At 30.4% G+C, this 57,671-nt stretch carries 46 protein-coding genes (2 of these 46 cut by a window edge); 13 read left to right on the plus strand and 33 right to left on the minus strand.

What is annotated here, in order from left to right; translation table 11 throughout:
- The 3 genes in view from G507_RS0105985 to G507_RS16495 are tightly spaced (at most 25 nt apart) and all read right to left on the minus strand, a layout consistent with a single transcriptional unit that may run on beyond the window.
- Positions 1-552, minus strand: the 5' portion of a protein-coding gene (locus G507_RS0105985) for a hypothetical protein (RefSeq protein ID WP_026716642.1). 315 nt of this gene lie to the left of the window's left edge; 552 of the gene's 867 nt are visible here — the first part of the coding sequence; the start codon lies at positions 550-552; its stop codon lies off the left edge, out of view.
- A 25-nt stretch (positions 553-577) separates the two neighbouring features.
- Complete coding sequence (locus tag G507_RS0105990) at positions 578-1,429, minus strand: ChaN family lipoprotein (RefSeq protein ID WP_026716643.1); 852 nt, start codon at positions 1,427-1,429, stop codon at positions 578-580.
- 1 nt (position 1,430) lies between these two features.
- On the minus strand, positions 1,431-4,208 hold the full coding sequence (locus G507_RS16495; RefSeq protein WP_051191503.1) for a VPS10 domain-containing protein: 2,778 nt from the start codon (positions 4,206-4,208) through the stop codon (positions 1,431-1,433).
- A 118-nt stretch (positions 4,209-4,326) separates the two neighbouring features.
- On the opposite strand from G507_RS16495, the gene G507_RS0106000 reads away from it, so the two are divergent.
- Positions 4,327-5,619, plus strand: a complete 1,293-nt coding sequence (locus G507_RS0106000; protein WP_026716644.1) for an aminopeptidase P family protein — start codon at positions 4,327-4,329, stop codon at positions 5,617-5,619.
- A 68-nt stretch (positions 5,620-5,687) separates the two neighbouring features.
- On the opposite strand, the gene G507_RS0106005 is transcribed toward G507_RS0106000, so the two are convergent.
- Positions 5,688-6,917: an AbiH family protein gene (locus G507_RS0106005; RefSeq protein ID WP_026716645.1), complete on the minus strand. Its 1,230-nt coding sequence runs from the start codon at positions 6,915-6,917 to the stop codon at positions 5,688-5,690.
- A 178-nt stretch (positions 6,918-7,095) separates the two neighbouring features.
- On the opposite strand from G507_RS0106005, the gene G507_RS0106010 reads away from it, so the two are divergent.
- On the plus strand, positions 7,096-7,878 hold the full coding sequence (locus G507_RS0106010) for an alpha/beta fold hydrolase (RefSeq protein WP_026716646.1): 783 nt from the start codon (positions 7,096-7,098) through the stop codon (positions 7,876-7,878).
- Positions 7,879-7,920: 42 nt separating this feature from the next.
- Here the strand turns inward: G507_RS0106010 and G507_RS0106015 are convergent, their stop codons facing one another.
- The 6 genes from G507_RS0106015 to G507_RS0106040 form a co-directional block, all read right to left on the minus strand.
- Entirely contained in the window at positions 7,921-8,307 is a 387-nt protein-coding gene (locus G507_RS0106015; protein WP_035665726.1) for a hypothetical protein, read from the minus strand.
- A 156-nt stretch (positions 8,308-8,463) separates the two neighbouring features.
- On the minus strand, positions 8,464-9,306 hold the full coding sequence (locus G507_RS0106020; protein ID WP_026716648.1) for a mechanosensitive ion channel family protein: 843 nt from the start codon (positions 9,304-9,306) through the stop codon (positions 8,464-8,466).
- A gap of 9 nt (positions 9,307-9,315) precedes the next feature.
- Positions 9,316-12,099 carry a PD-(D/E)XK nuclease family protein gene (locus tag G507_RS0106025; protein WP_026716649.1) on the minus strand — a complete coding sequence of 928 codons (2,784 nt, stop codon included), beginning with the start codon at positions 12,097-12,099 and terminating at the stop codon, positions 9,316-9,318.
- A gap of 67 nt (positions 12,100-12,166) precedes the next feature.
- Positions 12,167-13,570, minus strand: a complete 1,404-nt coding sequence (locus G507_RS0106030) for an OmpA family protein (protein WP_026716650.1) — start codon at positions 13,568-13,570, stop codon at positions 12,167-12,169.
- A 120-nt stretch (positions 13,571-13,690) separates the two neighbouring features.
- Entirely contained in the window at positions 13,691-14,884 is a 1,194-nt protein-coding gene (kbl, locus tag G507_RS0106035) for a glycine C-acetyltransferase (protein WP_026716651.1), read from the minus strand.
- 11 nt (positions 14,885-14,895) lie between these two features.
- On the minus strand, positions 14,896-18,051 hold the full coding sequence (locus G507_RS0106040) for a UvrD-helicase domain-containing protein (RefSeq protein WP_026716652.1): 3,156 nt from the start codon (positions 18,049-18,051) through the stop codon (positions 14,896-14,898).
- Positions 18,052-18,155: 104 nt separating this feature from the next.
- On the opposite strand from G507_RS0106040, the gene G507_RS0106045 reads away from it, so the two are divergent.
- Positions 18,156-18,761 (plus strand): superoxide dismutase, encoded by a 606-nt coding sequence (locus G507_RS0106045; RefSeq protein WP_026716653.1) that lies wholly within the window; start codon positions 18,156-18,158, stop codon positions 18,759-18,761.
- Positions 18,762-18,990: 229 nt separating this feature from the next.
- On the opposite strand, the gene G507_RS0106050 is transcribed toward G507_RS0106045, so the two are convergent.
- The 4 genes from G507_RS0106050 to purN form a co-directional block, all read right to left on the minus strand.
- A complete protein-coding gene (locus tag G507_RS0106050) occupies positions 18,991-20,886 on the minus strand; it encodes an amidophosphoribosyltransferase (RefSeq protein WP_026716654.1) in 1,896 nt (631 codons plus the stop codon).
- A 65-nt stretch (positions 20,887-20,951) separates the two neighbouring features.
- Positions 20,952-21,878: a PfkB family carbohydrate kinase gene (locus G507_RS0106055; RefSeq protein WP_026716655.1), complete on the minus strand. Its 927-nt coding sequence runs from the start codon at positions 21,876-21,878 to the stop codon at positions 20,952-20,954.
- Between the two features lie 78 nt (positions 21,879-21,956).
- Positions 21,957-22,436 (minus strand): ribonuclease HI, encoded by a 480-nt coding sequence (gene rnhA, locus G507_RS0106060; protein WP_026716656.1) that lies wholly within the window; start codon positions 22,434-22,436, stop codon positions 21,957-21,959.
- 9 nt (positions 22,437-22,445) lie between these two features.
- Complete coding sequence (purN, locus tag G507_RS0106065; RefSeq protein ID WP_026716657.1) at positions 22,446-23,015, minus strand: phosphoribosylglycinamide formyltransferase; 570 nt, start codon at positions 23,013-23,015, stop codon at positions 22,446-22,448.
- A 174-nt stretch (positions 23,016-23,189) separates the two neighbouring features.
- Here purN and G507_RS0106070 point away from each other — a divergent pair, with 174 nt between their 5' ends.
- The 6 genes from G507_RS0106070 (at position 23,190) to G507_RS0106095 (ending at position 28,440) form a co-directional block, all read left to right on the plus strand.
- A complete protein-coding gene (locus G507_RS0106070) occupies positions 23,190-23,426 on the plus strand; it encodes an acyl carrier protein (protein ID WP_026716658.1) in 237 nt (78 codons plus the stop codon).
- A gap of 206 nt (positions 23,427-23,632) precedes the next feature.
- Entirely contained in the window at positions 23,633-24,886 is a 1,254-nt protein-coding gene (gene fabF, locus G507_RS0106075) for a beta-ketoacyl-ACP synthase II (protein WP_026716659.1), read from the plus strand.
- 8 nt (positions 24,887-24,894) lie between these two features.
- Entirely contained in the window at positions 24,895-25,635 is a 741-nt protein-coding gene (gene rnc / locus G507_RS0106080) for a ribonuclease III (protein ID WP_026716660.1), read from the plus strand.
- Positions 25,636-25,748: 113 nt separating this feature from the next.
- Entirely contained in the window at positions 25,749-26,216 is a 468-nt protein-coding gene (locus G507_RS0106085) for an IPExxxVDY family protein (RefSeq protein ID WP_026716661.1), read from the plus strand.
- 1 nt (position 26,217) lies between these two features.
- Positions 26,218-27,648 carry a pyruvate kinase gene (pyk, locus tag G507_RS0106090; RefSeq protein WP_026716662.1) on the plus strand — a complete coding sequence of 477 codons (1,431 nt, stop codon included), beginning with the start codon at positions 26,218-26,220 and terminating at the stop codon, positions 27,646-27,648.
- A 33-nt stretch (positions 27,649-27,681) separates the two neighbouring features.
- A complete protein-coding gene (locus G507_RS0106095; protein WP_026716663.1) occupies positions 27,682-28,440 on the plus strand; it encodes a Bax inhibitor-1/YccA family protein in 759 nt (252 codons plus the stop codon).
- Positions 28,441-28,499: 59 nt separating this feature from the next.
- Here G507_RS0106095 and G507_RS0106100 read toward each other — a convergent pair whose 3' ends face one another.
- From G507_RS0106100 to G507_RS0106110, 3 genes are all read right to left on the minus strand, one after another.
- Complete coding sequence (locus tag G507_RS0106100; RefSeq protein ID WP_026716664.1) at positions 28,500-29,015, minus strand: PAS domain-containing protein; 516 nt, start codon at positions 29,013-29,015, stop codon at positions 28,500-28,502.
- A gap of 81 nt (positions 29,016-29,096) precedes the next feature.
- Positions 29,097-30,194 carry a DNA polymerase IV gene (dinB, locus tag G507_RS0106105; RefSeq protein ID WP_026716665.1) on the minus strand — a complete coding sequence of 366 codons (1,098 nt, stop codon included), beginning with the start codon at positions 30,192-30,194 and terminating at the stop codon, positions 29,097-29,099.
- Between the two features lie 23 nt (positions 30,195-30,217).
- Entirely contained in the window at positions 30,218-32,248 is a 2,031-nt protein-coding gene (locus tag G507_RS0106110) for a recombinase (RefSeq protein ID WP_035665729.1), read from the minus strand.
- A gap of 72 nt (positions 32,249-32,320) precedes the next feature.
- On the opposite strand from G507_RS0106110, the gene G507_RS0106115 reads away from it, so the two are divergent.
- Complete coding sequence (locus G507_RS0106115) at positions 32,321-32,788, plus strand: CYTH domain-containing protein (RefSeq protein ID WP_026716667.1); 468 nt, start codon at positions 32,321-32,323, stop codon at positions 32,786-32,788.
- 80 nt (positions 32,789-32,868) lie between these two features.
- Here the strand turns inward: G507_RS0106115 and G507_RS0106120 are convergent, their stop codons facing one another.
- The 15 genes from G507_RS0106120 to uvrC form a co-directional block, all read right to left on the minus strand.
- Positions 32,869-34,260 carry a TolC family protein gene (locus tag G507_RS0106120; RefSeq protein ID WP_026716668.1) on the minus strand — a complete coding sequence of 464 codons (1,392 nt, stop codon included), beginning with the start codon at positions 34,258-34,260 and terminating at the stop codon, positions 32,869-32,871.
- A 9-nt stretch (positions 34,261-34,269) separates the two neighbouring features.
- Positions 34,270-37,416: an efflux RND transporter permease subunit gene (locus tag G507_RS0106125; RefSeq protein WP_026716669.1), complete on the minus strand. Its 3,147-nt coding sequence runs from the start codon at positions 37,414-37,416 to the stop codon at positions 34,270-34,272.
- 17 nt (positions 37,417-37,433) lie between these two features.
- Positions 37,434-38,543, minus strand: coding sequence for an efflux RND transporter periplasmic adaptor subunit (locus tag G507_RS0106130; protein WP_026716670.1), 1,110 nt, complete (start codon positions 38,541-38,543; stop codon positions 37,434-37,436).
- Positions 38,544-38,552: 9 nt separating this feature from the next.
- Positions 38,553-39,041 carry a GbsR/MarR family transcriptional regulator gene (locus tag G507_RS0106135; protein WP_035665731.1) on the minus strand — a complete coding sequence of 163 codons (489 nt, stop codon included), beginning with the start codon at positions 39,039-39,041 and terminating at the stop codon, positions 38,553-38,555.
- Positions 39,042-39,148: 107 nt separating this feature from the next.
- Entirely contained in the window at positions 39,149-39,613 is a 465-nt protein-coding gene (locus G507_RS0106140) for a septal ring lytic transglycosylase RlpA family protein (protein WP_026716672.1), read from the minus strand.
- 75 nt (positions 39,614-39,688) lie between these two features.
- Positions 39,689-40,123, minus strand: coding sequence for a hypothetical protein (locus G507_RS0106145; protein WP_026716673.1), 435 nt, complete (start codon positions 40,121-40,123; stop codon positions 39,689-39,691).
- 105 nt (positions 40,124-40,228) lie between these two features.
- The gene (locus G507_RS0106150) at positions 40,229-42,913 is read right to left on the minus strand and encodes a TonB-dependent receptor (protein ID WP_026716674.1); all 2,685 of its coding nucleotides are present in this window, start codon (positions 42,911-42,913) and stop codon (positions 40,229-40,231) included.
- A gap of 86 nt (positions 42,914-42,999) precedes the next feature.
- A complete protein-coding gene (gene pgi / locus G507_RS0106155) occupies positions 43,000-44,643 on the minus strand; it encodes a glucose-6-phosphate isomerase (protein WP_026716675.1) in 1,644 nt (547 codons plus the stop codon).
- Between the two features lie 2 nt (positions 44,644-44,645).
- Positions 44,646-45,884: a M23 family metallopeptidase gene (locus G507_RS0106160; protein ID WP_026716676.1), complete on the minus strand. Its 1,239-nt coding sequence runs from the start codon at positions 45,882-45,884 to the stop codon at positions 44,646-44,648.
- An 18-nt stretch (positions 45,885-45,902) separates the two neighbouring features.
- Positions 45,903-46,817 carry a tryptophan 2,3-dioxygenase family protein gene (locus G507_RS0106165; protein WP_026716677.1) on the minus strand — a complete coding sequence of 305 codons (915 nt, stop codon included), beginning with the start codon at positions 46,815-46,817 and terminating at the stop codon, positions 45,903-45,905.
- A gap of 5 nt (positions 46,818-46,822) precedes the next feature.
- Complete coding sequence (locus G507_RS0106170) at positions 46,823-47,593, minus strand: DUF3108 domain-containing protein (RefSeq protein ID WP_026716678.1); 771 nt, start codon at positions 47,591-47,593, stop codon at positions 46,823-46,825.
- Between the two features lie 290 nt (positions 47,594-47,883).
- Complete coding sequence (gene hppD, locus G507_RS0106175; protein WP_026716679.1) at positions 47,884-49,044, minus strand: 4-hydroxyphenylpyruvate dioxygenase; 1,161 nt, start codon at positions 49,042-49,044, stop codon at positions 47,884-47,886.
- A gap of 119 nt (positions 49,045-49,163) precedes the next feature.
- Positions 49,164-50,324 (minus strand): homogentisate 1,2-dioxygenase, encoded by a 1,161-nt coding sequence (locus G507_RS0106180; protein WP_026716680.1) that lies wholly within the window; start codon positions 50,322-50,324, stop codon positions 49,164-49,166.
- A gap of 175 nt (positions 50,325-50,499) precedes the next feature.
- Positions 50,500-52,758 (minus strand): patatin-like phospholipase family protein, encoded by a 2,259-nt coding sequence (locus G507_RS0106185; protein ID WP_245575600.1) that lies wholly within the window; start codon positions 52,756-52,758, stop codon positions 50,500-50,502.
- A 4-nt stretch (positions 52,759-52,762) separates the two neighbouring features.
- Positions 52,763-54,562: an excinuclease ABC subunit UvrC gene (gene uvrC / locus G507_RS0106190; RefSeq protein ID WP_026716682.1), complete on the minus strand. Its 1,800-nt coding sequence runs from the start codon at positions 54,560-54,562 to the stop codon at positions 52,763-52,765.
- A gap of 102 nt (positions 54,563-54,664) precedes the next feature.
- Here uvrC and G507_RS0106195 point away from each other — a divergent pair, with 102 nt between their 5' ends.
- Genes G507_RS0106195 through G507_RS0106205 form a run of 3 tightly spaced genes read left to right on the plus strand, consistent with a single transcriptional unit; the run spans position 54,665 to position 57,491 of the window.
- Positions 54,665-55,639, plus strand: a complete 975-nt coding sequence (locus G507_RS0106195) for a succinylglutamate desuccinylase/aspartoacylase family protein (RefSeq protein WP_026716683.1) — start codon at positions 54,665-54,667, stop codon at positions 55,637-55,639.
- Between the two features lie 57 nt (positions 55,640-55,696).
- A complete protein-coding gene (locus tag G507_RS0106200; RefSeq protein WP_026716684.1) occupies positions 55,697-56,953 on the plus strand; it encodes a pyridoxal-dependent decarboxylase in 1,257 nt (418 codons plus the stop codon).
- Positions 56,928-57,491 carry a 5-formyltetrahydrofolate cyclo-ligase gene (locus G507_RS0106205; RefSeq protein ID WP_026716685.1) on the plus strand — a complete coding sequence of 188 codons (564 nt, stop codon included), beginning with the start codon at positions 56,928-56,930 and terminating at the stop codon, positions 57,489-57,491. The genes G507_RS0106200 and G507_RS0106205 overlap by 26 nt, the downstream gene beginning before the upstream one ends.
- Here G507_RS0106205 and G507_RS0106210 read toward each other — a convergent pair.
- A protein-coding gene (locus G507_RS0106210; protein ID WP_026716686.1) for a lipoprotein signal peptidase crosses the window boundary here: on the minus strand, positions 57,488-57,671 show its end. Its footprint extends 422 nt past the window's final position; 184 of the gene's 606 nt are visible here — the last part of the coding sequence; its start codon lies off the right edge, out of view; its stop codon occupies positions 57,488-57,490. The two genes, G507_RS0106205 and G507_RS0106210, sit on opposite strands and share 4 nt — an antisense overlap.

Genomic DNA, 57,671 nt, shown 5'->3' on the forward strand with positions numbered 1-57,671 from the left:
ACCTTGAGCGCGATTTCCGTTTATTGGAAATAAATTTGTACCAATACTATGGTTACTTATGTAAGTATTAAATCCAACAAAGCTTGCAAAAGTTCCACTATAGTCATTACCCGCATTTCGGATAGAAACATCAAAATTTTGGTAAGACAAAGATACTCTTACCCATTCGTAAGTACCTTGTGTAACTTGGCTTAAGGGAATTGATAAAAACACTTCATCTTCTCCAACAATTTTAGATTGGTTAAAATCAATAGCAGAAGAACCACCAGTCATTGTTTCTGGTGCATGATACAATACAGTTCCCTGACCTAATTGAGTAAAAGCATTTGGCGCTAACTCAAAATAATGAGCAGAAATAGAATTGAAAATTGGTGTTTGAGCAGCATTACCAACTGGAATTATTGCAGGTTCACCAATATTATTTAATCGAACTTGATTCGCATCAAATTTGAATTTTATAATTAGATTAGGCTCAGTAGAAATATCGTCCTTTTGGCATGAGAAAAAACTCAACGCTATTAAAAAACCGAAAAGAAATAGTTTTACTCTCATAATACAAATATAGATTAATACGGATCTAATAAGTTTTTGTTACATCTTCATCTATAACGATAATAAAGTCGGCTTTATTGTAATATTCTTTTTCTAATTTTGAAATATCTTTTTGTTCGACCGTTGCAATGGTTATAATTTTAGTTTCTGCATTGTATTTCTTTAAGTACCAATTGATTCCTTCAAAATTATCTGAATGATAAGTTCCATTATAATGAATGAAAACGCTGTTTTCTTTTCTGTTTTTATTGATAAAATAAGCCATTGTTGCATCTTTAATAGCTTGGGCTTTTGGCATTTTATCTCCAGCGTGACCACCTTGCATTCCCATCATAGCTTGATAACCTGGCAAATTGACATCAAATTCAATTGGTAAAGGTGCAATCCAAGATTTTTCTTCAGTAGAAAGTGAGTCTAAAGCGACTAAGTCTTTTTTAAAAACCAAACTAGCATATCTTCTTGGAACATTTGTTGCTATAAAGTCGAATTTTTTCTCTTTGGCAAAGTCTACTAAAGGTTTATAATCGGTTTTATAGTTATTCCATAATCGAGCTAAAGTGTCTAAACCTTTTTGCGTGATTTCATTCTTTAAATATTGATTTATTTGCTTTTGATTATCAGCTTCCAGCATTTCTGCACCTAAAACTAAATCCGTTTTTTCAGCTAAATCTTTTGTAAGTTCAAGTTGCAACCAATGCGCGACTGAATTATTATGATATTCACCAAAAAGCACCACATCATTTTTTAAAGAAGATGCAACCAACTTTTTATAAGTCGTTTTTTTACCATTTTTATCAAACAATTGATACGATTTCTTGTCTTGAGCCATTCCAAAAAAGGAAACGATTGCAATATGTAGTACTATTAATTTCTTCATATTATTTTGATTCAAAAATTTCTAAAGTTGTAGATTTGTTTTCAACCGAAATTGAATAATTCCCAACAGGCAAATATAACTTTTCGTTTTTAGCCGGTTTAATTTCGGTTTTTTTATCTTTTCTAGTGATTTTTTGAGCTGTTTTTGCATCCACTGACAAAATATATTCAATTTTATTTAATCCTTTTTTGAGTTGAATTTTTTCAGAATGAACAGTTACATTATCTTTATTTACAACATTTAAAACACTTTCTTTTTCTTGATTTGAATAAATCCAAATTTCAGCTTTAGGTTCAAAAGCTTCTGACCAAGAACTCCAAGAATTTCCCCAACGTCTTGATTTTTGAATTTTATCTACTGCAAACAAATGAAGGTTTTTAGCCTGAACTTCATCTGTCAAAGCTTGCACTTTTTCTAAATTGACCTTATAAATTGAACGTCCATGAGTTCCAACTATTAAATCTTTAGCTTTAGCCTGAATTTTTAAATCGTGAACGGCAACATTTGGCATTTCAGACGAAAAGTCTTGCCATGAAGTTCCTTTATCCATTGAAATAAATAAAGCATTATCTGTTCCAACATACAAAACATTCTCTTTTTCAGAATCTTCCATTATTACGTTTACTGCATTGGTTAAACCTTTTGAAATGTTTGTCCAAGTTGTTCCATAATCATCTGAAACATAAACATAACTTGTAAAATCGTCATTTCTGTAACCGTTTAATGTTGCATATACACGTTCTTTTTTATGTTGAGAAGCTATAATTCTTGAAACCCATAAATCATCAGAGATTTCCGATTTCTCGGAAATAGACAAAGGAGTCCATGAATTTCCACCATCTTTTGAAATATGCATTAAGCCATCATCTGAACCAACATACAACAATCCAAATTGAAAAGGACTTTCTGAAATGGTTGTAATAGTCCCGTAAGCTACGTTTCCTTCTTTAAAACCTTTGGTTAGATCGTCTGAAATTTTTTCCCAATCTTTCCCTTGTTTCATAGAACGATGCAAGAAATTAGAGCCAAAATAAACAATATCTTGATTATGAGAAGACAATAAAACAGGTGTTTGCCAATTGAATCTTAGTGGCTTTTCGTCTTTTGCTGATTTTGGTGTAATTGGTTCTGATTTATCTGTTTTTCTGTCAATTCTATAATAATTTCCAAATTGAAAGCCAGTATAAACTATGTTTGAATTTCGGTTATCCACCTGAATTTGCATACCATCGCCACCCATAATACCTTGGTATGGATATTTACCTTCTTGTTGCCAAGACCTATCGTGCACATAATTATTTGGGCCAAACCAAACTCCATTATCTTGTAAGCCGCCATAGACATTGTAGTTTTCTTCATTATCTACTTGCACTGCATAAAATTGCCCAACTGCTTGATTGTTACATTTTATCCAATGTGCTCCATTATCGTATGAAATATTTACGCCTCCATCATTCCCATTAATAATATGATTTGGATTTTTTGGATTAACCCAAGTCACGTGATGATCTGCGTGAACGTTTTCTTTACTAATCACTTCAAATGTTTTTCCACCATCTTTTGAGAATAATAATGGAACAGCTCCAATATAAATTCGGTTTTCATCATTTGCATCTACACTAATATTTGCAAAATAATATCCGTAAGTATAATAAAAGTCATCAATAAACTTTTGATTCATTTTTGTCCAAGACGTTCCACCATTAATAGATTTATAGACTTCACAACCTATGACTTCAGTTTCAAAAAGAGCTTTGTTGGCATCTTGCAAAACCTTAAAAGCTTCTTTAGGTTCTAATTTTGAATCTGCAACAAAATTTTTGATGTTTTCTGCTCTATATTTTTCTCTTAAACCCGCAGATTTTAAAGCATTATTCAATTCTTTGTTTGAAATATTTGCAAAATCTTCACCTGGAGAACTCATCATAATTGGCAAACTACCTTTGCTTTTTTCTGAGGAAGGCTTATTATTTTGATTGTCTAAAACAGCATAAATGATATTCTCACTAAAAAGAGCTAGACCAATTCTTCCAACACCTTCATTATTTGGAAAACCGCTTAATTCAGTTGAAACTAAAGTCCAAGAATTTCCTGCATCTGTACTTTTATATATTCCAGAACTTGGACCATTTCCTTTAAAATCCCAAGCTTTTCTGTCTTTTTGCCAAGCAGCAGCATATTGTATATTGAAATTTGCTGGACTAACAACTACATCTATAATTCCTGTTTCATCATTTATGAAAAGAGTTTTTTTCCATGTTTTTCCACCATCAAGAGTTTTATAAATTCCTCTTTCTTGATTTTTTGAATATAAATTTCCAACTACACCGACGGTAATTTCGTTTATATTTTTTGGGTTAACCAAAATTCTACTAATATGTTGACTTTCTGGCAAACCAATATTTTCCCAAGTCTTTCCTTTGTCAGAAGATTTTAAAATTCCGATTCCTGCATAAGAAGAACGAGAAGCATTAACTTCACCTGTTCCAACCCAAATGGTTCCTGATTTCCAATCTACAGTAACCGAACCACAATTTTGTGTTGGAGAATTATCCATAACTGGAGAAAAACTTGTTCCGTTATTATTTGTATACCACAATCCACCGGAAGCATAAGCTGCATAAAATTCAGTTGAATTATCTGGGTTTACAGCTAAATCAACAACTCTTCCACTCATGATTGTTGGTCCAATACTTTGAAATTTTATTTCTTCAAATAAATTAGTTTGAGCAAAAGAGAAACTTTGAATAAATAGGAATAAGAATAGTATTTTCTTCATTTTTATAAAATTTGACCTAAAAGTAAGTAATATTCTAAAGATAATTGAAAATTTTTATTGGTTTTAACAAGATTTGGATTTTATCTTTTTAAATTTGATGGATATTAAAACTTAAGACATGAAATACCATCAAATAGACCGCGATTTATTCATAAAAAACCGTAAAAAGTTCACTTCACAAATGAAGCCTAACGGAATAGCCGTTTTTAATTCAAACGATATTTATCCCGTTTCGGCTGATTCTACTTTACCTTTTGCTCAACATAGAGATATATTTTATTTAACCGGTGCAGATCAAGAAGAAAGTATTTTGGTACTTTTTCCTGACGCTCCTTATGAAAATCAACGTGAGATTTTATTTTTAAAAGAAACTAACGATCATATTGCCGTTTGGGAAGGTGAAAAACTGACTAAAGAACGTGCTTTTGAAGTTACTGGAATCAAAAATGTGATTTGGTTGCAAGATTTCGACAAGACATTAAAAGAATTAATGACTTATGCTGATACGATGTACATTAACACAAATGAACATTATAGAGCAACTATTGAAACTGAAACTCGTGAAGCAAGATTCATTAAAAAATGGAAAGAGAATTATCCAGCTCATAAAGTGGAAAAATCGAATCCAATTATGCAACGCATTCGTTCTGTTAAGGAAAGTGAAGAATTAGATTTGATTCAACAAGCTTGTGATATTACGGAAAAAGGATTCCGAAGAATTTTAAATTTCGTGAAACCAAACGTAATGGAATATGAAATTGAAGCCGAATTTTCACATGAATTCTTAAGAAATCGTTCAAAAGGTTTTGCTTACACACCAATTATTGCTTCTGGAAACAATGCTAATGTTTTACATTATATTGAAAACAACCAACAATGCAATGCTGGTGATTTAATTTTGTTAGATGTTGGTGCAGAATATGCCAATTATTCAAGTGATATGAGTAGAACCATTCCAGTTTCTGGAAAATATTCTGAAAGACAAGCTGCTGTTTACAACGCTGTTTTAAGAGTAAAAAATGATGCTACAAAATTATTAGTTCCAGGTACTTTATGGAAAGAATATCATGTGGAAGTTGGTAAATTAATGACTTCTGAATTATTAGGTTTAGGTTTATTAGACAAAGCTGATGTTCAAAATGAAAACAAAGATTGGCCAGCTTATAAGAAATATTTCATGCACGGAACAAGTCACCACATGGGATTAGATACGCATGATTATGGTTTATTATACGAACCAATGCAAGCAAATATGGTTTTCACAGTTGAACCAGGAATCTACATTCCAAAAGAAGGTTTTGGAATTCGTTTAGAAGATGATGTTGTGATTCAAAGTAAGGGTGAACCATTTAATTTGATGAGAAATATTCCTATTGAGATTGATGAGATTGAGTCGATAATGAATTCGTAATTTAGATATTCAGATTTTCGGATTATAGATTTTCAGATAGAACGGTTTGCGAAAGTGAGCCGTTTTTTTTATCTATAAATTGGAGGCTTAATATTTATACTTCTATTTTTCTTAAGTTTTATAGTTTTTTGAAAGCTATTTTTCAAACTATCTTCATTTAATTCAAAAAAACAAAGACGCTTTTTCTTATTCATTTCATCAACAATATTACTATCGATAATTGTAAATAAATTATTTAATTTTAAACGATAATCGTCTTCATTATAATAAAAGATATAAATTTTTGAAGTTGCATTTTTATCTCTTTTTAAAAATTCAAATAAAGAAATTATATAATACTTATCTGATTCATCTAACGAATGTCCAATAATGTAAAAAATAGTTTCTTCTAGATTATTATCATCAATATCAGGTAATGCAATAAATTCTTGGTTACAATTTTTTATAATTCTTTGATATTTTTTTGTGAATCCATGTGCTTTATTTTTTTTAATTATTTCAGGCACATTACTTATATCTAATGTTAAATTATTTGAAATAATATTACCATGCAAATAAACAACATCAGTTTTTTTATAATTATATAAGTTTTCAATTGTTTGAGTATAATTGAAAGTATAAATCTTATCCAATAAATCAAATGGAATAGTTAAATTAGTTTTTCGTTTTGTTGAAATAGGTAATACTATATTTTCAAGATATAATTTAAATAATGTAATAAATTCATCTAATGAAAGTCTTAATTCTTCTAATACAGAAACAATATCAATTTTTTTATCTCTCTTATTCAATCGATTTGAATCTAAAAAATAGCCAACTTTACTATAACCATTCATTCTTAAAATTTCAAATTCTTTAATTTTAAAATAAGTAAAAGAAGTCTCATCTTCTAATGAATTCATTATATTCTCTTCAATTAAATGCCTATTAACATCATTAATTACATCGTCTAGTAGATTCAAAACATTTTCAATTTCATTTTCAAAATCAATCCAAGTATTTAAATCATTAACTGTTTTGAAATGCTTATACCATTTGTTTTTTGTTAATAAATCTTTTATTTCAATTACTTTATTAATTTCAAATTCAATTTTTTTAGTATTGTAATTTTCAATGATAGAATTGTAATCGAAGAAATACTTTTCTTTAAATATTTTTCCAAAAAATTCATCAAAAGGAACTTTATGATGAAAATTATTTTCTTCTATTGTTTTCATTACAGCCATAAAATGACCATATTTTGTTGGCAAATGATGAAATAAATCAAAACCGTTTCCTGTAATTAATATTTTACTCATAATGTTAAAAATGCTTTTCTCAAAGATAAGTAATTTCTTTATAAAATCGAACTCGATGAAATGAGATTCTGAATCAAGTTCAGAATGACAGTATTGTGAAAAACCTTTGCGAACTTTGCGAAAAACTTTGCCTCTTTGCGGTTAAAATATCTACTTTTGTACTAAATAAAATTCTCCCTTGAAACAAACCCTTTACAAAAACACCAAAATCGCTTATTCTGAAACCGGAAAAGGAACAACTGTAGTTTTATTGCATGGTTTTTTAGAAAATTCAACTATGTGGAATGCTCATGTTGAGGAATTGGCTAAACGCAATCGTGTGGTTTGTATTGATTTATTAGGTCATGGTCAAACCGATTGTTTGGGATATGTGCATTCGATGGAAGACCAAGCGGATATGATTCATCATGTTTTACATGAGTTAAAAATTAGAAAAGCAGTTTTAGTTGGTCATTCAATGGGTGGTTATATTGCTTTGGCTTTTGCAGAATTATATCCGGAAATGATGAAAGGTTTGGTACTTTTAAATTCGACTTCAAGAGCTGATTCTGACGAACGAAAAGCAAATCGAGATAGAGCTGTTTTGGCTGTAAAACAAAACTATACTGCTTTCATAAGAATGTCTATTGCCAATTTGTTCAGTGAAAACAACAGAGAGCTTTTAAACGATGATATTGAACTTGTACGCAAAGAAGCTTTAAAAACTCCATTACAAGGAATTGTAGCGGCTTTAGAAGGAATGAAAGTTAGAAATGACAGAGAAGTTATTCTGCATTTTGCTACATATCCAATCTTATTAATTCTTGGTAAACAAGACCCGGTTTTGAATTACAAAGAAAATATAACTCAAATAGAAAATACAAAAGTAGAATTAGTCACTTTTGATGATGGCCACATGAGTTATATTGAAAATAGAGAAGAATTGACTAAAGTCCTCCAATATTTTTTGAAAAAAACATAAAAAAACTGAAATCAAATTGACTTCAGTTTAATTTTTTTATTTTTAAATTTTTATTCTCGAAATTTCTTGTCCTGTAGGATATTTGATGGCAATATCATCTTCCGCAGTTATAAAAATCTCTAAAGGTTTATAAGCTGTCACTGTTGTAAAACTTCCTTTGTTAGAAGCATCTGTTTCTAATTGTCCTAAATTTAAAAGTCCATTTGCTTCAGTTTGCATCCAAACTATGTAAGCTTTTCTTGGAGGTGTTAATCGCTCAGGAGAAGTTAAATATTTTGATCTTAAATTAATTTCCTTGTTTTCATTATTGTCTTTGCTAATTTTTACTGAAATTTCAGCTGCAGGAGCAACATTAGAAACTGGAAAATTCATTTTTGATGCACATGATACAAATAGTATCACAGTACATAATAGTATTATTTTTTTCATATATAATTTTTTTATTATACAGTTAATTTACAAAAAAAAAGCGAGATATACAAATCATCCTTTTTGCTTAAATAGCAACTTTTAACGATGAAATGTGATTTAAGTTAAAGAAAGAAACCATATGAATAAGGTCATATTAGGTTTTTTGAGTTTTACTTAACCCTTATACTGTTTAACTTCAATAATATTATAAGGCAATGAGAATTCGTTTTCGGTTAACGCATCTAATACGTTTTTCATCACTTGTGTTCGAATCGCTAAATGATAACTTTTTGATGAACTTTTAAAAGTATCTAACCAAAAAAGCACTTTTAAATTAATTGTACTTGCTGCAAACTCATCGATAACAACAGTTGGCTTTTTTGCACCAAGTAAAACACCGTCTGTCTTGGAAACTGATTCTATTATTACTTGAATCGCATTTGAAAGATCACTTGAATAATCTAATCCTAACATAAATTCATTTCGTAAAAAACCATCTATTGTGTAATTAATTAAAGGTGATTTTAATATTTGAGAATTAGGCACAAAAACATCTTTTCCATCCGTTGTTTTTATAATAGTTTCTCTGATTCTGAGCTCTTTTACATAACCAATAACTTTTTCACTTTCAATTAAGTCGTTTTCTTTAAACGGACTTTTAAATGCCAAAATAATTCCAGCTAAGAAATTTTCTCCAATATCTTTAAAGGCAAAACCAATTACAAAGGTTAAAATTCCGGCTCCAGCTAATATTTTAGAGGTAATTCCCTGAAAACCTATAAAGTCCAAAAAAATTACAATTGTAATAGTTTTAATAATTCCAGAAATAATTTGTGCTATAAAAAGTCCAGAAAGTGTATTTTTAACCTTTGATTTAATTTTATTCTGAGTGAATTTTTTTCCAAAATTAGCAATTGAAAATCCAACAAGTAAAACAACAAGACCAATTAAAAAAGCTGGTGCATTTTGCAAAATTGTATCGTAATAAAACTGTATTTTCTCAATTAACTTATCCATAAATCTGTATTACAAAGTTTCTTCAAAAGGAATTTCTGGGTTTAGAATTTCTTGTATTAAAGATACTAATTCTATTTTAAATGAATCAATAGTATGAGTTGTAATATCAGAATCGCTGTTTTTTCCTTTTCCAAAGCCAAAAGGCATAAATCCGGCTTTCATGTTTTTGAAAGAAATAATTCCGGCTTCAACTGAATATTCTTTGTATTCAGTTTGATTTTCAAACATCAAAGCATAACAAAGCAATTGAATGATTTTATCATATTTAATATCAGAAGACAAAACGGTGAAATCATCTACTTTTAAGCTACTTGCCAATACTTTTCCGGTTTTGTAATCGATGATTCGGATTTTGTTGTCTCTTAATTCAATTCTATCAACGTTTCCGGCAATTGTTATTTCATAAGGCAACTTTTTGTCTACAATTTTACCTTCTAAAGTATGTTCTAAAAATAAAATTTTAATGGCAGAACCTTCCTCGATGTCTTTCTTTTCCATTTTTAGAAATTGCTCTACGTTTTGTTTAGCAACTTCGAAAGCTAAAAGGTTTTTTCCTTTTTTGATTTCACCTTCTTTGTAAATTTCTTTGAATTGTTTTATGGTTTCGGTTTCAACCAAATTTAACATTGTATCAATATCATTTACTGATAAATATTTTCCGACAAAAGGTTCGTATAAATATTTTAATGTTTCGTGAATTACAGTTCCTAAAGTATTTACTGCAATATTTTCTTCTACTTCATCAATTTCTCTAATGCGTAAAATTCGTTGAGTATAAAACTGAATCGGATTTCGAATATAACTTGTCAAAGATGATGGCGAAAACCCTTTTCCGGTTGCAATGTCTTGTAATCTTTCTAAAACAGCATCTGTTTTTTCTATTTTTATTGGTTCGTAAGCCAAACTTGGTAAATGAGCGTTGTATATTGTGTTTTTCTTAATGTGATGTGGGAAATCGATTTCTAATTGGGTTAAAAAACGACTTTTTTCACCAGCGTCAATTCCGTCTGAATTTTCAGAATTATAAAGCAAGTAAATATTTTTGGCTCGATACAATAAATGATAAAAGTGATAACTATAAATCGCATCTTTTTCTCTGAAAGTTGGCAATCCTAATTCGCGTTTAATATCATAAGGAATAAACGAATTTGAACTTTTTCCAGAAGGAAATTTACCTTCATTAACTGATGTTATGATTACATTTTCAAAATCTAAAACACGACTTTCTAAAACTCCCATTACTTGCAAACCAGACAAAGGTTTTCCTTCAAAAGAGACTTCAGCTAAATCCACTACATTTTTATAAATAGAAAACAAACTTGAAAGTGAAGTTATGCTTTGGTATTTTTCAATAAAGGTGGCAATTCGGTTTAAAACTTGGTAAATAGAATGTAAGAAAGCTTTTGCGATTATATCTTCTTGATTATCATTCGTTAAACGAGATTTTATCGTCAGTAAAACTTGAGTTAATTTGCTGATAATTTCAGAAGCATCATCATTCCATTTTGAAAAAATTAGTTCAAATAATGGATTATCATCATTGGTTTTGTGTTCTTCATACAACTCAAATAACTTATCATTAGAAAAGAAAGTAAAGTTGTTGTATTTGATTACATGTTCTACTTTTTTGGCATCACTATAAGGCTCAATTAAAGAGTGATTCAGTATATCTAAAACTTCTTTGTAATATAAAGTGTACTGTCTCTCGTTTCGTTGTTTTGCGTTAGTATGAAGTTTAAAAATTTTGGAAATCAACAATTGAGCTGGATTATTTTTACTTGGATAACCCATTGTAATATTTAAACTTTCGACAGTTTCAGGTAAATTATATAAAACTGGAAGCAATAAATTTTCATCACCTAAAACAATAGCTGTATTTTGTAAATCAGGATTATTAGCTTGAAGTTCTTCCATAAGATTTCCAACAATTTTGGTTTGCCCAACGGTTTTTGGTGTTCCAATTATTTGGATGTTTTTTTCTTGTTGAAAATGCGTGTCAATCCATTTAAAAGATTGATTAGCATATTGTTTCCATTCTCTTTTATATTTTCTGATAAATAAACCCGCATCATGAAATGGATCTTTTAAAATGGTGTAATCAATATCCCAATACACTAAGGCTTTTTCATGAAGCATTAAGTGTTGAAAAATTCGTTCTTCAGCCTGATTTAAAGCGTTAAAACCAGCAAAAACAATTTTGTTTGATTTGGAAATCTCTTTGGTAAAAGCTTCTAAATTATTTATTGATTCACGATATAGCAAACCCTGATAACCAATTCCTTTCTCTAAAAGATACTTGTAGAATAAATTATAATAGTGAGGTAATTTATCCCAAAACTCTAAAGTAGCATCAATTAATTTTGTGGTTTGATTTAGTTCTAAATCCCATCTTTTTAAAGCTTCCACATCTTTTAAGTAGGAAAAAACGTGTTTTTGATCTAACAAATAACGATCAATTTCATTAAAGTCCTGAATAAGTGTTTTTGCCCAATAAGAAAAGGTTTCAAAGTCTTGAATATCTTTTTTTTCGGTTATTGAAGAATAGACATTATAGAATTCGAATAACACTTCCATAGAGTCGATAGTTCGCAAACCTGATATATCTTGAATAAATTCTTCTATACTAACTATATTAGGTGTAAAGATTGGCTTAGAGAGTTTTGATTGAATGTTTTCAATTAAAAATACTCTTGCTCTTTTACTGGGTAGAACTATGGTGATATCAGATAAATTATCAGGAAACTGATTGATTAATTCATCTGTTAGTTTACTTAGGAATGTTGAATTGTTCATATAGTATAAAAATAAAAAAACGCCCCGAATAAACGAGGCGTTTTCTTAAAAATATTTTGGAATTAAATTATTTTACTAATTTAACTTCAACTCTTCTGTTGTTAGCTTTACCAGCTCTAGTTTTGTTAGTGTCAATTGGGTATTTTTCACCAAAACCTGTAGAAGTTAATCTGCTTGCGTCAATTCCATTCTCAATTAAGTAAGCTTTTACAGCTTCTGCTCTTGAGCTAGATAACACTTGATTAGTTTCTTCACTACCATCACTATCAGTATGTCCTTCTAAAGAGAATTTAGAATTTGGATACTCTTTTAAGATAGCAGTAATAGCTTGTAAAACTGGGAAAGTTTGTTGTTGGAAAGTAGATTTACCTGAATCAAATAAGATTGTTTTAGCATAATCATTTAATTGTTTCATAGTAGCTTCTGATACTTCAGGACATCCATTATTAGCAACAGTTCCTTTTACAGTAGGACATTTGTCATCTTTATCTGCAACACCATCTCCATCTGTATCTGGCCATGGACAACCTGCGTTATCTTTTGGTCCTTTAACTTCTGGACATTTATCTACATTGTCAGCTACACCGTCTCCGTCTGTATCAGGACAACCTTTCATCATTTTTGAACCTTTAACGTCTGGACAAGCATCTTCTGAATCGATGATTCCATCTCCGTCTCTATCTGGACATCCGTTTAATTCTTTTAAACCTGCAACTTCTGGACAAGCATCAGCAGAATCCATAATACCATCTTTATCAGTATCAGGACATCCGTTGAATTCTTTTAAACCTGCAACTTCTGGACAAGCATCATCTTTGTCATATATTCCATCACCGTCAGTATCTTTACCTCCAAATTTGAAAGTAAGACCTGCGAAATGCTGCATGTGAGAAGCAACATCAACATTTGGTGTTCTAGTGTCATCAAATGAATGTTTGTAAGTAGATTGTAATGATAAACCAACATTGTCAGTAAACCAAAAGTTTATTCCTAAACCTCCATTAACTGTTCCTGCAGAAGCATCACCCATCCAAGTATAACCTCCACCAACGTGAGCGAATGGATCAAATACTTTAGATTTAATCATTTCCATAAAGCTATATTTAATAGCTAAATCTCCAGCATAATAAGATAAATCACCAGGGTTAGTAACTACGTGAGAGTTAACTGTACCAGGTACTTTAGTAACGAATCTATCAATTTTGTTAACAGAACCTGTTAAACCAATAGAAAAACTGTTTCCAACATGCTTAGAAACTCCAATATAAGAAACCGATGGAAGAATGTTCCAGTGATCTTGTACATTGAAATATTCAGCAATTTGATGTTCAAACTTCTCCGATGCACTGAATTTTGTGTCAACTGCGTTCACACCAAAAGACACTGCCCATGGATTGTTGCTGTCTTGTGCTTGTGTTGCTAAACCAGCAAACATTAAAGCCACAGCAAATAATTTGTTAAGATGTTTCATACTTTTTTTTAATTTTAATTTTAATTACAACCTATATAATTTAGACAAATTTAACACGATTATTTATATCTGCAAATTTTATTCATAAAAAATACTTAAAAACACGTGTTTTTGTGGTTATTATATCACTTTTAGGCTTTTTCCTACTTCTATAAAAGCATTTATGGCCTTATCTAAATGCTCTTTTGTGTGTGCTGCAGATAATTGAACTCTAATTCTTGCTTTATCTTTTGGAACTACAGGAAAAAAGAATCCTATAACATATATTCCTTTTTTAAGTAATTCGTCTGCCATTGTTTGAGAAAGTTTTGCATCATATAACATAACTGGTACAATTGCAGAATCTCCATCAATAATATCAAAACCTGCTTTTTTCATTCCGCTTTTAAAATAATTAGTATTCCATTCCAATTTATCTCTTAATGAAGTGTCTTTTTCTAATAATTCAAAAACTTTAATTGAAGCTCCTACGATTGCTGGTGCCAAAGAATTTGAAAACAAATATGGTCGAGAGCGTTGACGTAAGATTTCGATAACTTCCTTTTTGGCTGTAGTATAACCACCCATTGCTCCACCAAGTGCTTTTCCTAATGTTCCTGTTATGATATCTATTCTACCTATAACATTTTTAGCTTCTAGTGTTCCAATACCTTTTGCTCCTATAAAACCTGTTGCATGACATTCATCAATCATTACTAAGGCATCATATTTGTCTGCTAAATCACAAATTTTATCTAAAGGAGCAACTAATCCATCCATTGAGAAAACGCCATCAGTAACAATTAACTTAAATCTTCTTCCTTCTTCTGTGGCCTTAATTAACTGAGCTTCTAAATCTTGCATGTTGCTATTCTCATAACGATAACGAGCTGCCTTACACAACCTTACTCCATCTATAATCGAGGCATGATTTAAACTGTCTGAAATAATACAATCTTCCGCACCTAACAAAGGTTCGAAAACTCCACCATTTGCATCAAATGCGGCTGCATATAATATAGTATCTTCCGTTCCGTAGAAATTTGCAATTTTTTGCTCCAAGGTTTTATGAATATCTTGAGTTCCACAAATAAAACGAACCGATGACATTCCGAAACCATGAGAATCTAAAGTATCTTTTGCTGCTTGCACCACTTCTGGATGTGATGAAAGTCCTAAATAATTGTTTGCGCAAAAATTTAAAACTGTCTCACCAGTTGAAATTGTAATTTCTGCTCCTTGTGGCGAAGTAATAATTCGCTCTTTTTTAAACAATCCGTTCTCTTGAATTGCTTGTAATTCTTCTTGTAAGTGTTGTTGTATTTTGCCGTACATATCTTTATTTTTTACAAATGTATAATTTTTAAATTCTCTCCTAAATAAACTAAAGCTTTTTCTTCTACTATATATCCCATTTTTAGCAAAACAGCTTCATATTTTTCAATTTGATGTTTATGACTTTCTTTTGGAACTCCAGTTTTATAATCTAAGAGATAAACTTTTTCCCCAAAAACTGCAATTCTATCTGGAATAAAAGTGTTTTTATTTTCATCAATTATGCTAGATTCGTTATAAATTTTTGCTTCTTTTGAGTAAAATTTTTCTAATTCTGAATTATTTACTATTGAATATATAACTTCTTCAATTATATTAACTTGCGATTGATTAATTAAACCTTTTTCTAAAGAAATAGCAATCGCTTGACTTACATCTTTACTTGTTTTTATATAAGATAAAATTTCATGTAATGTGTTCCCAAATTCGATAGCTTCAGCTTGAATCGTTCCCCACATTAAAGCTTCTTTTTGAGCTATTTTTATAGCACTTGTTTTAATCTTATTTTGAACAACTTGTATTTCATCTAAGTTAGCAATTACTTCTTCATTTTTAGAAACTTTCATTGGATTCCCAAATTCATATTCTAGTTGATTTTCATTAAAGTTTTTATTTAACTGAAGATATTCAATTATGTTTGAAGACAATGTATTAGGTAAACTTCCATCTTTATTAATCTTAATTTCTGAAATTACATAAAGTTGCTCAACTGCTCTTGTAAAAGCAACATACAAAACATTAATGTTATCTAATATTTCTTCTTGATTTTTTTCTTGGTAAATTCTACTTGCGTCATCACTATAACTTAATACGTCTTTTTTATTATCAATTAACACTTTAGAAAAATTAATAGTTGGATTTTCTAAAGGAACCCAAAGTTTATTTCTATTGTTTTTTGAATAATTATCATTTGCAAAAGGGTAAATCACAACTGGAAATTCAAGTCCTTTTGATTTATGAATTGTCATGATTTTTATAGCATTATTTCCATCAGGTGAAGGAATACTTTTTTTGTAACCCGTTCTTTCCCAATAATCAATAAAATCAGCAATACTTGATTGTGCTTTTATGTGTCTTTCTAAAACCAAATCTAGAAAATATTGAACATAAGAATTATTAGCTTTCTGTTTGATAAAGGCAGAAACAATAATTTCAACTACTTCGTAAAGTGATTTTTTTCTGCAAGCATTAAAATCAATTGAAACATCATATTTCTCTAAGGCAATTTTTAAATTTTCTTCTGAAACATGAAGGTTTTGGTTAATTAAATCATGAATTTCTTCAGAAGATTGCAAATATTTCCCAACATAATACAACATATTGAACTTTGCATCAGCGTCAAATTTATTGTTAATATACTTCAACACATTGATAATCAACTTAACTTCTGTTGCATTTTGAATCAGTAAAGTTTCAGAAGATAAAATCGGAATTTCATTTTCGGTTAAATAATTCGCCAATAAAACTCCGTTTGATTTCGTTCGCGTCAACAAAACCATGTCTTTATATTGAAATCCGTTTTTTAGGACTTTTTCAATCGTAACTAAAGTTTGTTTTAGATATTTTGTGTTTTTATCATCATCTTCTTCCTCAGCATTTACCTCAGCATTATCAGATGTATCAATGAATGAAATATTAGCGTAACCACCATTTTTATTTGTTTTATTCTGATGGCTATTATTCAAATATAAATCGACATAATCCGGATTTTCTAATTTACTTGAAATGAATTTGAAAAAATCATTATTAAAGTCAATTACCTGACTATAACTCCTATAATTTGTATCTAAAACTATTGTTTCCTTATCTTTATTTGAAAACGGATTTTCGTCTTTACTCAAAGAAATAAATTGCTCAGCTTTTCCACCACGCCAACGATAAATAGCTTGTTTTGGATCACCAACTAACATTAATGTTCCTGCAACACCATTTTCTTCACTAGAAAGCGCATTATCAACTAATGGAATTAAATTTTTCCATTGTAAAACGGAAGTATCTTGAAACTCATCAATAAAAAAATGACGGTAACGATCACCCATTTTCTCATATATAAAAGGAGCTGGTTGATTTTGGATTTCTTTGTTTATTATCTCATTAAATTCAGAAATCGATAAAATATTTTGATCGGTTTGAATTTTTCTAAACTCTTTATTAATTGAATTTAGTAACGATAAAGGATAAATGTTTTTATTAAAAGCTTCAAGCAAGAAAATATTTTGATATTCTTTATAAGCTAATTGAAGTTTTTGCAAAATCTCGGGCAAAATACTTTCGATTAAACCTTTGTCTTTTGCTGTTTTATTAATTTGAACCTGTTCTACTTCTGAAAATTTATTTATATCAGAAGGAGGAAGATTTCCTTCCATAATTTTAATTAAATGATTTGGAAACGTCTTTCTTGAAAAGGATTCAATGGCAATTCCGTTATCTTTAATTAAAGTCAGACTTTCTTGAGCTAAAGCTGAAGCTAATTTTTTATATTTTTCGATTTGTTCGACAATCACTTTTTTGGTTTCGACAAAGTCAGCAATTGTTTTGTTTTCATAATCTTTTAATTCGTGCTTGCTATCTTCATTGGTCAAAAGCGAACTTGCAGCTAGTAAGTCAAAAGTAATGTCCCAATTTTTATCATCATCTGTTTTGTTTCTTGAGAAATCAAGTAGTAATTTGGTTAATTCTTCATCTTCACCGGCTTTAGAAATAACGGTTTCAATAGCTTCTTGCATCAACAAATCGGTTTCCAAAGAAATATCAAAATCTAAAGGAATATTTAATTCGTGCGAAAATGATTTAATAATCTTTAACGTAAATCTATCAATAGTCGAAATATCAAAAGCTGTATAATTATGAATGATACTTTTGATAATAACTTTTGATTTATCTTTAATTGTTGCTATACTCAAACCTGTTTCTTTTGCAACATCTTTTAATAAATCAGCGGCTTTTTCTGAAGTTTCCTCTTTTGAAAATTCTAACAAATAGAAAATAATTCTAGACTTCATTTCTTCTACTGCTTTGTTGGTAAAAGTTATAGCTAGAATTTTCCTGTAAGCTTCATTTGAAGGTGATTTTAATAAAATTTTAATATACTCTTTCGACAAAGTATAGGTTTTACCCGAACCCGCAGAGGCGTTATAGATTGAAAAGGAGGCTTTATTTTCTGTCATATATGTAAATCTTATAAAACTATAAGAAAATTGTATTATGTATTTAACGGCTTATTTCGTAAATTTGAATAAAAATAATACTAATCTATTTAAAAAACTATATTATGGCTTTTGAATTACCAAAATTACCTTATGCATATGATGCATTAGAACCACATATTGATGCTAGAACTATGGAAATACACCATACAAAACATCACAATGGATATACAACGAATTTAAACAACGCAATTGCAGGAACTGAATTAGAAGGAAAATCTATTGAAGATATTCTTAAAAATTTAGACATGAGCAACGGCGCTGTTAGAAATAATGGTGGTGGATTTTTCAATCACTCTTTATTTTGGGAAATAATGTCGCCAAACGGTGGTGGATTACCAACTGGAGATTTAGCTGCTGCAATTGATAAAGACTTTGGATCTTTTGAGGATTTTAAAAATGCTTTTGCAAAAGCTGGGGCAACTCAATTTGGATCAGGTTGGGCTTGGCTTTGTGTTAAAGACGGAAAATTAGAAGTTTGTGGAACACCAAATCAAGATAACACTTTAATGCCAGGTGTTGGCTGCGGAGGAACTCCAATCTTAGGGATGGATGTTTGGGAACATGCTTACTATTTACATTATCAAAACAGAAGACCTGATTATATTGAAGCTTTCTTTAATGTAATTAACTGGAATGAAGTTGCAAAAAGATATACTGCTGCCAAATAAACAGTAGTTTACTAAAAAGTAAAAGGGCTGAAGAATTATCTTCAGCCCTTTTTGTATATAAGATTGTTTGATTATACTAAATAAAAAAGGTGGAAATAAATCCACCCTTTTTGCCCCAAATCTACCATAAACTTAACCTACTAATCCTATGGTGAAACAAATCTATGCAAAATATTTTTATGAACAAACTTTCTGCGAGTATTTTTTGTTGTTATTAACAATTTTATTTTCAATAAGCTCTTGCATCGTTTCCTTCGTAAAAATTCAAAAAAGCCCTATTTACTACCCTATTACCACCAAACGTTGGATAATCACCAGTAAAATACCAATCTCCTAAATTTTTTGGACAAGCTTTGTGTAAGTTTTCAACATTTTGAAAAATGATTTTTACTTGTGCATTGACCGATTTTGAAGTTAGCATTTCTGAAATTTTATCTGAAATTTCTTGATCAGTAAATGGAGCGTATAATTCTTTAACGTAATTGACTACTTCTTTGTCTGCAAAAAGCTCTTGTTTTTTAGATTTTTCGTAAACCTCATCAACAATATGGTATAGATTTCTTTCTTTTAATAATGCTAATGTTGCTTTAAAAGCGATTAAGCCTTCTAGTTTAGCCATATCAATTCCGTAACAATCTGGATAACGAATTTGTGGTGCTGATGAAACTACAACAATTTTTTTTGGATTTAATCTATCCATCATTTTAATGATGCTTTTCTTAAGAGTAGTTCCCCTTACAATGCTATCATCAATGATTACTAAATTATCTGTTGGTTTTATCACACCATAAGTCACATCATAAACATGAGCCACTAAACTATCCCTACTACTGTCCTCAGTAATAAACGTTCTTAATTTAGCATCTTTAATAGCGATTTTTTCCGTTCTAATTTTTACAGAAAGTATTTCTTCTAATTTTTCTTTAGTTAGCGTCTTTCTGTTATCTAAGATATATTTATTTTTTCTTTGGTTTAAGAAATCTTGAGCAGCTTCAACCATTCCGTAGAAAGAAGTTTCTGCTGTGTTTGGAATAAATGAGAAAACGCTATTATCTGTATCGTTATCAATCGCTTCTAAAACTGCTGGTAAAATTAATTTACCTAATTCTTTACGTTCTTGATAAATTTCGGCATCACTTCCTCTTGAAAAATAAATTCTCTCAAACGAACAAGCTTTCTTTTCTGTTGCTGGAATAATTTCTTCTAATGAAATTGAACCATTCTTTTTAACAATAATCGCTTTTCCTGGGTCTAATTCTTTTACTTTTTCGAAAGGCACATTAAAAACCGTTTGAATAACTGGTCTTTCTGAAGCTACTACTGCAATTTCATCATCTGCATAATAATACGCTGGACGAATTCCGGCTGGATCTCTAAATACAAATGCATCTCCATGACCTAATAATCCAGCCATTGCATAACCACCATCCCAGTTTTTAGAAGCTTTTCGCAATATTTTTGCAACGTCTAATTGTTCCATAATAACTTGAGAAGCTTCACGTTTAGAAAGTCCTTTTTCTTTACATTCTTGATAAATTTCGGTTACATCTTCATCTAAAAAATGTCCGATTTTTTCCATCACAGTAACTGTGTCAGCCATTTCTTTTGGATGTTGCCCTAATTCCACCAAACTTTGAAACAATTCTTTTACATTGGTCATGTTAAAGTTTCCGGCAACAATTAGATTTCTATGCATCCAATTGTTTTGACGTAAGAAAGGATGAACACTTTCGATGCTGTTTTTACCAAAAGTTCCGTAACGAACGTGACCTAAAAACAACTCTCCAATATAAGGTATATGTTGTTTTTGAAGTTCAGCTGTATTATATTCAGGATGAGCAACTAATTCTTCGTTTATTCTTCCATTAATTTGAGCAAAAATATCCTGAATAGGTTGCGCATCATTTGAACGAATTCTACTAATATATCTTTCTCCAGGATTTACGTCCAATTTAATACTTGCTAAACCTGCTCCGTCTTGCCCGCGGTTATGTTGCTTTTCCATCAAGAGATACATTTTCTCTATGCCGTAAAAAGCTGTTCCATATTTTTCTTTATAAAAATCTAATGGTTTTAAAAGTCTTAATAAAGCAATTCCACATTCGTGTTTAATAGCATCGCTCATAATTGTAGTGTGTTGTATTGTTGTTTAATGTAATAAAAAAAGCCTCGAAACTTCGAGGCATAAATTTACGATAATTCTATATCAAATTGTGTTAACGCTTTAAATTGTTGCAAGCGCGAATGAACCTCTTCTTTTTCAAGTTGTTCCATTCTTTCTGTTCCAAATTTCTCCACACAGAATGAAGCTAAGTTTGAACCATAAATAATTCCGTTCTTCATATTGTCGAAAGAAACGTTTTCGCTTTGTGCTATATATCCAGAAAAACCACCCGCAAAAGTATCACCTGCTCCTGTTGGATCAAATACTTCCTCTAATGGTAAAGCTGGTGCGAAGAATACGTTTTTACCTTCAAAAAGTAAAGCTCCGTGTTCTCCTTTTTTAATTACAACATATTTTGGACCCATTGTATGAATCTTTGCTGCTGCTTTTACTAAAGAATATTCTCCTGATAATTGACGAGCTTCTTCATCATTAATTGTTATAACGTCTACACGTTTAATTACATCCATTAATTCTGGTAAAGCACAATCCATCCAAAAGTTCATTGTGTCTAAAACAATTAATTTTGGAGTTGAAGTCATTTGATCTAAAACACCCGACTGAACTAAAGGGTGTAAGTTTCCTAACATTACAACTTCAGCATTTTTATAATCATTTGGTACAACTGGATTAAAATCCGCTAATACATTTAATTGTGTTTCTAAAGTATCTCTTGAATTTAAGTCGTTATGGTATTTCCCACTCCAAAAGAATGTTTTTCCACCTTTTACAACTTCAATTCCTGAAATATCTATGTTTTTGTTGGTTAATAAATCTAAATATTCTTGTGGAAAGTCATCTCCAACTACAGAAACAATGGCCGATTTAACGTTAAAAAACGAAGCAGAAAGTCCAATATAAGTTGCAGCTCCACCAAGTATTTTATCGGTTTTTCCAAAAGGAGTTTCAATAGCGTCAAAAGCTACAGTTCCTACAATTAATAATTTGTTCATTATATATAATTTGAAATAAGGTGCAAAGATACATTTTTAGTTTAAAAGTATAAAATGCATTTGGAGTTTAACTTTTAATTACAACAACTTTCCTTCAATATTTTCATAAAAAATATCAATAGACAAATTCTTTTGTTGTGAAGCCATAACGGCTAATTCATCACAACGCTCGTTTTGAGGATGATTGTTGTGTCCTTTTACCCATTTGAAATCAACTTTATGTTTTCGATAGGCTAATAAAAATCGTTTCCATAAATCAGGATTTTTTCGGTCTTTGAAACCTTTCTTTTCCCAACCAAATACCCATTTTTTTTCTACAGCATCAACTACATACTTTGAATCAGAAACAACTAAAACAGTCATGTTTGGATTTTTTAGCTTTTCTAACCCTACAATTACGGCTAAAAGTTCCATTCTATTATTAGTAGAAATTCTGAAACCTTCAAAAAATTCTTTTTTATGTGGAGTCCCTACTAATTCCATAACAACTCCATAACCAGCTGGTCCGGGATTTCCTTTGGCTGCTCCGTCTGTATATATATGTACTTGGTGTGACAAAATTTTGAGTTATGAATTTTGAGTTATAAGTTTTTTAATAACTTCTGGAAAATATTTATGTTCCAATTGGTGAACCTTTTGGGCTATTTCTTCTGGTGATTTACAATCTAAAATTGTAACACTTTTCTGAAAGATTATTGCACCTTCATCGTAATTTGGGGTTACATAATGAATACTTATTCCTGTTTCAGCATCTTTATTTTCAAAAATAGCTTTGTGAACATTCATCCCATACATTCCTTTTCCACCATAATTTGGCAACAGAGCAGGATGAATATTAATTATTTTATTAGGGAAAGCCTCTATAATGTGTTCTGGAAACTTTAATAAAAAGCCAGCAAGTACAATTAAATCGGGTTTAATTTTATTTAATTCACCTAAAACAAAGTCTTCATTAAGTTCTGATTTATTGAATACTAAGACATTAACTTCAAGATTTTTTGCCTTTTCTATAACTTTGGCATCAGAATTGTTTGTAAGCACATTGGTTACGGTAGCAAAACTACTTTTATTAAAACACCTTATAATCTCCTCGGCATTAGTGCCGTTTCCGGAAGCAAAAAGCACAATTTTTTTCATTGAACATTGATTTCTTCCACAAAAAAAAGAATAATAATTGGTAAAAAATAAAAAAAAGCGGTCTTTGTTAAAATTTTTTTTTAAATTCGTAACTTATTATAATAACAAAAATATGTTGTTTTAAAATAAAGTTTTTTATTTTTGCCAACAAATTAAATTAAAAATTAAAAGATTATGTCAGACATTGCATCAAGAGTAAAAGCGATTATCGTAGACAAATTAGGTGTTGACGAAAACGAAGTTGTAACAGAAGCTAGCTTCACGAACGATTTAGGAGCAGATTCATTAGATACTGTTGAGCTAATTATGGAGTTCGAAAAAGAATTTGATATTCAAATTCCAGACGACCAAGCAGAAAACATTGCTACTGTAGGTCAAGCAGTTTCTTACATCGAAGAAGCTAAAAAATAATATTATAAGCATCCACAACGTTTTTCTTTGTGGATGCAATTATTTTAGCATTCGCTAGTTAATTTAAATCTTAATTGATTTTATCGGTTTGAAAACATTGATTGTATTACAATCATTACAATAAAAACTATGTAATACCCATTGTTTCTTTTAGTTTAGTATTAAAAGCACTTTGGGTTTTTTTATATAAACCAAAAATTTTATATATGCAATTAAAGCGTGTAGTAGTTACTGGATTAGGAGCGTTGACTCCGATTGGAAATAACATTCAAGAATATTGGGATGCACTTATTAGTGGTAAAAGTGGTGCTGCACCAATTACTTATTACGATACAGAAAAGCACAAAACAAAGTTTGCTTGCGAAATTAAAAACTTCAATATTGAAGACTTTATGGATCGCAAAGAAGCACGTAGAATGGATAAATTTGCACAATATGCTGTTGCAGCAAGTGAAGAAGCCATAAACGATGCTGGTATTACTTCTGACAATGTAAACAAACAAAGGGTTGGAGTTATTTGGGGCGCAGGTATTGGAGGATTACAAACTTTTCAAGATGAAGTTATGAGTTATGCCGCAGGTGATGGAACACCACGTTTTAACCCTTTCTTTATTCCAAAAATGATTGCTGATATTGCTCCCGCTCATATTTCTATGCGAAATGGTTTTATGGGGCCAAATTACACAACTGTTTCTGCTTGTGCCTCTTCGGCAAATGCAATAATTGATGCATTTAACTACATTCGTTTAGGAATGTGTGATGTCATAATAACAGGTGGTTCTGAAGCAGCTGTAACTATAGCTGGAATGGGTGGATTTAACTCAATGCAAGCTTTATCAACAAGAAATGAAAGTCCAGAAACAGCTTCAAGACCTTTTGACGCTACAAGAGATGGATTTGTACTTGGAGAAGGTGCTGGTGCATTAGTTTTAGAAGAATATGAACATGCAAAAGCACGTGGTGCAAAAATATATTGTGAAGTTGGTGGTGGCGGAATGTCATCTGATGCATATCATTTAACTGCACCACATCCAGAAGGAATTGGTGTTATTGCTGTTATGGAAAATACTTTACGTGATGCGAGAATGAAACCAGAGCAAGTTGATCACATAAACACGCATGGAACTTCTACTCCGTTAGGTGATGTTGCTGAACTAAAAGCAATTAAAGCAGTTTTTGGTGATCATGCTAAAAATATCAACATTAATTCAACAAAATCTATGACAGGCCACTTATTAGGTGCTGCTGGAGGAATTGAGGCTATTGCGTCTATTTTAGCCATGAAACACGGAATTGTTCCTCCAACAATTAATCATACAGTTGTAGATGAAAGAATTGATCCAGAATTAAATCTTACTTTAAACAAAGCGCAAAAAAGAGAAATCAACGTTGCCATGAGTAATACTTTTGGTTTTGGTGGTCACAATGCATGTGTGTTGTTTAAAAAATTAGAAGACTAACTTTATATATGAACTTCATAAAAAAAATAGTATCAAAATCCCGTTCTCTTGAAGACGGGATTTTTTTTGAAAAAATAAGTAAAATCCTTGGTTTTAAACCTGTTACATTAAAATATTATAAAAAAGCTTTTACACATCGTTCAGCAAATATTATAGATGTAAATGGAAATCCGTTTAACTATGAACGATTAGAGTTTCTGGGTGATGCCATTTTAGGTAGTGTTATTTCGGCTTTTTTATATAAAACTGCTCCAACTGGAGATGAAGGCTATTTAACAAAAACACGTTCTAAAATAGTTAGTAGAGAACATTTGAATGAATTAGGTAGAGATTTTAATTTAATTCAATTTGTTGAAAGCAAAGTTTCACCTACAAATTTTGGCGAAAATATTCATGGAAACTTATTTGAAGCATTTATTGGTGCAATATATTTAGATAAAGGTTTCGATACATGTGAAAAATTTATTGAGAAAAAAATCATCAAACCTTATGTAGATTTAGATAAATTAGAAGGAAAAATCACTAGTTATAAAAGTTTATTAATAGAATGGTGTCAGAAAGAAAAAAAATCATTTTATTTTGATTTTATTGAAGACAATGGTATTGAAGGGCAAAAGTTTTTTAGTGTCAAATTATTGATTGAAAACAAAGTAGTCTCAAGGGCTAGGGCTACCTCAAAGAAAAAGGCAGAAGAGAAAGCATCACAAAGAGCTTATTTTGCATTACAAGAAAAAATCACAGGAAAATAAATGAATTTAGCAATTAGCTACATCGTTTTCGTTAAAAAAATAACAATTTCTTATTTATTTTAACGTCCAATTAACTTTAATATACTGTATATTTACACTTTATTTATATGTAAATGGCAGTTTTTAAATTACAATTAGAAGATTTTTCAACTACTGAATATGAGTTAATTGCAATTCATACTACAATTGAAGTTACTAAACTTGCCTTTTTATTGAATAGAAATCTAAGCACAAAGTTTCATTTCTTTGATTCAATTGATAAAACCGAAAAAAAAATGAAAGGATCATTTGATCGTTTTATATATTTTGATTCAGACAACGAAACTTCTTGGAATTTAATAGAAAATAAATCAATTATTAAAGTAGAAAATAATACTAATTCGTTATTCGAAAATTATGAGCAATATATGTTTATGGTTCCTGAATACAAAAAAGTAGACTTTATACTAAAAGTAGATACCGAAGATAGTTTTTTAAAAATTGATGAAATAAACCAAACTATTTCAAAAATAGACTCAATTTCAATGTCTTACAGATTAGACAAAAATAAAATAAAAACAAAAAGTAATTTAATTTTTTAATATGCCAACGAATAAAAAGACTAAAATAGTTGCAACTTTAGGACCAGCTACAAGCACTAAAGAAGTGCTAAAAGACATGATAGACGCAGGTGTAAACGTGTTTAGAATTAATTTTTCACACGCAGACTACACTGATGTAAGTGAACGTATTGCAATGATTCGAGAATTGAATAAAGAACACGGATATACAACATCTATTTTGGCCGATTTACAAGGGCCAAAATTAAGAGTTGGCGTTATGAAAGAAGATGTAGTTGTTGCAACAGGTGATAAAATCACATTTACAACTGCTGAAGATATATTAGGAACCGCTTCTAAAGTATACATGAACTATAAAGAATTCCCTAAAGATGTGAATGTGGGGGAACGTATTTTATTAGATGACGGAAAACTAATTTTCGAAGTTTTAAAAACTGATAAGAAAACAGAAGTTGAGGCAGTAGTTATTCAAGGTGGTCCTCTAAAATCTAAAAAAGGGGTAAATCTTCCTAACACAAAGGTTTCTTTACCTGCTTTAACTAAAAAGGATATTAAAGATGCCATTTTTGCTATTGAAAACAAAGTAGATTGGATGGCTTTATCTTTTGTAAGAACACCAGAAGATTTGATGTTATTACAAGATTTAATTTCAAAACATTCTGACCATAAAATTCCAATTATAGCAAAAATTGAAAAACCAGAAGCTGTAGAAAATATTGATAAGATTGTTGCTTATTGTGATGGTTTAATGGTAGCTCGTGGTGATTTGGGTGTTGAAATTCCAGCTCATGAAGTACCTTTAATTCAAAAATTATTAATTCATAGAGCAAAAACAGCACGTATTCCAGTTATTGTTGCTACTCAAATGATGGAAACAATGATCACCAGCTTAACACCTACACGTGCCGAAGTTAATGATGTTGCTAATTCGGTTATGGATGGTGCAGATGCTGTTATGCTTTCTGGTGAAACTTCTGTTGGAAGTTATCCGGTTCAAGTTATTCAAACAATGACAAATATTATAGAGGCTGTTGAAGATTCTCCTCTTATTCGAGTGCCTTTAAATGCTCCTCATGTTAGAACTAAACGTTTTATTACTAAATCTATCTGTTATCATGCTGCTGTTATGGCAAATGATATTGATGCAAAAGTAATTTCTACTTTAACAAATAGTGGTTATACGGCTTTTCAAATTTCTGCTTGGAGACCAAAATCACAAATTTTAGTATTTACATCTAATGAACGTATTTTAACACAATTGAATTTACTTTGGGGTGTTAAAGCTTTCTTTTATGACAAATTCCTAAGCACTGATGATACTGTAGAAGATATTAACAAAATTGCTCAAGAAAAAGGATACGTTAAAAAAGGTGACATTTTAGTCAATCTAGCCGCAATGCCAATTGCCAATAAAGGAATGGTTAATACACTTCGTGTTTCTGAAATTGAATAATTTTTATATATTTGATTCATAAAATAAAAAAATATGGAATTTAAATCTAGTAATCCGTTTTTGAAAGAAAATAAATTTAAAAACACTAGTAGAACAAATGATGAGGCTATTGCAGTTCATCAAGAAACAATGACAGTTAGTGGAACGATCAATAAGAGTTTTACTATGTTATTTATGTTATTATCAACTGCTCTTGTAAGTTGGTGGTTAGTTGGAAATGGCTACAACCCAATGATTTTTACAATTGGTGGTGGAATTGTCGGACTAATATTAGTTTTGATCGCTTCCTTTAAACCAACAACCTCTCCATACACCGCGCCTGCTTATGCTTTGTTTGAAGGATTATTTATTGGTGGGTTATCTGCTGTTTTTGAAGCAATGTATCCTGGATTGGTAATTCAGGCCGTTAGTGCTACGTTTATAACTTTCTTGGTTTGTTTTGGTTTATACAAATACAATATTGTAAAAGTTACTGAAACTTTTAAATCAGTTGTTATTGGTGCTACTATGGCAATTTTCGCATTCTATTTAATTTCATGGATTGCTTCGATGTTTATGACTTTTCAACCAATTCATCAAGGAAACTCATTAATGAGTATTGGAATTAGTGTTTTCGTAATAATTGTTGCAGCTTTAAACTTGTTTTTAGATTTTGATATGATAGAAAAAGGTTCTAAAACTGGAGCACCTAAATACATGGAATGGTTTGCTTCAATGGGATTAATGATTACATTAGTTTGGTTGTATGTTGAATTTTTAAGGTTATTTGCGAAGCTTTCAAGTCGAGATTAACAAATTAATACGCACAAAAAAAGGCCTTCAATTGAAGGCCTTTTTTTGTGCGTTTTGTTTTAAGCCGCAATTTTTTCAAATGCGATAAAGTTTATTAATTTTCCTTTTCGGTTAAAAACAGGATGCCCTTGAATGTGACATTTATAAATGGAACCATCTTTGCGGTAATTTAAAACTACTTTGTCAAACGGTTTTTGATTTTGAATGGCTAATCTTATTTCGTTTGAAACTAAAGCATCTGTGTCTTTTCCTTGAAACATTCTTGGAGTCTTACCTATTACTTCATTAGGGTTATAACCATTCATTTTATTGATATTTTCTGAAGCAAAAACTATTTTTAATTTTGAATCTGTTACTACTATTACCGTTTCATTTTGCAACATATAATTAAAATCCCAAGTAGTTTCCCAATTGTTTTTGGTTTCTAATTTATTTAATACTGAATTATCTAAAATAGTTACTTGATTATTAGAAAAATTTTGCGAAAAAAAATCCCATGAGACTAAGGGCAATGTCTTGATTTCTAGCTCTGAATAATATTTTGCTGCTGCGTTATCGTATGTTAAAAATTCCATGATTATAATAAATTTGGAATAAAATTAGTATAAATATTGGATTAACAAAAAACAAATAAGAACTTTAACTCTTGTTAAACATTATTTGAAATCAAATTGCAACTGCACAGAAACACTTTTTGGGATGTCTTTTGCTTTTTTTTCTTCATTATTTAGGTTATTGACAGAAATTCCAAGTAATCTAACAGAGTTCTTTAACCTTTCTTGGTATAATAAACCTTTAGCTACATCAAATAACAAATGTTTATCGCTTATGTAATAAGGTAAAGTTTTACTTCTTGTCTGAAGTGAGAAATCAGAATATTTAATTTTTAACGTAATTGTTCTTCCCGAAATCTTACTTTTTTGCAGACGTTTTTCTAATTCTATGGCTATATTAAGCAATCGTTCTTCCATGTAAATTTCAGAAGAAAGGTTTTCATTAAAAGTTCTTTCTGCACCAAAAGATTTTACTTTTCTATTAGTTTTCACAGCACCATTATGAATTCCTCTAGAAATATTGAAATAATACTGAGCACTATTTTTGAAGTGTTTTTCTAAATAATCTAATGACTTTTGTTTTAAATCAAAACCAGTAAAAATCCCCAATTGATAAAATTTATCAGCTGTAACTTTACCAATTCCATAAAACTTCTTAATATCTAAAACTTCTAAAAAAGCTTCTACTTCATCTGGATTTACAGTTTTTTGTCCATTTGGTTTGTTATAATCAGAAGCTATTTTAGCCACAAATTTATTAACCGAAATTCCGGCTGACGCGGTTAAACCTATTTCGTCAAAAATGCGTTGTCTAATCTCTTGAGCTATTAAGGAAGCACTTGGATTATCTTTTTTATTTACTGTTACGTCTAAATAAGCTTCATCAAGCGAAAGTGGTTCAACCAAATCTGTATAATCGAGGAAAATTTTTCTAATTTTTTTGGATATTTCTTTATACCGATGAAATCTAGGAGGTACAAAGATTAATTCAGGACAGTTTCTTTTGGCTTGTATACCACTCATCGCGCTTCTTACACCAAATTTTCTAGCTTCATAACTTGCAGCACTAACTACACCTCTGTTTTCACTTCCTCCAACAGCTAATGGTTTTCCTTTTAGTTCAGGAAAATCCATTTGTTCAACAGATGCATAAAAGGCATCCATATCTACATGAATAATTTTTCGTTGAGGAATTGACATTACTTAAGCTTTCTGTAAAATTATTAAATTAGTTTGTCTTTTAAGGGAAAAAAGAAATTTAATGGTGCTTTTTTAAAGTAATTAAAAATAGATATATTAAGCAAGTGCAATTCTGATAAAGGTATGTTTCTAGAGCGAAGAGCTAAAAACATTGATAATGTAAAACTAATTATAAAATTTATAAAACCTATTAACCCAATTCCGATTATTGACCAAAAAAACGTCCAAAAATCTATAGAAAAATGATTTCCATATAAGCCAATTGCAAAGTTTCCACTCGCAAAGGTAATGTGTCTTATGTCAAGTGCTAAACCAAAGAAAATACCTAATGAGCCTGTGCTTCCAAGAAAAATACCAAACCACATATTCGAAATTACTCCGGCCCAATTTTCATTAACCCAAGTAGATATTTTTTTTGTTTTTTGAATGCCAAATGTTTGTTTTAGAAAAGGGTTTTCTTGAATTCTATAAGCAACTTGGTAATGCTTATTTCTGTTTGAAATATTACCTGAAATTATTCCCGACAAAAATAAATAAACACCAGCTATTGCAGCATGAAGCAAAGCCAATGAATGTATTGGGCTTAAATCATTAATTATTTTATCAGCTTTAGATTCAGCTAAATTTGTTCCTAAAATAAGGTCTAAAAGCCAAATTAAAAATAAAGCAATAGGAAATGCAAACAATACATTGCCGACAAAAGCTATAAATTGAGTTCTAAAAATTCGAGCAAAAAGCTTTGCAAAAAGTTTATGTTTATCAGCCACTTGATTTTTATTTTTCATTCCTTCATCTAAGGTTTGAGCTATAGTTGCAGCAGTCATTGCTGGTTGTTTTGTAGCTAATGTAAATCCCAATAAGAAAATTACAATAAAACCAAAAGCATAATTAAAACTATAAAGAAAAGCATGGCCAAATGCAGAAGTATCAACTTTTGAAAACAATAGTTTAAACAAACATAAAAAACCAACAATAAATCCACCACCAATAGCTTTGTAGAACATGGCAAAATATTCTTTATAACCATCTGTAATGTAATTTAAACCCGATTTTGCAGTATGTTGAGTGATTTCATAAGAAATTAACTGTGTGCTCTCTAAAAACAGTTTTCTAATGTTGTTTTTGTAGCAATTATATCGAATTAACTTTAATAAAATTAATGTGCTATTTCTTATTTTATCTTCATCATTTTCAACCACAATTAAAGGTAATAATTCTTTAATTCTTGTTAACTGCTGTCTGATGCGAAGTAAACTTTGATTTACTGTTAATGAAATTCCGTATTTAGAACTGTTTAAAAAGGCTTTGTCTACGAAATCATTACATTGTTTATGTAGCATTAAAAGTTGCTTGTAAACTAATTCAGAAGAATTTATATAATGATAATTATTTGTTCGGATAATATCTTCTAAATGATTCAGTTCTTTTTCAAAACCTAGAAAAGGACTTTCAAAATTAGAATATTCGGGTACCATTTTTATAACATCATTTTCCAAGGCTCTACCACTCATTCTCTGAGCTAGAATCTGCATGGCTAAAACAATTTCTGAAAAAGGAGTTTCTTCTTTTATATTTCCATAAATATCTTTGAAACCTAATAATTCATACATTACAACAATTTGATTGTAAGGAATTTTATTTATCCAAATAGAATCTGAACTCAAATAAAAAACCTGATTTAAAACAAATTGAAGTGTTCCTTTTTCGGGTTGAAAAGGTAAAAACTTATCAAATATTCTTTTTTTAATTTCACTTAAAAAATGATTGTCATTTAAAATTCCTGAATCTGTTAAAAGTCTAGAAAACTTATTTTTACTAACAATAGTTTTAAAATAATTTTTGAATAGAGTAATATATTGAGGATTAGCTTGTAGAAATTCTAAAAATTCAAGAAGTGAAATTTGCTCAACATCTTTAGGCTTTTTTGGTCTGAAAACATGAATTAAATCAACAAGAAATAACAATTTTTCATCAGCATAAAGATTCTTTTCGAAATGATTTTCAAATAATTCTTTAATAGATTTGTCTTGTTGAAACTGATGCCTAACATTCATAAATTGAATGAATTAGTTGTATTAAAAAATCATTTCTTAATTTTGACGAAATTATAAAATAAAACAATACCAATGATAGAAATCGAACGCAAATTTTTAGTCAATTCTGATGTCTTTTTAAAACAATTTAAAACACAAAACAGAATAGTTCAAGGTTATTTATCTTCAGTTCCAGAAAGGACAGTTAGGGTTCGTATTAAAGGCCAAAAAGGCTACTTAACTATCAAAGGGAAAAGCAACGAAAGTGGTTTGAGCAGAATGGAATGGGAAAAAGAAATTGAGGTAAAAGAAGCTGAAAGCTTATTACAAATATGTGAAAGTGGTGTAATTGACAAAATTCGTTATGATATTGAAATTGGCAAGCATACTTTTGAAGTAGATGTATTTGATGGCGAAAACAAAGGACTTACTATTGCCGAAATAGAATTGCAATCAGAAAATGAATCTTTTGAAAAACCAAAATGGCTTGGGAAAGAAGTTACTGGTGAGGAAAAATATTATAATGCCTATTTGAGTAAAAATCCTTTTTTGAAATGGTAATTTAGCAATAGTATAAAAACACCTAACAGATTTTAAAACCTGTTAGGTGTTTTTCTTTAAAAAATATCATAAAATTGCTATTAATTTCCACCACCTAATGCTTTATAGAGCGTAATTACAGCATTAAGTTGTTTATACTTATTGTCAATATAGTTTATTTCAGTATTCAATGCGTTATCTTTTGCTGTTAGTACTTCAAGGTAATTTACCATTCCGTATTGTAACAATTCATCCGAATAATCAGCAGCTGTTTTTAAAGCTTCAACTTGTTTTTTTCTGATTACAAGTTTATTCGTTTCATTCTCATAATTAGCTAAAGCGTCTGAAACTTCTTTTCCGGCAACTAACAATGATTTCTCAAACTGTAAATAGGCTTTTTGTTGATTGGCTTTTGCGACTTCTAACCTTGTTTTATTTTGTCTTTGGTTAAAAATCGGCTGTGTTAATCCTGTAATAATACTTGCAAAAAGCGACTTTGTACTAAACCAATCTTTCAACTCTAAAGCTTGTAAACCTCCTGTTGCATTTAAAGTTAAAGAAGGATAAAAAGAACTTCTTGCTACATTTGTTAATTCAAAAGTATTTCTAAAATTCAATTCAGCAGCTACAACATCAGGCCTTTTACTTAATAAAAATGCAGGTAAACCTGTTTTGATTTCTGCCTCTATATTTTGATTTTCAAACAAACTTCTTTCAACTGTATTTGGGGCTTTTCCTAACAATTGATTGAAAGAGTTTTCTAAAACTTTGACGTTATATTTTAAATCTTCTAAAATAATTTGAGCAGCATATTGCTGTGCTTCTGTTTGTTTAACCGCAACTTCATTCACATTTCCGGCTTCTTTTAGCGCTTTTATTACCTCAACACTTGTGCTTCTGTTTTCTAAGGTAGCTGTAACTACATTAACTTGAGCATCCAAAGCTAATAATTGATAATATATTGAAGCTACATTAGCCACTAATTCGGTTTGAACTGCTTGACGAGCTACAGCTGATTCTAAAAACTTAGCAGCTGATGCCCTTTTATTACTTCTTATTTTACCCCAAATATCAGCTTCCCATGATAATTTTGCAGATAATTCGTATTGATCAATACTGCTAAATAAACGTCCAAACTGACTGTTCTGAGAAATTTCTTGATGTGTCCAAGTAGCATTTCCGTTTACGGTTGGAAAATAACCTGCTTTACCTTGTTTCATGGTAGCTTCTGCAGCAGCCATGTTTTGCAAGGCAATTTTCATATCTAAATTATTTTGAACAGCTTCATTTATATGATTTTGAAGCAATTCATCCGTAAAAATTTTATCCCAAGACATTTTTGCTAAAGATGTACTGTCAGCAATTTGTTCTGTTCGATATAAATTATCTGTATTTATTTGAGGCTTTTCATAATCTTTAGCTACAAAACACGATTGTACTACAAACATGGTGAACACTAAAAGACTTCCTTTGATTATATGTTGTTTTTTCATAATGTGTGCTTATAAATTTTCAGTATCTCCTTTAGTTGTTTCAATAGTCTTGGTACTTACTTTTTCTTGTAAAGTTTGGAAAATGATAAACAAAACCGGAATTACAAAAACTCCTAAAACGGTTCCTATCAACATTCCGCCAATTGCTCCAGTACCAATCGCTTTATTTCCAACTGCTCCAGCTCCTCTAGCTAACATTAATGGCATTAATCCAAGAATAAATGCAAATGAAGTCATCAAAATCGGTCGCAAACGAGCTGTTGCCCCTTGCAATGCCGCCTGAGTAATGCTCCAGCCTTTTCGTCTTGATTCAGCTGCAAACTCGACTATCAAAATGGCATTTTTGGCTAATAAACCAATAAGCATAATTAATGTAATTTGAAGATAAATATTATCACTAACATTAAAGAAATAAGCAAAAATATAAGCTCCTGCTAAACCTATTGGTAACGATAATAAAACTGCGAATGGCAACATATAACTTTCATATTGCGCTGCTAATAAGAAATATACAAAAATTAAACATAATAAGAATATATATAAAGTTTGACCACCAGCACTAATTTCTTCACGAGTCATACCAGAAAATTCATATCCATAACCAATGGGTAAACTTTCACTTGCTACTTCTTGGACCGCTTTAATTGCGTCACCAGTACTAAACCCCTCATTTGGAGCACCCGTTATTTTGACAGAAGTGAATAAGTTAAATCTATCAATAGCTTGTGGACCAAAAACCTTTTCTAAAGTTACGAATTGTGATATTGGAGCCATTTGTCCTTTATTATTCCTAACCATTACAGCATTAAGTGATTCTGGATCCGTTCTAAATTTTGGATCAGATTGATAAATGACACGATATTGCTTTCCAAATTTATTAAAGTTAGAAGCGTAAACTCCTCCATAATATCCTTGCATTGTTCCTAAAACATCCGTTACTGATAATCCAGAATTTTTAATTGCAGCAACATTTAAATCAATTCGATATTGTGGATAATTTGGAGAAAATGAAGTGGCTGCATATTTAACTTCTGGACGACTATTTAAAGCGGCTAAAAATTTATTATTTACTTCACTTAATTCTTTTATGGTTCCCCCTTTTTGATCTTGCAATTGAAATTCAAATCCATTTGTAAAACCAAATCCTACTAACGTTGGACGAGCAAAGAATAATACTTTTGCATCTTTAACAACCGCAGCACGTTTAAATAATTCTCCAACAACAGCTGTAATCTCTTGATTTGCATCAGGACGATCGGCCCAAGGTTTAAGTTTTACGATTACCATTCCGTAATTACTACCTGTTCCACTAATTAAACTCCTTCCAGAAATACGAAGTACTTCTTTAATTTCTGGAATATCTTTAACTTTATTTTCAATTTGTAATAATACTTCTTCTGTTCTTTCAAGAGAAGTTCCGGGAGGCAGAGACACATCAGATAAAATTGCTCCAGTGTCTTCACCCGGTACAAAGGCTTTTGGCGTAATGTTTAATAATAAAACGAATATACCTGCAAAAACTGCGATTCCTAAAAAGGCTACCCATTTACGTTTGATAAAAAATTCAACTGAATTTTTGTATTTAACAGTTGTTACTTCAAAAGCAACATTGAATGAAGCGTAAAAACGTTGTAAAAATCCTTTTTTCTTTTCTTCTTCATTATGTGGTTTTAAAAAGATGGCACATAATGCTGGGGAAAGTGTAAGTGCATTAATTGCAGATAATACAATTGCAACGGCTAATGTTAATCCAAATTGTTTGTAGAAAACTCCTGCAGAACCACTAATAAATGAAACTGGAATAAATACAGCTGACATTACAAGTGTAATTGAAATAATAGCACTACTGATATCATTCATAGCACTATGAGCTGCTTTTTTAGGATCTTTTTCTCCAGCTTCCATTTTAGCATGAACTGCTTCTACTACCACAATAGCATCATCCACCACGATTCCGACGGCAAGTACCAATGCAAACAATGTAAGTAAATTAATGGTAAAGCCGAATAAATTTAGGAAAAAGAATGTACCAATAATAGCAACTGGGACTGATATCGCTGGAATAAGCGTAGATCTCCAGTCCTGTAAAAAAACAAAAACTACCAAGAATACCAATAAGAACGCTTCAATTAAGGTATGAATTACTTTTGTAATGGACTCTTCTAAGAAGTCATTTGCGTTAATTAAAATAGCAAACTTTACTCCTTTAGGAAAATTAATAGATGAATTTTCTAATACTTTTAAAGAACCTTCTATAACTTCTTGTGCATTTGAACCTGCCGTTTGAGCAATTGCTATGGCTACTGATTTATTTCCGTTTGTAATTGCACTACTAGCGTAACTAACAGCTCCTAGTTCAATTCTTGCCACGTCTTTTAATCTAAGGACTTCTCCACTTTCCGTTGAGCGAATTACTATTTGTTCGAACTCTTCTGAGCTTTGTAATCTTCCTTTATATTTTAAAGCATATTGGAACGATTGATCACCACTTTCTCCTAATTGTCCGGGAGCTGCTTCGATATTTTGTTCAGCCAATAAAGCAGTAACATCTGAAGGAACAAGTCCATAAGAAGCCATTACATCTGGTTTTAACCAAATACGCATGGAGTAATCTCTTTGACTAAATATTACAGCATCACCAACACCAGCAACACGTTTAATTTTTGGCAAAATATTGATATTAGCATAATTTTGGAGAAAAGTATCATCATAGTCAGGGTTTTCACTATATAAAGAGAAAATTAAGATATTATCACTTTGTCTTTTCGATGTTGTTACACCAGCTTTAGTAACTTCTTGAGGCAATAATGGAGTAGCACGGGACACTCTATTTTGAACATTAACCGCTGCTAAATCAGGATTTGTACCCAACTTAAAGTAAATGTTAATAGATGCTGAACCGTCATTATTTGAAGTAGAAGTCATATAAGACATGTCTTCTACACCGTTAATTTGTTCCTCAAGGGGAATTACTACCGAATTCATTACAACTTCGGCACTTGCTCCTTGGTAATTTGCAGCTACTGTTACTGTTGGTGGTGCTATTTCTGGATATTGTGAAACTGGAAGTGCTATTAAACCCAAAACTCCCAATATTACGATGATAATAGAAATCACCGTTGACAAGACGGGTCTGTCAATAAATTTTGAAAACATAGTTTGTTAGTTTTTAATTATTTTTTTGGGTTGTCTAATTCTTTTAAGTCTATTACTTCTGGTTTTATTTGTGTTCCTTCTGTAATAATTCCGACACCTTCTACAAGAAACCTATCGTTTGTATTTAAACCTTTATCAACAACAAAGAATTTACCTCCTGGAACTGCTCTAACTTCAATAGGGACAAATTTTACTTTGTTTTCCTTGTCAACAATTAGGGCTATTCGCTTATCTTGTAATTCTATTGTTGCATTTTGTGGAATTAAAATCACATCTCTTAATTCAGTTGGAATTTGAATAATTCCACTTCCTCCAGAACGTAATAATCTATTCGGGTTTGGAAAACTTGCTCTTACATTGAAAGAACCTGTTTGAGAATTAGCTTGACCACTGAAAGTTTCTATTTTTCCAGATTCTTCATATGCTGAACCATTACTTAAAACTAAATTTACTGCAGGCATATTTCCAATTTTATCTTGAAAAGTTTTTCCTTCAGCATTCATCATGATGTCTAATTGTTCTTTTTCATTAACTGAAAAGTAAGCGTAAACTTTACTTATATCTGAAATTCTTGTTAAGGGTTCAGCTGTTTGACTACTTACATAACTTCCAATTCTAAGAGGCAATGTTCCAACTACTCCATTTACTGGACTTGTTATAGTAGCATAGTTTATTCTTGCTATTATACTTTGATAAGTACTTTTTGCACTAGATAGATTTGCCTTAGCTGTTGCCAACTGAACATCGCTGATGATTTTGCGATCAACAAGAGGTTTAAGCCTACTGACTTCAACTTGAGCAGCATCAACTTTTGCTTTTGCAGCTGCTGCGTCTTGAGTTGCTGTTTGTGTTTCTAATTTAAAAAGCAACTGTCCTTTCTTTACTTCTTGACCTTCATCAACGTAAATTTTTTCAATATAACCATCTACTTTTGGACGAATATCTATATCTGTTATACCTTCTAATTTTGTTGGATATTCTGATAATAAAATGGTGTTTTCTTTTGAAGCTTGAACAACTTTATAAGGCATTGGAGCACTTTCTTTTTTTTCGTCTTGCTTGTTGTTACAAGAAAGTAAACTTATTGTTAGTATTAAGCTGCTTAAAAAATATATCTTCTTTTTCATGGGTTAAAATTATTTGCTTTGTTGATTTTGGATTTCTATTTCTTTGAATTTATTTATTGAATTATTTAAAAGTTCTTCAACTTTAAGAATATGCTCTTTATAAGCATAACTGTTTTGAAGATTTACATTTTCTTGATTGCAAGAAATATTTTTTTCTCTATACTGAATAACCCGTTCAATTAATAGTTTTTCACTATCAATTAATGTTAAATAATTTTTTAAACGTTGGCTTAGTGGAGCAGCTTTAAAATATTTCTTTCTATCTCCAGAAAGAGTGAAATAATCAATTAAGTTCATTTTTTGTAATAAGTTCAAATTTGTAGATATTGAACTTTTGCTAGCTTGCAGTTTACCAACTAACTCTTCAAAAGTTAATCCTGATTTACAGCCGTCAATTATTAAAAAACCTAAGATTCTAGCTGCAAGTGGTGCAATATTGTATTGATGCTCGAAATGAATGCCAAACATTTCTATTAATTCTTGCTTTTCTTCATGCATTGTAAAATATTTCTGCAAAGGTAATTTTGGTTCACAAAACACCGAACTAAACGAACATAAATTTTTGTTAAACTTTAGAGCAAAAAAAAATCAGCTTTCGCTGATTTTTATTCTTTTATAATTTCGATATTAACTCGTATATGACCTCCGTATTTATCCGGAGCTATTTGCATGAAAGCCCTTTTAGACAGGTCTATATGTCTTCCTTTTACAAATGGACCTCTATCTGTAACAGTTACTATAACAGATTTACCTGTTTTTATTGAAGTAACTTTTAACCTAGTCCCAAATGGAAGCGTTTTGTGCGCACAAGTAAGTTTATTATTGTCAAAAATTGCTCCGCTAGCCGTTTTTCTTCCGGTAAACCTGTCTGCATAATAGGATGCGTGAGCATTTTCTCTATGCATTACAACTGCAAAATCTATTGTATCGACTACAATTGTATCAACAACTTTAATTGTATCGTACGGAGAAACTCTTTTATTTAATTTAATAAACTTATTGGTTGAATTAGTCAAGCTAAACAAAGCAATAAACGATACAAAAACCCCAATTAATATATTATTTTTCATAATAAAAGTTTTAAGCAACCATTAAAAATGAAGCTTGTTATGTAGGTTAAGATTTTTGTATGAGCTATTCAATAACTATGCCATCCAACTAGACCAAGGTAATCTTGATAAGATTAATATCAACCCTAAAGTGTAAAATACAGCTATTTTTTTAAATTTTCCGTTTTGACTTTCTTGTTTTTTATGTTTTGACCAACCTATTGTAATTAAAGCTATTGCGATAATATTAATTAGTGGATGTTCTAACATAGTCAGTCTTAATTCAGGATTTTTCATAGCTCCTTCAATTTCAAAAGCTTTGAATCCTTTTTCAGAAACAAAATAAAGAATCAACCCAATCAATAATTGTATATGGCTAAATATTAAAGCAAAAAGTGATAATCTTAAGTCTTTTGTAGTAAATAACTTTTTATTTGATAACCCATAAATTGCATTGATAACCGCTAGTAATAATACTGCTAAAGCTATGTAAGCTAAAGTAGAATGTAAGGATTGAAGAGTTTGATACATAATTAGTTTGTTTTAAGATTAAAACAAATATAGTAAAAAAATAAAACCCTTTTAACATTTCTGTCAAAAGGGCATTTATTGTAATTAAAAGTATCTAAAAAAAGTTTAGAAATTATACTTGATAGAAACATTCCAAGTTCTTCCTAAACCAAAGAAAGCACTATTTTTAACATTAATTCCTTTGTATGAAGGATCAGTATCATTAGCTGGAAAAATACCATTAACATTTCCAGAAGAAAAAGATTGAGTAATTTCAGATAAATAAACTTCGTTAAAAACATTATTCATGTTAATTCTAAAATCAATCGAATTTTTGTTGTTTTCTCCTACTAACATTCTGTAAGAGATTCCGGCATCAACTAAATCATAACTTGGTAATTCTATATTTTCTTTATTTGCAGCTACGTTTGCATATAAATTATCATAGTTTCTCCAATCTGCATCTATAGAGAAGTTTTTTACAATTTTATATTTAACACCTAATCCCAAAGTTGTTTGAGCAGCGTCTCCTACTTTACCACCATCGATGTCAGTATTAGTCTGTTCTAAAAGGTTTTGATTTTCATCAAATTTTCTTTGAACAGCATTTCCTTTATATTGCCAGTTTCCAACAGAAGCAAAACCTTTAATATCTAAAGACTCTAGAGGTCTGAAAACAAAATCAAGCTCAACACCAGAGTGAAGTTGTTCATCATTTTGACTTGATGTATACACTAAATCTCCTGTATTTAAATCTGTTGTTCCTATCGTTGTAGCAGCTGTTAAAACTCCAGAAGTAGAAGTTACTCTATTTTTCCAAGAAGTTCTATATAAGTTTAAATTAGCACTAAAGTATCTAGATTTGAATCCGTAACCTGCTTCGAAACCTAGTACATCTTCATTTGAAGTTAAAGGGTTTAATGCATTTGTGAAATTTAAATAAATATTGTCGTGGTAAGGTTGACGAGAGTATAAGCCTGCATTAGCATAAAATGAATGTTGTTCAGCAACAACATAACTAGTTCCACCTTTTACATTATAACCAATATTGCTTACTTTTTTTGAATCACTAAATTCTGGTAAATAATCATAATAATCAAATCTTTGGTGTGATTGGTTTGAAAGAGAACCTTGGAAGAATGCTGAAAAATTATCTTTAGCATATTCTAATTGTCCGAATAATCCACCATAAGAAATAGTTTCACTATAATTGTAATCTATTTTTTGATTATCTGCAGCAGTATTGAAAAATGAAGACCAAGGATTAGTTGAAAATCCTTCATTAACAGTATTAGAAGCTACAGTTGAAGTTGGTAAATCTGTATTATCTCTTAAATTTCTACTTTCATTCCATCCATTTAATCCCAAATAACTACTAACTTGTCTGTAGTGGTCTCCATTATAAGTTCTTAAATCAATACCTAAGTTTAAAGATAAGTTATCACTAAGCTCTTTTTTCAAATTAGTAACCATACCATACCATGCATGATTATTCATTGAAGAACGAACAACATAATTTCTTGGTGTATTAGAAAAATTCCCTATTCCACCTGGTGCTGTTTGGTTATTAGCATAAATAGCATCAAAATCAATGTTACCTGTTGAAGTTCTAACACTTCTCCCGTAACCTCCTGTTCCTCCTCCACGTCCCCATGAAGCATATAATACTGTAGACAATGAAGTTTTATCGTTTATTTCATAATCCCAGTTTAAATTAGCAACAGGTTTGTGGTAAAAATTTCTTCTTTCTGTTCTATAAACACCATTTAAAGTTCCCCAATTGTTGTTATATCTTCTTCCGTACTCTAAATATGTACTTATTGCCTTTGTAAAATTTTGATCGTGATATTGAGGAGCACCTGTTAACAAGAAATTAAAACTATGCTTCTCATTTGCTTTATAGCCAAAAGAGATAAAGTAGTTTTGACCTTGACCCTCAGTACCATCATTATAACCATCTCCTTGCCAATGAGATAGCATAACACTAGCTCCAAAACCATTTTCCATTATACCAGTATTATAACCAGCAGTAGATTTGAAATATTGATTATTAGCAACACCAAATGAAGTAAAACCACCTTCTTTTTTATCAGTTGCTTTAGTTACGAAGTTAACTGTTCCTCCTACTGAAGAAATTGCTAATTTTGAAGAACCTAGTCCCCTTTGAATTTGAATAACATTTGCAATATCAGCCATTCCTGACCAGTTTGACCAGTACATTTTACCATCTTCCATTCCATTAATTGGTTGTCCATTTAATAAAAATGCTGTGTTGTCTTGTTGAAAACCACGAACTGTAATTCTTGAATCTCCGTAACCTCCTGATTGACCTGCGACATAAACTGAAGGTGTGTTAACAAGAAGTTGAGTTACATCAGCAGTTCCAATTTTTGCTTGAATTTCTGCAGCTTTGATAGTAGAAACAGCGATTGGTGTTTTTCTATCGGCAGCTAAGTCAATAATACCTTTACCAACTAAAACTACTTCAGTTAATTGATTAGCATCAGGATTTAACTGAATACTTCCTAAATCAATTGATTTTGTAGCAGCATTGAAAGAAACTGATTTAGTTTCAAAACCTAAGAAAGAAACCACTAGAGTTCCTGAAGTTTCTGTAGTTGTTAATTCAAACTTTCCGTCTAAATCTGTAGTCGTACCAACTTGTGTGCCTTTAACAAATACATTCGCTCCTGCTAATGATTCATTAAATTCACCATCCATAATAATTCCCGTAATTTTTGTTTGAGCGAATAACGAAGATGCCGAAAGCATTGTTATCAAAATTAGACAAACATTAGTAAAATTTTTCATTAAGATTGTTTTTTAAATATTTTTACAAAAATAAATTCAAAAATCAATTCTAATGTTAACAAAAGATTAACAATTCAAGCAAACCATTAATTATGCTTTATGAAAGAATTTAACAAGTTTTTTGTTGAACTATCATGTGTTTTTATGGATTTGGTATTAATTTCTTCTAAAATTGAATTAGCTAATTGCTTGCCTAATTCAACCCCCCATTGATCATAGCTAAAAATATTCCAAATAATACCTTGAACAAATATTTTGTGTTCGTATAAAGCAATTAAAGAACCTAAAGATTCTGGCGTAAGTTTGTTTATCAACAGTGTATTTGTTGGTTTGTTTCCTCTAAAAACTTTATATGGTAATAAAAATTTAGCTTTGTCTTCTGTAATTCCTTGTTTAACGAATTCTTCTTTTACTTGACTTTCAGATTTTCCCATTAGCAAAGCTTCTGTTTGAGCAAAGAAGTTTGACATTAATTTGGCGTGATGGTCTTTATTTCCATAAAGTGATTCTTTGTAACCAATAAAGTCTGTTGGAATTAACTTTGTTCCTTGATGAATTAATTGAAAAAAAGCGTGTTGAGAATTTGTTCCAGGTTCACCCCAAATAATTGTTCCTGTTTGATAGTTTACTGGATTTCCATCTCTTCCTATGCTTTTACCATTGCTTTCCATAATTCCTTGTTGTAAGTATGGAGCTAGTTTTTGTAAATATTGAGTATAAGGTATTAAAGCTTCTGTTTCTGCACCAAAAAAGTTGTTATACCAAACACTTATTAAGGCTAAAACAACTGGAATATTATTTTCAAAAGAAGTTTCTTTAAAATGAGTATCCATTTTATTTGCTCCTTTTAATAAAGCGTTGAAATTATCATATCCTACTGACAAACTAATTGACAAACCAACTGCCGACCAAAGTGAAAATCTTCCTCCAACCCAATCCCACATTGGAAAAATGTTTTCTGGATTAATTCCAAAAGCGGTTACTTTTTCAATATTTGTAGAAACGGCAACAAAATGTTTAGCTACGTCTTCTTGTTTTGCCGATTTTAAAAACCATTCTCTAATAGTTTCAGCATTTGAAAGCGTTTCTTGTGTTGTAAATGTTTTAGAAACAATTACGAATAAAGTTGTTTCTGGATTTAGTTTTTTGATGATTTCGTTTACGTGATCACCATCAACATTAGAAACAAAATGAACATTTAAGTGATTACTATAAAATTGTAATGCTTCAACAACCATTGCTGGTCCAAGATCTGAACCACCAATTCCTATATTTACAACATCGGTAAATGCTTTGTTTGTATATCCTTTTCTGTTTCCTGAAATAATTTCATTTGAAAAGTTTTTAACCTTCTCTTTCACTTCAAATATTTCTGGAATTATATTATTTCCATCTACTAGAACTGTATCATTTTTATTAGCTCTTAAAGCTGTATGAAGCACCGCTCTATCTTCTGTTTGATTTATGTTTTCACCTGAAAAATAGGATTGGATTGCTTGTTTTAGTCCAACTTCATTTGCCAATTCTAACAATAAATCTAATGTTTCATTTGTTATGTTGTTTTTTGAATAATCAACCAAAAAATCTTCCCATTGAATATGAAATTTTTCGGCTCTTTGAGCATCATTAGCAAACATTTCTTTGATAGAATTGTTTTGCATTTCATAATAATGCTCTCTTAGTTTAATCCAAGCTTCAGTAGTTGACGGATTTGTATCTTGCAATGCCATAATTATTCTTTTTCTTTAAACTTCAATGCCGTTACACTGTCTAATTCTTTTTTTAGAGGTGTAATTATTGACATGTATTTTACTTTTTCTTTTTTATCCATCGGTTCAGAATTAGGTAAATTTAATCGTAATGGATCCACTTGAACGCCGTTTTTCCAAAAACGATAACAGACGTGTGGACCAGTTGCTAAACCTGTACTTCCAACTTTTCCAATTACTTGACCTTGCGAAACACGTTGTCCATTTTTTACTAAAATTTTAGACATGTGTAAATATTGTGTAGAATAGGTTGGTGTATGTTTTACTTTTACGTAATTTCCGTTTCCTGCTGTGTACCCTGTTCGCTCAACGACTCCAGAAGCTGTCGTTTTAATTGGCGTTCCATGTGGTGCTGCATAATCTGTTCCGTTATGTGCCTTCCATCTTTGTTGCACAGGATGAAAACGTCTTCCAGAAAATTTTGAAGAAATTCTAAAGAAATCTAAAGGCGCTTTTAGGAACATATTTTTAAGTCCCTTTCCTTCTTCATCATAATAATCCGGATATTTTTGATTTTCTGATATTCTATAAGGAAATGCATAGATTTTTTTTCCTTTATATTCAAAATAAGAAGCTTCTACATCTACAACTCCATCATAAATTGAGTCTTCAATAAAACGTTCGTTAATAGTTATTGCAAACTTATCTCCTTTTTGAATTTTAAAGAAATCTATAGAATATTCAAATATCTTAGCCAAATTGGAAGCAACTCCAGCACTAACTCCTTCTTTACTTAAAGTTTCTGACAATGAACCTTCAATTTCAGCGGCAATGGTTCTTCTTTTAATAGTTGATGGTCTAACTTTTTCATGAACAACTACTGTTGAATCTCTAAAATCTACAACCAAATAACTTGTTCTGTTTTTGACGTAAACAAAATATTCTAAATTCTTGTTATTCTTTTTATCTAAAAAAAGATAATAAGGCTTTCCAGCCTTTATAGAACGAAGATTAAATGAATCTCTAATTTTTTCAGTTACTTGAAAAGTAGAATTATTATTTAAATCGTAACCATCTAAAATTGTACTGAATGTATCACCTGATTTTAAAGTATCAATTTTGACCTTATAATCGTTAAAAATAATATCAAAATCTTTGATAATTGGCTCTAGTTTTTCAACTGGTTTTTTTACTTGTTGAGTTTCTTCTTTTTTACAAGAGAATAAAGTTAAAGTTAAAAGTGTATATAATAAGTATTTCAAATCTTTTATGTTATCAGGTTATTCACCCCAAGTTGCTAATTCATCTTCAGTCCATAATTCTGGGAAAAATATCCTTCGTTGGTATTTTGGATGCATGTATTTTTGCCAATCACTACCACCAGTTGCTTCACCACCACCAATATATTTTTTAGCAGCATTTAGATGTCCCATAACCCAAGTAATATTAACCGTTTTGTCTAAATGACGCATTGCTTGTATTAACCCTGGATTTTTTTGATCGTTTATTGGTAAGTGTTTGAATTTTTGCCAAATATTTATTGTGTTGTATTCTTCCATATGGCGAAGAAATTCAGCTTTATATTTGCGTTCAAATTCTAAAATAAGAAATGATTTTTTACCTGTAGTGTGATCTTTTCCTGCTGCTTGCCAATATAAATGTTCAAAAGCATGTTCAAATGGCGTATTTCTATCAATTGTAGCTCTAAATCGATGATCAATAAGGTTTATTAAATCTGTTGAAGCAAATTCAATTAATCTGTATTGCGCGCTTTGAAAACCACTTGCTGGAGTTAAAGTGTTTCTGAATTTCATATACTGACCTACTTCCATTCCATCACCCATAATATCAAATGATGTAGTAAGCATATCAAAATAACGCGAAATTCGCATTAATCTTTCCGTAAAGAAATCGGTTTGAGGTTTTTCAGCATGACACAATTGGTGCATTTCCCAAAGTATCATTTTAAACAACAACTCATTTACCTGATGATACATAATGAAGACCATTTCATCAGGCAAAGTTGTTCTTTGTGTTTGAAGATTTAGAAGTGCGTCTGTTTGGATATAATCCCAATAAGTTATTGGTTTTGACCAAAGAAGACCTTCTAAATGCGTTTCTGTTTTTTGATCTATTTTTTGAAACTTTTCATCTAAAAGTTGAATTTTTTTTTCAATTTCTGGATTTATTTCCATTTATGTTATTTTTTGACTTTAAACGTATGTTTTAGTCCTTTGTATTCGTAAAGATCGGCTTTTATTGAACCAACAGCTAAACTAGCTTTAATTCGAACAGGGATTTTGTTTTCATCGTCTGAAACCCAGATAGTTAAACTTTCCTCTTCTTTAAAAACTCGACCTGCCTGAACTAAAGGTCTAAATACCATACAAGAAACTTCTCCAAATTTAGTACTTATATCTTCTTTTCCAATATATTTTAGCTTAAACTTTGTTGTTTCGTCGTCAAAAAACATATCTATTGAGATTGATTCACCTTCTTTAAGTTTGTCAATATCTTGATGATTTCTCAAATAATAAAATGAAGAAACAATATCCTGCACATTTTCTGGAACTTTAAATGTTTTTTCTGTGTTGTTTTTATAGTCTTTTATAAAAACTGAATTGTTGTTTTGATTAAAAAATCCTTCTTGGTATTTTTTATATCCTCCTTCATCAATTTTTCTTAGAAACTGGTACGGTTTACCTGTTTCTTTATCAAAAAAACTTTGATAATCATCACTTACTTTAAAGAAAGCTTTTGTAAGTCCGGTTGTATACCCTTTCCCAACTACATGATGCACTTTTTTATTATTTCTGGTAGCTTCTTTAATTTCTAAAGTCGCATAACCAGCTGTAACTAAGCCGTAATGAATCCTTAGCTTAAAATATTCACCCGTTGTAAAAGAGTCTTCTTTTTGAGTAAATGAATTTGTAAATATGAATACGAGGGTTAATAAAATAAATTTTTTCATGACATTTGTTTTTCTTTTACATAGAAAATGCAATTTCTGTACCAAACTTACAAAACAAAAAAACGCAGTCCAAAAAAGTACTGCGTTTTTATGCTATTAACCAACCAAAAAACTATAAATTATGAAAACTTATATAAAAATTAAGAGAAAACCACTTCCCTCATTTTTGCGAGTGCAAAGGTAAGTGTTTTTTGAATTATCTCTAATCTTTTTTCAACTTTAACACATTCTATTAAACTTTCATTATAGATATTGGTTTTTTTTTGATAATGTGAAAAAATAACGTGTTTTTATAGTGTTCCTCTCAATGCTTGTTCTCTCTCAATTGACTCAAAAAGCGCTTTAAAGTTTCCTGCACCAAATCCTTTTGCACCCATTCGTTGAATTATTTCAAAGAATAAAGTTGGTCTATCTTCAATTGGTTTTGTGAAAATTTGCAACAAATAGCCTTCTTCATCTGCATCAATCATTATTCCAAGACTCATCAACTTATCGATATCTTCTTGAAGTTTATGATTGTGTTTCTCCAAACGCAACGGAACATCATCATAATAAGTTTGAGGTGGTGTACTCAAGAATTCTATTCCTCTCGAACGCATATCAGCAACAGTTGTTAAAATATCATCGGTAGCAACTGCAATATGTTGAACTCCTGAACCCTCGTAGAAATCTAAATATTCTTCAATTTGTGATTTTTTCTTTCCTTCTGCTGGTTCGTTGATTGGAAATTTGATTCTACCATTACCATTAGACATTACCTTAGACATTAAAGCTGAATACTCTGTAGTAATTTGTTTGTCATCAAATGAAAGGAAATTTACAAATCCCATTACATCTTCATACCATTTAACCCAAGTGTTCATTTCGTTCCATCCTACATTTCCAACCATGTGGTCAATATATTTTAGACCCGTTGGTTTTGGATTATAATCTGATTCCCATTTTTTGTAACCTGGTAAAAATTCACCCTTATAGTTTTTGCGTTCTACAAACATATGAATCGTTTCGCCATAAGTGTAAATTCCGGCACGAACTACTTCACCATTTTCGTCCTTTTCAACGGTTGGTTCCATATATGATTTTGCACCTCTTTTCATGGTTTCTTCATAAGCTGAACGAGCATCTTCTACCCAAAGGGCAACAATTTTAACACCATCACCATGTTTTTTTACGTGTTCTCCAATTAGGGAATCACTTTTTAAAGCAGTAGTTAAAACTAAACGGATTTTGTCTTGTTTTAATACGTATGAAGCTCTATCTCTAACACCAGTTTCTAATCCAGCGTAAGCATGTGATTGAAATCCAAAAGCTGTTTTGTAGAAATGGGCTGCTTGTTTTGCATTACCTACATAAAACTCTACATAATCTGTTCCCATTAAAGGAAGGAAATCTTGTGCTCCTTCAAATATTTTTTCTAAACCGTAGTTTACTGATTTTACTTCTTTACTCATTATTTTAGTATTAAGGTGAAAGCATTAAGACTATTTATTGTCTAATGTTATTCTTTCGAAATTCTATTATATTTTAAATTTGAAAAGTGTTTTCTCTTTTCTCTCTGTTTTTTATTCTTTTATTTATCTAACCACGATTGAAAATACGTTTCATCTGCAATCTTCATAGCTTCTTCTGTGACCATTAACGGTTTAAAAGTGTCTACCATAACGGCTAATTCTTTTGTTTCCGTTTTCCCGATACTTCTTTCTGTTGCACCTGGATGTGGTCCGTGTGGAATTCCAGCAGGATGAAGGGAAATATTTCCGGGTTCGACATCATTTCTGCTCATAAAATCACCATCAACATAATATAGCACTTCATCAGAATCTATATTACTATGATTGTACGGTGCAGGAATAGAATCTGGATGATAATCGTATAATCTTGGTACAAAAGAACAAATCACAAAAGCATCGGTTTCAAAAGTTTGATGAACTGGTGGTGGTTGATGTATTCTTCCGGTAATAGGTTCGAAATCGTGAATAGAGAAAGCATAAGGGTAATTATATCCATCGTAGCCTACAACATCAAAAGGATGAGAAGCATAAACCATTTCTATAATTTCATCTTTCTTTTTTACTTTTATAACAAATTCACCTGATTCATTATTAGTTTCTAATTCATATGGACGACGAATATCTCTTTCACAAAAAGGAGAATGTTCTAAAAGTTGTCCAAACCAGTTTCTATAACGTTTTGGGGTATAAATTGGTCTACGAGATTCGACAATAAAATGGCGATTATCTTCTGTATCAAAATCCATTTTATAGATAATTCCTCTTGGGATAATTAAATAATCACCGTATTTGAAATCTATATTTCCATAAATAGTTCTGAGTTTTCCAGATCCCTTATGAATAAAAATCATTTCATCTGAATCGGTATTTTTATAGAAATATTCTGTGGTTTTATTTTGTGGTGCAGAAAGTACAATATGGCAATCTGAATTAGTAAGCACAATTTTTCTACTTTCTAGGAAATCTTTTTCTGGACTTACTTGAAAACCTTTTAATTTGTAGGATTGAATATTGTTTTCTTTGGCAATTTTTGGTGCAACGCTATATTGTTTTTTAATTTCTTTTACTTGCGTTGGTCTTTGTTCGTGATAGGAGTTTGTTGACATTCCATCAAATCCTACTGTTCCAAATAACTGTTCATAATATAAATCGCCATTTGGTTTGCGAAATTGTGTATGACGTTTAGGTGGAATTTTTCCTAAGGTGTGATATAGTGGCATTTTCTTTTTGTTTAAAAGTTTAAAAGCTTAAAAGTTTGGTTATCCATAACTTTAGTGAACAATCAAAAAGAATTTACTTCATTCAGGATTTCTCTTGATGAGGAATTTTAAGTGTGCTAATAAGTTGTCCCATTTTTTCATTACTACAAATATCGGAAAAAATAATTGATTTTATTTAAAACCAGTACCCAATACTAAACCAAGTATAATGATCTCTTGTCTCGGGTGACCAAGAATGTTTAATTTCTATAGGTCCAATTAACGAATCATAACCATACCCAAAGGCATAACCAGAGTGTTTTGGATGAGAAAACCAGTCTGTAGATTCAAAAATTCTATCCCCAACATTAGCATAATTAGCAGTGAAGTTAAGATAGTTTTTATTAAACAACTCATATTCAAACATTACCGAGCCTTTTATATAACTACTTCCTGATAAACTTAGATAATCATATCCCACAAAGTGTTGGAAATTATTAATTTTATTGTATCCGTAACCGCCCAAAATAAAATCAAAATAAGGAATAGTTCTTTCCCCTATAATAGAACCTAATTCTGATTGTAGTTTAACCGATATTTTTTTGTAAAATGTTTTTACTATACCTATATCTCCTTTTAAAGTTGAAAAACGTTGGAAGTTATTATTGAAATTTGAAGAAAACAAATATGATTTTATTTCTCCATTTATGTACCAACCAGATTTTGGAAAATATTTTTTATCAAAACTATCATATTTTATATTTCCAAACACTGAAAAATAATCACTCTTATCAAAAACGGGGGTAACATTTTGTAAGGTTGGTGATTGAATCTTCAAATGCTTTAATTCTACTCCAGTTCCAATTAAAAACAACTTACTAAAGATTGTTTCTACAAAAATTTGATTTGAAAAATCAGAAAAATCTATATTAATCGAATTAATATCCAAGTTTGTTAGAGTAGTTCCATCATTAAAATCGTTCTGTATGTTTTTATTAAATGTGTTTAATCTTGAATTAATTCCAAAACTCCAATAAAAACCATTATCAATATAATAATCAAAATTATATCTAAAATTATCTCCAAGCGCAATATCTAAAGAAGCTACATCATTTTTAGAAAGTAATTTTTTTTGAGTAAGATTGACTAATAATGCACTTTTGTATAAATCATCATAATGCAATCCGAATTTGATAAATGTATTTATTTGATTTTCTTTTAAACTAAATGTTAAATTGTTTTTGTCGTCAAAACTGTATAATATTGATCCAAAATTATCTGTAGCATTTAGTCCATTTATCCCTTTTTCAAATTTTTTAAAAGTAATTTTATTGTTTTGTTTGAAATTTAGCTTACCGAGAACATAGGCTCTTGTGTAATTATTAAGACTATTAATACTAAGATTTTTTATAGTAATTGAATCATTAACTTCAATTTTTTCTTTCTGAATGTTATTTTTGGATTGAAGTTTAACTAATTTCTCTGTTTGATTTACCGCTGCTTCTTTACCTTTTTTAATAATTTCCTCACTTTTGTCAAAAGATAGAACAGACATGCCTTTTATATCTGGTTTAATATAAACATCGGTTAAAAGTATTTTATTGTGCATTTTTTCAATAGTATTAAAGTTTGAAATTTGCATTAAAACACTTGTTACGCTTTGTAATTCTAATCTGTCTTTTAAACCCTCTTGAACATCAACACCAATTATTATATTGGCACCCAATTTTCTAAGTTCTTCTACAGGATAGTTGTTTTTAACACCCCCATCAACTAGCAATTTGCCATCAAGTTCTACTGGATTATAAAGTGTAGGCAAAGCTCCACTAGCTATCATAGCCTCAGATAAAGTGCCTTTTTTTAATAAAACTTCATCTCCAGTTTCAATATCTGTTGCTACACAAAAAAAAGGAATAGGTAATTTACTAAAATCTTTTATATCTCTTACATGATAAGTTAATTGTGATAAAGTATTAAAATTATACATTCCTTTGGACAAACCTCTTGGAGAAGAAATCTTAAAATTTTTAAAAGGCAAGGTCAAAATATACAACTCATCGTTCTTTTTTTGATTAAATCCTTTAGAACTTCTTGGCACGAAATCTTGAATCAACTTTTCAACGTCCATTTGAGAGAAAGCATATTCAATTTCTTTTCCAGAATAACCAGAAGCATATAATCCTCCAATTATTGCGCCCATGCTTGTTCCACCAATATAATCAATTTTAATGTTGAGAGAATCTATAACTTTTAAAACACCAATATGAGCCAATCCTTTAGCTCCACCACCAGAAAGTACTAATCCGATTTTTGGTTTTTTTATAGAATCTTGAGCATTGGTTGAAGAAGAAAAGAGAAGAAAGAAGAAAGAAAAGAGAAATATAAAAGCATAAGATTTCAAGAGAAGTTTATTCTCTTTTTTCTTTACTCTTATTTCTATGTTGTTAATTTTCAAAATATTAATTTTCTTTTACTTTGTAAAATTCGGTTATTTTTTTCGCTTTTGAAAGTCCTACGACCTCAGAAATATCTTTTTCTGATGCTAATTGTAATCTTTTAACACTCTTGAAATGTTTTAGTAATGTAATCATAGTTTTTTCTCCAATTCCAGGAATTGATTCTAATGAGTTTGTCAAAGCAGCCTTACTTCGTTTATCACGATGATGCGTTATTCCGAATCTATGCGCTTCATTTCTCAAAAATTGAATTATTTTCAAACTCTCCGATTTTTTATCTAAATATAACGGAACAGAATCACCAGGATAAAACAATTCTTCTAATCGTTTTGCAATTCCGACTATTGCAATTTTTCCTCTTAAACCTAAATCATCTAAGCTTTTTAACGCTGAAGACAACTGTCCTTTTCCACCATCAATAATAATTAGCTGAGGCAAAGGTTGGTTTTCATCCATCAAACGCTTGTATCTTCTGTAAACCACTTCTTCCATAGAAGCAAAATCATCTGGACCTTCAACTGTTTTTATATTAAAATGACGGTAATCTTTTTTACTTGGCTTTCCATCTTTAAAAACCACACAAGCGGCAACCGGATTTGTTCCTTGAATATTGGAATTATCAAAACATTCTATATGTCTTGGCTCAACAGAAAGTCGTAAATCTTTCTTCATTTGAGCCATAATTCTATTGGTGTGTCTGTCTGGATCTACAATTTTAATTTGTTTCAACTGATCCATTCGATAGTATTTGGCATTTCGAATCGATAAATCTAAAATTTGTCTTTTATCTCCTAATTGCGGAACGGTAATTTTTAAATTCTCGCCTAAAGATAATGGAAAAGGCAAAATAATTTCACGTGATAATAACTTGAAACGTTCGCGAAGTTCTACAACAGCTAATTCCAATAATTCTTCGTCCGTTTCCTCAAGTTTTTTCTTAATTTCCATTGTATGAGAACGTACAATTGCTCCGTGGGAAATTTGCAAGAAATTTACGTATGCCATTGCTTCATCCGAAACAATAGAAAACACATCAATACTAGACAATTTCGGATTTAAAACAGTCGATTTTGCTTGATAATTTTCTAAAACTTCAATTTTTTCTTTGACTTTTTGAGCGGCTTCAAATTGCATATCTTCAGCAAAAGCTTTCATTTGAATTTTGAATTCTTTTAAACTGTCTTTAAAATTTCCTTTTAAAATTTGACGAATAGCTTCTACTTGTTTGTGATAATTTTCTAAAGATTCTAATCCTTCACAAGGTCCTTTGCAATTGCCAATATGATATTCTAAACAAACTTTATATTTTCCTGATTTAATATTAGCTTGAGATAAATCATAATTACAAGTTCGCAATGGATATAATTCTTTGATCATTTCTAAAATTGTATTGACAATTTTAAAGTTGGTATAAGGGCCATAATATTCTGAACCGTCTTTTGTTACTCTTCTTGTTGGGAAAATTCTAGAAAAAGGTTCATTTTTAATACAAATCCAAGGATAAGTTTTGTCGTCTTTTAATAGAATATTATAACGCGGTTGAAGTTTTTTAATTAGATTATTTTCCAACAACAAAGCATCAGATTCTGTTGCGACTACAATATGCCTAATCAAAACTATCTTTTTAACTAAAACACTAGTCTTATAATTATCATGGTTTTTATTAAAATAACTCGAAACTCTCTTTTTTAGGTTTTTCGCTTTACCTACATATAAAATCTTGTCGTCTTTATCAAAATATTGATAGACACCAGGATTATCAGGTAGAGTTTGAATTTGAAGTTCGAGTGATGGGTTGTTCATTTATTTATTTTGTAACACTTAATGCACAAATTTACATAGATTTTTATTGTACTACTATTTTCTATTCTTGAAATTACTACTTTTAACACTTATTATAGATTTATGAAAAAGAATAAAATTATAGAACTTTTAGGAGAAACAATTTTGCCTGGAGAAAGTAAAACCATAGATGTTGAAATTGCAAAATTACACACCATGACAAAGCTTAAAGTTCCTGTAATTATTGAGCGATCAAAAATAGATGGCCCAACGGTTTTATTTAGTGCTTGTTTGCATGGTGATGAAATTAACGGAACTGAAATTGTACGTCAAATTATAAGAAAAAAAATCAACAAACCTAAAATAGGAACTATAATTTGTATTCCAATTATAAATATTTTTGGATTTATTAATCAATCCAGAGAGTTTCCAGATAAACGAGATTTAAATCGTGTTTTCCCTGGTAGCAAAAATGGTTCATTAGCTAGTAGATTTGCTCATTTTTTGGTTTCAGAAATTATCCCAAAAGTAGATTATGCTGTTGATTTTCACGCTGGTGGAGCAAGTCGTTTTAATGCACCGCAAATTAGAATTGCACCCAATAGTCCAGAATTAAAAGAATTGGCTTCGGTCTTTAATTCACCTTTCACCTTATATTCTAAAAATATTTCTGGTTCTTTTAGAAATGCATCTACAAGGCTAGGTGTAAAAATGTTATTGTTTGAAGGAGGAAAATCTTTGGATTTAAATGATATGATAACTGAAGATGGAATTCAAGGTTCAAAACGTTTTTTGGCACATTTAGATATGTTAAATCCTAAACTAGAAGCTATACTTAAAAATGAAGAAACCTTATTCATAGAAAAATCAAATTGGGTGAGAGCTAATTTTTCAGGAATGTTCCATGGTTTAATAACTGTTGGAAGTTTTGTGAAAAAAGGAGATGTTTTGGCTATGATTTCAGATCCTTTTGGAAAAGTAGAACATAAACTAAAAGCGCCAAATGATGGATATATCATTAATGTAAATGACGCACCAATTGTTTATCAAGGAGATGCAGTTTTTCATATTTCTACAAAATTAGAAACTCAAAGCTAACATTTATCATATTTTAAGGCATTAAATAAGGTTAGTTTTGTTCTCAAAACTAACACAATGCACTATTGGAAAAAACTTTCGCAAGAAGAACGAAAAAACAGAATAGAACAAGCCCTTCAAAATAACATAAGCTTCTCTAAAGATATTTCACTCGGTTATCCTGCTTCAAAATTAGATGGACAAGTGTTTTATGATGATGCTCCTTTTTTAAAAGACGCTCCAACTTTACAAACGTATGTAGCTAATCCAAACAATATTGGCTGTCATACTTTTGGTGATTCTGAAAGTGCTTTTAGCGGCACACAAGAAATCGAAAGAGAAGTTTTAAATGTCCTAGCCGTTGATATTTTTAAAGCAAAACCAAACGAATTTGATGGTTACATTGCTCCAGGTGGAACAGAAGCTAACATTCAAGCCTTTTGGATTTATCGTAATTTATTTATGAATGATTTTGATGCAAAATTAGATGAAATAGTTCTTATTGCATCCGAAGACACACATTATTCCATTCCAAAAGGAGCTAATTTACTGCAAATTGATAGAATTAGTGTTCCGGTTCATTTTGAAAGTAGAGCAATTGATGAAATTCAATTAGAAGAATTATTGCTTATCGCGAAAGCAAATGGTAAAAAATATTTTATTGTGGTTTCAAATATGGGAACAACAATGTTTGGTTCGGTTGACAATCCTGAAACTTACACTTCCCTTTTAGAAAAACATCAATTAACTTATAAATTACATATTGATGGTGCTTATGGTGGATTTGTTTATCCGTTTAACAATCAGAAATCAGTAATAAATTTTTGTAATCCAAAGATAAGTTCTATCACAATTGACGCTCACAAAATGCTTCAAGCACCTTATGGAACTGGAATTTTTATTTGCAGAAAAAATTTAATTGAAAACGTAATTACCAAAGAGGCCAAATATGTTGAAGGCATGGATTTAACGCTTTGTGGAAGTCGTTCTGGCGCAAATGCAGTTGCTGTTTGGATGATTTTATTTACTTATGGCCCATTTGGTTGGTTTGAAAAAACAAGTGTTTTGCAAATGAGAACTCAATTTTTATGTAATGAATTGGATAAATTGAATGTAAAATACTTCAGAGAACCATACATGAATATTGTAACGATTCAAGATGAATATGTACCTAAAGCATTAGCTAAAAAATATCATTTAGTTCCTCAAGAGCATCATGGGGAAAACAAATGGTATAAAATTGTAGTGATGAATCACGTTGAAGTCGAACATTTGACTATTTTTATAGACGAATTAAAAGCGACTATGTATGTTGAAGAAGGAATTAAGAATTAAGTATAAAGAATTAAGACAAAAACTTTCACTTGAAGAAATTGAGGAAAAGAGTTTAGCTATTGCCAATCAATTATTGAAATTAGATATTTGGGACAATACTTATTTTCATATTTTTTTACCTATTGAAGAACAAAAAGAAGTCAATTCTGAATTTATTTTAAATATTTTACAAGCAAAAGACAAAGAAATTGTGATTTCAAGATCAGATTTTGAGACAACTTCAATGCATCATATTCTTTTGACTGATAATACTAAAATCAAGAAAAACGAATATAATATTCCTGAACCCATAAATGGTTTGTCTGTTCCTGCCGAAATGATTGATGTTGTTTTTGTGCCGCTTTTAGCCTACGACAAGCAAGGAAACAGAGTTGGTTACGGAAAAGGCTTTTATGACAAATTTCTTTCAAAATGCAGGCCTAATGTTGTTAAAATAGGCTTGTCGTTCTTTGAAACAGAAGAATTAATTGAAGATGTGTTTGAAAATGATATTAAATTAGATTTTTGTGTGAATACTGAACAAATAATTAGATTTTAGTCTTCAACTGCTCCAAAAGCTTTCTTATTGAAAACAATTAGAATTCCAACTCCAACAGAAATAGCAAAATCAGCCACATTGAAAATTGCATTAAAAAAGGTAAATGGTTTTCCCCCAATAAAAGGAACCCATTCTGGCATTGGATAATTTTGAACAAAAGGGAAATAGAACATATCTACA

Origin of the sequence: Flavobacterium gelidilacus DSM 15343 (genome assembly GCF_000422685.1) — a bacterium.
GTDB lineage: Bacteria > Bacteroidota > Bacteroidia > Flavobacteriales > Flavobacteriaceae > Flavobacterium > Flavobacterium gelidilacus.

Bases quoted from the DNA above. Each gene is read 5' to 3' on its own strand.
- G507_RS0106055 (WP_026716655.1), bottom strand. From the start codon at position 21,878: ATGAACAAATTATTAATTGTAGGAACTGTAGCTTTTGACGCTATTGAA.
- G507_RS0106085 (WP_026716661.1), top strand. From the start codon at position 25,749: ATGGCAGTTTTTAAATTACAATTAGAAGATTTTTCAACTACTGAATAT.
- G507_RS0106050 (WP_026716654.1), bottom strand. From the start codon at position 20,886: ATGAGCGATGCTATTAAACACGAATGTGGAATTGCTTTATTAAGACTT.
- G507_RS0106000 (WP_026716644.1), top strand. From the start codon at position 4,327: ATGAAATACCATCAAATAGACCGCGATTTATTCATAAAAAACCGTAAA.
- G507_RS0106125 (WP_026716669.1), bottom strand. From the start codon at position 37,416: ATGTTTTCAAAATTTATTGACAGACCCGTCTTGTCAACGGTGATTTCT.
- hppD (WP_026716679.1), bottom strand. From the start codon at position 49,044: ATGAGTAAAGAAGTAAAATCAGTAAACTACGGTTTAGAAAAAATATTT.
- G507_RS0106130 (WP_026716670.1), bottom strand. From the start codon at position 38,543: ATGAAAAAGAAGATATATTTTTTAAGCAGCTTAATACTAACAATAAGT.
- G507_RS0106040 (WP_026716652.1), bottom strand. From the start codon at position 18,051: ATGACAGAAAATAAAGCCTCCTTTTCAATCTATAACGCCTCTGCGGGT.
- G507_RS0106145 (WP_026716673.1), bottom strand. From the start codon at position 40,123: ATGTATCAAACTCTTCAATCCTTACATTCTACTTTAGCTTACATAGCT.
- G507_RS0106025 (WP_026716649.1), bottom strand. From the start codon at position 12,099: ATGAACAATTCAACATTCCTAAGTAAACTAACAGATGAATTAATCAAT.
- pgi (WP_026716675.1), bottom strand. From the start codon at position 44,643: ATGGCATTGCAAGATACAAATCCGTCAACTACTGAAGCTTGGATTAAA.
- G507_RS0106170 (WP_026716678.1), bottom strand. From the start codon at position 47,593: ATGAAAAAATTTATTTTATTAACCCTCGTATTCATATTTACAAATTCA.
- G507_RS0105990 (WP_026716643.1), bottom strand. From the start codon at position 1,429: ATGAAGAAATTAATAGTACTACATATTGCAATCGTTTCCTTTTTTGGA.
- G507_RS16495 (WP_051191503.1), bottom strand. From the start codon at position 4,208: ATGAAGAAAATACTATTCTTATTCCTATTTATTCAAAGTTTCTCTTTT.
- pyk (WP_026716662.1), top strand. From the start codon at position 26,218: ATGCCAACGAATAAAAAGACTAAAATAGTTGCAACTTTAGGACCAGCT.
- rnc (WP_026716660.1), top strand. From the start codon at position 24,895: ATGAACTTCATAAAAAAAATAGTATCAAAATCCCGTTCTCTTGAAGAC.
- G507_RS0106150 (WP_026716674.1), bottom strand. From the start codon at position 42,913: ATGAAAAATTTTACTAATGTTTGTCTAATTTTGATAACAATGCTTTCG.
- G507_RS0106015 (WP_035665726.1), bottom strand. From the start codon at position 8,307: ATGAAAAAAATAATACTATTATGTACTGTGATACTATTTGTATCATGT.
- G507_RS0106120 (WP_026716668.1), bottom strand. From the start codon at position 34,260: ATGAAAAAACAACATATAATCAAAGGAAGTCTTTTAGTGTTCACCATG.
- G507_RS0106070 (WP_026716658.1), top strand. From the start codon at position 23,190: ATGTCAGACATTGCATCAAGAGTAAAAGCGATTATCGTAGACAAATTA.
- purN (WP_026716657.1), bottom strand. From the start codon at position 23,015: ATGAAAAAAATTGTGCTTTTTGCTTCCGGAAACGGCACTAATGCCGAG.
- G507_RS0106165 (WP_026716677.1), bottom strand. From the start codon at position 46,817: ATGGAAATAAATCCAGAAATTGAAAAAAAAATTCAACTTTTAGATGAA.
- G507_RS0106180 (WP_026716680.1), bottom strand. From the start codon at position 50,324: ATGCCACTATATCACACCTTAGGAAAAATTCCACCTAAACGTCATACA.
- G507_RS0106135 (WP_035665731.1), bottom strand. From the start codon at position 39,041: ATGCATGAAGAAAAGCAAGAATTAATAGAAATGTTTGGCATTCATTTC.
- uvrC (WP_026716682.1), bottom strand. From the start codon at position 54,562: ATGAACAACCCATCACTCGAACTTCAAATTCAAACTCTACCTGATAAT.
- fabF (WP_026716659.1), top strand. From the start codon at position 23,633: ATGCAATTAAAGCGTGTAGTAGTTACTGGATTAGGAGCGTTGACTCCG.
- G507_RS0106110 (WP_035665729.1), bottom strand. From the start codon at position 32,248: ATGAATGTTAGGCATCAGTTTCAACAAGACAAATCTATTAAAGAATTA.
- dinB (WP_026716665.1), bottom strand. From the start codon at position 30,194: ATGTCAATTCCTCAACGAAAAATTATTCATGTAGATATGGATGCCTTT.
- G507_RS0106100 (WP_026716664.1), bottom strand. From the start codon at position 29,015: ATGGAATTTTTAACATACGATAACGCAGCAGCAAAATATTATTCAGAG.
- G507_RS0106095 (WP_026716663.1), top strand. From the start codon at position 27,682: ATGGAATTTAAATCTAGTAATCCGTTTTTGAAAGAAAATAAATTTAAA.
- G507_RS0106030 (WP_026716650.1), bottom strand. From the start codon at position 13,570: ATGAAACATCTTAACAAATTATTTGCTGTGGCTTTAATGTTTGCTGGT.
- G507_RS0106200 (WP_026716684.1), top strand. From the start codon at position 55,697: ATGCACTATTGGAAAAAACTTTCGCAAGAAGAACGAAAAAACAGAATA.
- G507_RS0106005 (WP_026716645.1), bottom strand. From the start codon at position 6,917: ATGAGTAAAATATTAATTACAGGAAACGGTTTTGATTTATTTCATCAT.
- G507_RS0106115 (WP_026716667.1), top strand. From the start codon at position 32,321: ATGATAGAAATCGAACGCAAATTTTTAGTCAATTCTGATGTCTTTTTA.
- G507_RS0106045 (WP_026716653.1), top strand. From the start codon at position 18,156: ATGGCTTTTGAATTACCAAAATTACCTTATGCATATGATGCATTAGAA.
- G507_RS0106195 (WP_026716683.1), top strand. From the start codon at position 54,665: ATGAAAAAGAATAAAATTATAGAACTTTTAGGAGAAACAATTTTGCCT.
- G507_RS0106140 (WP_026716672.1), bottom strand. From the start codon at position 39,613: ATGAAAAATAATATATTAATTGGGGTTTTTGTATCGTTTATTGCTTTG.
- G507_RS0106020 (WP_026716648.1), bottom strand. From the start codon at position 9,306: ATGGATAAGTTAATTGAGAAAATACAGTTTTATTACGATACAATTTTG.
- G507_RS0106205 (WP_026716685.1), top strand. From the start codon at position 56,928: ATGTTGAAGAAGGAATTAAGAATTAAGTATAAAGAATTAAGACAAAAA.
- kbl (WP_026716651.1), bottom strand. From the start codon at position 14,884: ATGTACGGCAAAATACAACAACACTTACAAGAAGAATTACAAGCAATT.